Here is a 55,366-nt window from a genome sequence, read left to right on the forward strand (position 1 = left end):
GCCGATCACCGGCTGCAGGGTCAGCGCCGACGGCGCGCCTTCTTCCAGCTTCAGCTGCGCGCGCAGGGCTTCCACCTGGGCAGTACCCAGTTCCACCGAATGGCCGCGGGCCAGTTCGCGCGGCAGGCTGACCTTGCCGTAGCGGGTGCGCTTCAGGCGGCTGACCTGGCAGCCCTGCGATTCCCACAGGCGGCGCACTTCGCGGTTGCGGCCTTCCTTCACCACGACGCGGAACCAGTCGTGCGAATCCGTGCCGCCGATGCGCTCGATCTCGTCGAACTTGGCCGGGCCGTCTTCCAGTGCAACGCCGCGGGAGAGGCGGTCGACGATGGCGTCGGAGACCTTTTCCTCGCCCTCCGGGGCGCGCACGCGCACCACGTACTCGCGCTCGACCTCGAACGACGGGTGCATCATGGCGTTGGCCAGTTCACCGTCGGTGGTGGCCAGCAGCAGGCCGGTGGTGTTGATGTCGAGGCGGCCGATCGCGATCCAGCGCGCGCCCTTCAGCGGCGGCAGCGATTCGAACACGGTCGGGCGGCCTTCGGGGTCTTCGCGGGTGGTCACTTCGCCTTCCGGCTTGTTGTAGACCAGCACGCGCGAAGGTTCGGCCAGGGCGGTGGCGACGAAGCCGCGGCCGTCCAGCTCGATCTTGTCGCCGCTCTTGACCGACATGCCGGTCTGCGCGACTTCGCCGTTGACCTTGACCAGGCCCTCGGCGATGCGCTGTTCCAGCGCACGGCGCGAGCCGAGGCCGGCCTGGGCCAGCACCTTGTGCAGGCGCTCTTCCAGCTTGAACTGTTCGGAGGTGGCTTCGCGCTTCAGCGAGAGCTTGTTACGGGGGGTGTCACTCATCAGTTTTGCTCCGGCCGACGGTTTCGAGGTCGGCCTCTGGTTCGGAATCGGCTTGGTCAACAGCCACGGTCGTCATCGCGACGGCGTTGTCTTCGCGTTCGTTCACTGGCACCGCGCGCTCGCCCGGCGCGGAATCGGGGTGCCCATCATCGAGGGGCGAAGGTGCTTGCTCATCGGAGGCCGAGGCAGGGGCTGCATCGGCGGAATCGGGGGTGTCACTGCCGGCACTGCCGGCATCATCGTTTGCGGCAGCGCCATCGGCGCCGGCCGAGATGTCCGGACCGTCAGCACCGGCGGCGGCCGGTACGTCGCGGTCCAGGGCCAGCTGGGGGTCCAGCTCGCCCAGGTCCTTCAGTTCCGACAACGGCGGCAGTTCGTCCAGGCGCTTCAGGCCGAAGTAGTCCAGGAAGCCCTTGGTGGTACCGAACAGGGCCGGCTTGCCGGGTACGTCGCGGTGGCCGACCACGCGGATCCACTCGCGCTCTTCCAGCGCCTGGATGATGTTGCTGCTGACCGCCACGCCACGCACCTGTTCGATCTCGCCGCGGGTGATCGGCTGCCGGTAGGCGATCAGCGCCAGCGTTTCCAGGGTGGCGCGGGTGTAGCGGGTCTTGCGTTCGGTCCACAACCGGCTGATCCAGCCATGCACTTCGCCGGTGACCTGGTAGCGGAAGCCGGAGGCGACCTCGACCAGTTCCACGCCGCGGCCTGCGCAGGCTTCCCGCAGGCGTTCCAGCGCACGTTCGATGCTGCCCGGCGGTGCCGGTTCCTCTTCCGGGAACAGGTCCTTCAGCTGGGCCAGGGTGAGCGGCTGGCTGGAGGCCAGCAGGGCACCCTCGACAATGCGGTCGATCAGCGATTGATCCATCGGCAGTCAGCGCTCACTCGTCCGCATTGGCGGCGTCGTTGTCGTCGAACTCGCTGCTGAACTGCAGCGGGGCATTGGTGTTGCCGGCCGCCAGCGACTTCACGTAGATCGGCGCCAGCGGTTCTTCCTGGACGATGTCCAGCAGCTGTTCCTTGGCCAGTTCCAGCACTGCCAGGAACGTGACCAGCACGCCCAGCTTGCCTTCTTCAGCAGTGAACAGCCCTTCAAAACGATAGAACTTGCCATCTTCAAGCCGGCCGAGCACTTCGCCCATGCGTTGCCGCACGCTCAGCGCCTCGCGCTTGATGGCGTGGCCGCTGAACAGCTCGGCGCGCTTGAGCACGTCGTGCAGCGCCAGCAGCATTTCCTTCAGGTCCACCGGCGGCGGCAGCTTCACCGTAGCGCGTTCGGGCATGAAGGCGTGTGCCAGGCTGGTGTCGCGGTCCTGGCGGGGCAGGGCGTCGATGTCCTCGGCGGCCTGCTTGAAACGTTCGTACTCCTGCAGGCGGCGCACCAGTTCGGCGCGCGGGTCGGCTTCGTCGCCTTCCTCGCTGACCGGACGCGGCAGCAGCATGCGCGACTTCACCTCGGCCAGGATCGCGGCCATCACCAGGTATTCGGCAGCAAGCTCAAAGCGCAGCTCGCGCATCACGGTGATGTACTCCACGTACTGCCGGGTGATCTCGGCCACGGGGATGTCCAGCACGTCCAGGTTCTGCCGGCGGATCAGGTACAGCAGCAGGTCCAGCGGGCCTTCGAAGGCATCCAGGATGACTTCCAGCGCGTCCGGCGGAATGTACAGGTCCTGCGGAATCTGCAGGACCGGTTGCCCATGCACCACGGCCAGCGGCATTTCCTGCTGCTGGGGGGCGGGCGGCCGGGTTGGCGGGTTCGCGTCGAGCGCGAGTTCGGAAGTCATCTAATGGACATCAGGATTGCAACGGACCAGTCGCGGCACCAGGATCGCCGGGCCAACGCCACGGAGCCCCAGGGCACCAGACACGCCGGGATCGGCGCGATTCCACACATATCAAACAGCAGGACGCGCCGCAGGGAACGGCAGCGACAGAACTACGGGGAGGTCGTCTACGTGGCCCGGCCGGGTGGTCCGGTTTGAAGCAGCGGGACGGTCGTCGGGGGCTGCGTTGGCCGCAAAAACCGACGGGCTGCTGCATCCAGCCACGTGCAATGGAGTCTAGGGTAAGCCTTTGTCGCGCCAGTGTCCAGCCGGGCCGGGGCAGTGGCCGCATTGGCTAGAATCTGCGCACCCGACAATAGCAAGCGAGGAAAAGCCGGTGTGGTATGTGATCGAGGGTTATGACGGCCATGACGTGCTGGCGCAGCGGCTGCAGGCGCGGCCGGAACATCTGGCGCGGTTGCACGCGCTGCGCGACGAGGGCCGCCTGCTGCTGGCCGGGCCGTGCCCGGCGGTGGACAGTGAAGACCCGGGCCCGGCCGGTTTCAGCGGCTCGGTCGTGATCGCCCAGTTCGAATCGCTGGTAGAGGCCCAGGCCTGGGCCGACGCCGACCCCTACGTGGCCGCAGGCGTCTACACCCGCGTGCAGGTGCGGCCGTTCCGCAAGGTACTGCCGTGAACGCAGAGCGGATCGAGCGGATGCGTGACGCACTGCAGCAGGCGCTGGCCCCAAGCGTGCTCGAGATCGAGGACGACAGTCATCGCCATGCCGGGCATGCAGGCGCGCGCGACGGGCGCGGCCATTTCAACGTGCACGTGGTGAGTGAACGCTTCGCCGGACTGGGTCCGCTGGCCCGGCATCGCGCGGTCTACGCCGCGCTGGGGTCGATGATGGACACCGATATCCACGCCTTGTCCATCCGCGCACAGACCCCGTCAGAACAGGGCTGAGCCCTTGTCCCGCACTGTCCTGGCGGGTCCTCGAGCGGGCCCGTCGCAGACAGATTTCCATGTCCATTTCAGGACATTCGCCTAACGGACTGTTTACAAGCCCAGATGGAAACGCTTACATTCCGCGCCAATGCTGGTAGGTCCAAGCCGTGGAGGGCGGCTTCGTGAACAAGGCAGCTATCACAATCAAAGACGTCGCTCGCGAAGCCCGGGTCTCCGTGGCCACGGTTTCCCGCGCGCTCAACGGGCATGAAAATGTCGCCGAACCGGTCCGCCAGCTTGTGCTGGAGGTGGCCGCACGGCTGCGTTACACCCCGCACGCCGCCGCCCGCAGCCTGAGCAGCCGCCGCACCAATACGGTGGGCGTGGTGCTTCCGGACCTGTACGGCGAATTCTTCTCCGAGCTGATGCGCGGCATCGACAACGTTGCCCGCAACCGCCGCCAGCACCTGCTGGTGTCCAGCTACCACGGTGACCAGGAGCAGCAGGGCGCAGCCCTGCGTGCCATGCGCGGCCGCGTCGACGGCCTGCTGGTGCTGTCGCCCTATGCCGAGAGCCCGGGCTTCCTGACCGACAACCTGCCGCAATCGCTGCCGACGGTGTTGATCAACACCTATCTGCCCGGGCAGGACCACCCGGTGCTGAGCATCGACGACCATGCCGGCGCGATGGCGATGACCCGCCACCTGCTGGATGCCGGCCACCGCCGCATTGCGTTCATTTCTGGCCCGGACCTCAACTTCGACGCGCGCGAGCGCCTGCGCGGCTTCCGTGACGCGCTGGCCGCATTCGGCAGTGGCGCCGAGGGCATCGAGCTGCCCGGTGATTTCGACGAAGCTTCCGGCCATCGCGCCGGTCAGGAGTTGCTGGCAGCCGGAGCGCTGCCCGATGCCGTGTTCGCCGCCAACGACATGATGGCCCTGGGTTGCCTGTATGCGTTCACCCAGGCAGGGGTCCATGTGCCGTCCGATGTCGCCCTGGCAGGTTTCGATGACATTCCACTGGCGCGTTTCGTCCACCCGTCGCTGACCACCATGCAGGTCAGCATCGCCGAGCTCGGCGATCGGGCCATGACGCGCCTGATGCAGTTGATGGACGGCACCTCCACGGACGGGACAGGGGACAAGCAGACCCTGGTTCCCCGCTTGATAGTTCGCGATTCCACCACTCCGCCATCCGGCCGTTGAAGCCAGAGGCGTTCCTTCTTTTTTGATTGATCGCAGGGACCGCGCAAGCGGTCACCGCCACCCGGAGATTGAGTTGATGATGCACACCACCTTCCGCACGCCGGCCCGCCGGCTGCTGAGCACCGCACTGGTCAGCTGCCTGATGCTGGCCGCCGCTCCGAACGTCATGGCGCAGTCGGCCAATGCCAGCCTTCGTGGCCAGGTGGCCGGCGCCCAGGCGGGCACCGAAGTCACCGCCACCAACGTGGCCACCGGCACCGTCCGCCGCGGCACCATCCGTGCCGACGGCAGCTACTCGCTGATGGGCCTGGACCCGGGCACCTATGACGTGGTCGCCAATGGCCAGTCGCAGAAGGTCACCGTCACCGTGGCCTCGACCGCCACCCTGAACTTCGCCGGCGCGGCCAGCAGCACCCCGGGTTCGACCGCAGCGACCAACCTCGACACCGTCAACGTCGTCGCACCGACCCTGCTGCAGGAAGTGCGCACCTCGGAAGTCGGCAAGACCGTCAGCCTGCAGCAGATCCAGACCACCCCGCAGGTCTCGCGCAACTTCCTGGAGTTCGCCGACGCGGTGCCGGGCATGATCTTCACCCGCGATGCCAAGGGCAACACCTCGCTGCGCGGCGGTGCCACCAACTCCGACGGTACCAACGTCTACATCGACGGCGTGGGCCAGAAGAGCTACGTCAAGGGCGGCGGCGTCGCCGGCCAGTCCGGCAGCGCCGGCAACCCGTTCCCGCAGCTGGCCATCGGCGAGTACAAGGTCATCACCGGCAACTACAAGGCCGAGTATGGCCAGGTCTCCAGTGCCGCCGTCACCGCTGCGACCAAGTCGGGCACCAACGAGTTCAAGGGTGAGGCGTTCTACCGCTACACCAATGAAGACATGCGTGCGATGACTCCGGCCGAGCGTCAGCCGAACAAGTCGAAGATGGTCTCGGCCGAGAAGGAATACGGCTTCGCCCTGGGCGGCCCGATCATCCAGGACAAGGCCCACTTCTTCGTCACCTATGAAGCCAAGCGCTTCGACCTGCCGGTGACCATCGCGCCGCACGGCGCGGTGACCAGCAAGGCCGACCGCGTGCCGGCCGATGCACAGGCGGGCCTGGGTCCGGCCAGCCAGCCGTTCCAGCAGGACCTGATCTTCGGCAAGATCGACTTCGAGCCGACCGACAACGACCGGCTGGAACTGACCTTCCAGGACCGTGACGAAACCCAGCAGCAGTTCTCGGACCAGACCGCGCCGATGCACGGCAAGGAAACCAAGAACACCGACCGTCGTTACGCGTTGCGCTGGAACCACAGCGGTGAGCGTTACTACAACGAGCTGATGGTCACCCACGAGGATTCGTTCAACAATCCCAAGCCGCTGAGCATGGGCAACGGCTTCAACTACACCGCTCCGGACGGCGCCAACGAAGAGCGCCCGATCGTCTCGATCGGCGGCTCGTCGGCGATGTCGTCGCAGGTGAAGGGCCAGAAGGGCTGGTCGATCGAAGACAACCTGACCCTGGATGGCATCCAGTGGGCCGGTGACCACACCATCAAGATGGGTGCCAAGTACAAGCAGATCGACCTGTACGCCTCCGACGCGGCGCAGATCAACCCGCAGTTCTACTACACCATCGACAACCCGACCTTCCCGGACAGCATTCCGTACAAGGCGCAGTTCGTGAAGCCGGTGACCGGCGTGTCCGGCGTCTCCGGCGAAGTGCGCTCGAAGGTCAAGCAGATCGGCCTGTTCATCCAGGACGACTGGCAGGTCAACGACCACCTGCAGCTGAACCTCGGCCTGCGCTGGGACTACGAGAAGAACCCGTCCTACCTGGACTTCGTGACCCCGCCGGAAGTGGTCAATGCGCTGTTCGCGCAGGACCCGCGCGCTGCGGCTGGCCAGAGCTACGCCGATACGCTGGCGCTGAGCGGCCTGAACATCAACGACTACATCAGCAACGGCCACAACCGCAAGGCTTTCAAGGATGCCTGGCAGCCGCGCCTGGGCTTCTCGTATGACATCAACGCCGACGAGCAGCACGTGATCCATGGTGGTGCCGGCCGTTCCTACGACCGCGACCTGTTCGACTACCTGCAGCTGGAAACCACCAAGCTGGCACTGCCGCAGCCGACCATCTACTTCCGCAACCCGGCCACCGGCCAGTGCTTCCAGGGCAACGCCGCCTGCTATGACTGGAATCCGAACCTGCTCAACGGCATCGGCAACCTGCAGAGCCTGGTCGGTTCGACCAGCAATGCCGGCCTGGAAGTGGACCTGCTGAACAACAACCTGAAGGTGCCTTACGCCGACCAGTTCAGCCTGGGCATGAGCAACCAGATCGGCGAGTGGCTGACCGACGCCACCATCTCGCGGACGCTGACCTACGACGGCTTTGCCTTCACCCTGGGCAACCGCTATCCGACCGGCAACTTCTTCGATGACCCGCGCCTGTGCGGCGGTACCCAGGCCGGCCTGGGCCAGGCCTGGAGCTGCAACGTGCCAGGCTTCGGCAGCCTGATCATCGGCCAGCAGGGCATCAAGACCCGCGCCACCCAGATCCTGCTGTCGGCGCAGAAGCCGTTCACCCAGGAAAGCGGTTGGGGCACCTCGATCGCCTACACCTGGACCACCGCCCGCCACAACCGTGACATCAACGAGCACTACGCGTTCGACCGCGGCGTGATCGGTGACTACCCGACCATCCGCTCCAACGGCGCACCGCGCCACCGCCTGGTGGTGACCGGTTCGTACGCGGGCTTCTGGGGCATCACCTTCGGTGGCAAGCTGACCCTGGCCACCCCGACCGCGATCAACGACTGGTACGGCGTGCCGCAGGCCAACGGCTTCGACCTGCCGACCCCGATGGCGGCGGTTCCGGGTGGCAATGGCCGGTTCCTGCTGGGTGGCAAGATCTTCGGCTACCGTTCGGTCGACCTGCAGGCCACCAAGACGTTCAAGATGCCGGGCGATACCGAGCTGTATGCGCGTATCGACATCATCAACGTGTTCAACTTCGACAACTTCTCGAACTACAACTACTACAAGAACGGCAAGCTGACCGCGAGCTACAACGAGACCGGCGACATCGTCGGTACGCCGCGCCAGGTGAAGGCCGAAGTGGGCTTCCGCTTCTAAGCGGTCCAGTCTGCAGCAGTACTCCGATGCCGCCGGTCCGCCGGCGGCATCGGGCGCGTGAAAACGGCAATGGCCGGCCCCGCGCCGGTCCATTGCCCACGCCGCTGCCGGCCAGGGGGCAGCGGCGTGGGCAATGATCGCGGTGTCAAACCACGTTTTTCGTGGTTTTTTCAGCCTGCACCTTGTAAACGATTTCAGATCATTGGACGTTATGCTTTCCCATCGATCAGACCACCGGAGGAACCGCGCCATGCAGGCACGTCATCTGTTGTCCGCCGCGGCGTTGAGCCTGGCCGTGGCCGCCTGCCAGCCGGCCCAGCAGGAGCCTGCCAAGCCGCGCCCGCCGGTGATCCTGATCGAGGCCGACGCACCGCCGCGGCCGATGAAGCCGGAGCTGCCGCCGCTGTTCGACGACATCGAGCGCCGCACCTTCCAGTTCTTCTGGGACACCACCAACGAGATCAACGGCCTGACCCCGGACCGCTATCCGTCGCGGCCGTTCGCCAGCATCGCCTCGGTCGGCTTCGCGCTGACCGCCTATCCGATCGGCATCGAGAATGGCTGGGTCAGCCGCAACCAGGCGATCGAGCGCACCCTGACCACGCTGAAGTTCTTCCGCGACGTGCCGATGGGGCCGCAACGCACCGGCAAGGCCGGCTACAAGGGGTTCTACTACCACTTCCTGGACATGCAGGAAGGCCGGCGCTATGACAGCTGGGTCGAGCTTTCATCGGTGGATACCGCGTTGCTGATGATGGGCGTGCTGTTCGCACAGTCCTACTACGATGGTGACGATCCGCGCGAGAAGGAGATCCGCCAGATCGCCGACACGCTGTACAAGAAGGTCGACTGGCCGTGGCTGCAGCAGCGTGCGCCGCTGATCTCGATGGGCTGGTTCCCCGAGAGTGGCTTCATCGACCACGACTGGATGGGCTACAACGAGGCGATGATGGTCTACATCCTCGCCCTGGGCTCGCCGACGCACCCGGTCAGCCCGGATGCGTGGACGGTGTGGACGCGCACCTACGACAACGACTGGGGTGTCTACCAGGGCCAGGAATACCTGTCCTTCGGCCCGCTGTTCGGCCATCAGTACAGCCACGTCTGGATCGACTTCCGCGACATCCAGGACGCGTACATGCGCGAGCGCGGCAGCACCTATTTCCTCAACAGCCGTTCGGCCGCGCTGGCCCAGCGCGAGTACGCCATCGCCAACCCGATGCAGTGGAAGGACTATGGCGAGAACGTGTGGGGCCTGACTGCCAGCGATGGCCCGCAGAACACCACCCAGGAATACCGTGGCGAGCAGCGCCAGTTCCGCCATTACTCTTCGCGCGGCGCCGGCCTGCGCGAGAACTTCGATGACGGCACCATTGCGCCGACCGCCGCGATCGCGTCGGTGGTGTTCGCGCCCGAGCAGGTGATCCCGGCCACGCTGGAGATGCACAAGCGCTACGGCGACTACATCTATTCCAGCTACGGCTTCCTGGATTCGTTCAATCCCAGCTTCAACTACGACATTCCGATCAAGACCGGCCGCCTGGTGCCGGATCGTGGCTGGGTCGCCAGCGACTACATCGCCATCGACCAGGGCCCGATCCTGACCATGATCGCCAACTACCGCAATGACTTCGTCTGGGAAGTGATGAAGAAGAACCCGTACATCCGCAAGGGACTGGAGCGGGCCGGGTTCAGCGGTGGCTGGCTGGCGCCGGAAGGCTCGTTCCAGCCGCTGGAACTGCAGAAGGACGAAAAGGCCGCGGCGGCACGCGCGGTGGGTATCGCCGAATCACGCGCGGCTGCCGCGCAGGAACAGAAGAACAATGCCAACCGCACCACAGGCCAGGGCAAGTAACCCGATGCCGAACTGGATCGACCGCCTGCGCCGCTGGGCGCTGCCTGCCTTGGCCGCCTTGGCCGTGGCCGGCTGCGCCCGCACCGAGCCGGGCACCACCACCGTGCGCTTCTGGGCGATGGGCCGCGAAGCCGAGGTGGTCAGCGAGCTGATCCACGAGTTCGAGGCCGAGAACCCCGGCATCAAGGTGGATGTGCAGAACATTCCCTGGACGGCCGCGCACGAGAAGCTGCTGACGGCGTTCGCCGCCGACGGCCTGCCCGACGTGTGCCAGCTCGGCAACACCTGGGTGCCCGAGTTCGCCGAACTCGACGCACTGACGCCACTGCAGCCGTTCGTGCAGCGTTCGTCCGTGGTGGACCCGAAGGACTATTTCCAGGGCATCTGGGATACCAACGTGATCCATGGCGAGCTGGTCGGCGTGCCGTGGTATGTCGATACCCGCCTGATCTACTACCGCAAGGACCTGCTGGCCAAGGCCGGCTACGACCATCCGCCGCGCACCTGGCAGGAGTGGGACGAGCAGATGGCCGCGATCAAGAAGATGCAGGGGCCGAACCGCTACGCGGTACTGATGCCGATCAACGAGTTCGAGCAGCAGCTGTCGCTGGCGCTGCAGCAGCCCGATCCGCTGCTGCGCGACGATGACACCCGAGGCAATTTCGCCAGCCCGGGGTTCCGCCGCACACTGGCCTTCTACGCCAACATGTTCGAGCAGGGCTGGGCGCCGAAGATGTCCGAGACGCAGATTTCCAACGTCTGGGACGAGTTCTTCCGGGGCTTCAACGTGTTCTACATCTCCGGGCCCTGGAACATCCGCGAGTTCAAGAAGCTGCAGCCGAAGGAGCTGGAAGGGCAGTGGGGTACCGCGCCATTGCCGGGTCCGGATGGCCCGGGGGCCGGCATCGCCGGTGGCACCAGCCTGGTGATCTTCCGCAGGTCGCAGCAGAAGGAGGCCTCGTGGAAGCTGATCGAGTTCCTGTCGCGGCCGGAAATCCAGGCGCGTTTCCATTCGATCATCGGCGACCTGCCGCCGCGCCGCAGTACCTGGAATGCGCCATCGCTGGCCAATGATCCGCTGGCGGTTGCGTTCCGTGACCAGCTGGAGCGGGTCAAACCGACGCCGAAGGTGCTCGAATGGGAGCGCATCGTGCAGGAAATGCGCATCGTCACCGAAAAGGTGGTGCGTGGTGGCCTGCCGCAGGACAAGGCGGTGGAAGAGCTGGACCAGCGCGTGGACAAGGTGCTGGCCAAGCGCCGCTGGATGCATGAACAACAACGCCTGCAGCAGCGCGCGCCGTCGCCGCAATCGAGCAGTGCCGTGGCCGCCGGGAGCGCGCAATGAAACGTACTTCACTTGCTGGCTGGATCTTCGCCGGCCCTTCGCTGATCGTGCTGGGCGTGTTCTTCGGCCTGCCGGTGGCCTCGGCGCTGGCGCTGAGCGTGACCGACTTCGACCTGTATGCGCTGGCAGACAGCAGCAACCTGCGCTTCGTCGGCCTGGGCAACTACATCGATCTGCTGCAGACACCGATGTTCTGGAAGTCGTTGTGGAACACCACCTACTTCGTGCTGATCGGCGTGCCGTTGTCGATCGGCGTGTCGCTGGGCGCGGCGATGCTGCTCAATGCACCGGCCGCGCGCTTCAAGGCGCTGTTCCGCACCGCGCTGTTCGCGCCGGTGGTGACCACGCTGGTGGCGGTGGCGGTGATCTGGCGCTACCTGTTCCATACCAGCTATGGGCTGGTGAACTACGGCCTGGGCCATCTGGGCATCAGCCCGATCGACTGGCTGGGCGATCCCAACTGGGCGATGCCGACCATCATGCTGTTCGCGGTGTGGAAGAACTTCGGCTACAACATGGTGATCTTCCTGGCCGGCCTGCAGGCCATCCCGCATGACCTGTACGAGGCTGCGCGCATCGACGGCGCATCGCGCTGGAAGCAGTTCCTGCACATCACCCTGCCGATGCTCGGCCCGGTGCTGCTGGTGGTCGGGGTCATTACCGTGTCCGGCTACTTCCAGCTGTTCGCCGAGCCGTATGTGATGACCCGTGGCGACCCACTGCAGAGCACCGTCAGCGTGCTGTATTTCATGTTCGAGGAAGGCTTCAAGTGGTGGAACCTGGGACGCGCCTCCGCGGTGGCGTTCCTGCTGTTCCTGATCATCCTGGCGGTGACCACCGTGATGCTGCGTTTCGGCCGCAAGAGGCAGTTGGTATGAGTCGTGAAATCGGCCAGTCGCGCTGGTACCCGTGGATGATCAATGGTGCGTTGCTGGTGCTGGCCCTGGTCAGCCTGGCGCCGCTGCTGTGGATGCTGTCGGTCTCGTTCATGCCGCAGGGCGAGGCCAGCCATTTCCCGCCGCCGCTGCTTCCTTCGAGCATCACCACGCACAACTACCATGAGCTGTTCGCGCGCACCGGCATGGGCGGCAACTTCGCCAACAGCCTGCTGGTGTCGCTGGGCATCACGATTGGTTCGCTGCTGCTCAACACCATGGCCGGCTATGCGTTCGCCAAGCTGAACTTCGTCGGCCGCGAGCGCCTGTTCCAGGTGCTGATGGCCGCGCTGGTGATCCCGGCGCAGGTGGCGATGCTGCCGCTGTTCCTGCTGATGAAGCAGCTGGGCCTGGTCAACAGTTTCGGCGGCGTGATCGTGCCGGCGCTGGCCAGCGTGTTCGGCATTTTCCTGGTGCGGCAGTACGCGCGTTCGATCCCGGATGAGCTGCTGGAGGCGGCGCGCATCGACGGGGCAGGGGAGCTGCGCATCTTCTTCCAGATCGTGCTGCCGATGCTCAAGCCGGTGCTGGTGACCCTGGCGATCTTCACCTTCATGGGCGCATGGAACGATTTCATGTGGCCGTTGATCGTGTTGACCGACCAGGAGCACTACACTTTGCCGGTGGCACTGGCCACCCTCTCGCGCGAACACATCATGGACGTGGAAATGATGATGGCCGGCGCGGTGGTCACCGTGGTCCCGGTGCTGGCGCTGTTCCTGGTGCTGCAGCGGTACTACATCCAAGGTCTGTTGCTGGGGAGCGTCAAAGGATGAAGCGAGCGATCGCCGTTGGACTGGGCCTGTTGTGGACCTCCCTGGCGATCGCCGCGCCGCCGGCGCTGCCGGCACCGAAAGTGCTGGACGACTTCGACGATATCGGTGCCTGGAAGCTGGTGCTGTCCGACCAGGTCAGCGGTTCGCTGCGCCCGGTCAGTGGTGCTGGCGGTGGTCGCGCGCTGTGCCTGGACTACGACTTCCATAAGGTCTCCGGCTACGTCGGCATCCGTCGCGCGCTCAACATCGAGTACCCGGCCAATTATCGCTTCGGCTTCCAGCTGCGCGGTGATTCGCCGGCCAACGACCTGCAGTTCAAGCTGATCGACGCCAGCGGTGATAACGTGTGGTGGGTCAACCGTCCCGGCTACAGCTTCCCCAAGGCGTGGACGCCGGTCGAGTACCGCCGCCGCCAGATCGACAAGGCGTGGGGGCCCTCGCCCGAAAAGGAGATGGCACGCAGCGCCGCGGTCGAGTTCACGATCTACAGCAAGGTGGGCGGGCGTGGCACGGTGTGCTTCGACAAGCTGACCCTGCAGGGCCTGCCGCCGCAGGATGATTCGGCGCTGGTGCCATCGGTGATCGCCGATACCGCCACCGCGCTGCAGGACCGCATGATCGACGGCAAGAGCGATACGTTCTGGATCAGCGGGGGTGTCAAGCAGCAGACCATCAGCCTGGACCTGCACAAGAGCCGCGAAATCGGCGGTGCGGTGATCGACTGGCTGCCGGATCTGGAGGCGCGCCGCTATACCGTGCGTACCTCGGAGGATGGCCGCGACTGGCGCACCGTACGCGAAGTGACCAGTGGTGCCGGTGGCCGCGATTGGCTGGCGTTGCCGGATACCGACGCGCGCTACGTGCGCTTCGATCTGCAGGATGGCCCGAACTGGCGCTATGGCATCCGTGACATCGCGCTCAAGCCGCTGGCCTTCGCTGCCACTCCGAATGCGTTCCTGTCGTCGGTGGCCGCCGACCTGCCGCGCGGCGCGTTGCCGCGCGCCTACGTCGGTGAACAGCCGTACTGGACCCTGCTGGGTCTCGACGGTGGCCAGGAGCAGGCACTGATCAGTGAAGACGGCGCACTGGAGCCGGCCAAGGGCAGCTTCAGCATCGAACCGTTCATCCGCCTGGATGGCAAGCTGCTGGACTGGTCGAAAGTGGCCATCACCCAGTCGCTGCAGGACCACTATCTGCCGATCGCCAACGTCGACTGGGTACACGAGAAGGTCGGCCTGGCGGTGACCAGCTTCGTGCAGGGCACGCCGGAGCGCGCGCAGTTGATCGGCCGCTACCGGCTGAGCAATCCGGACAAGGTCGCACACGAGTACACCCTGGCGTTGGCGATCCGCCCGTGGCAGGTCAACCCGCCAACCCAGTTCCTCAACACCGTTGGCGGCTTCAGCCGCATCGATGCGCTGGACGTCGGCGAGCAGCTGGTGAGGGTCAACGGTGAGCCGCGCATCTACCCGCTACAGGTGCCGGACGCGCGCTTTGCCAGCACGTTCGACGGCAAGCTCGATGCGATGCATCTGGCCAGCGGCAAGTACCCGGCCACCACGGCGGTGAAGGACAGCACCGGCATGGCGTCGGGCGCGCTGATGTATACGATCAAGCTGGAGCCCGGCCAGAGCCGCGAAGTGGCGGTGGTACTGCCGCAGACCGGTGGCTGGGCGCCCAAGGCGCTGGACGTGGCCAAGGCGCAGGCACAGGTGGCCGAGCAGTGGCGACAGAAGCTGGGCGTGGTTTCGCTGCAGGTGCCGGCGGCCGGCCAGGCGCTGGTCGATACCCTGCGTACCGCGGTGGCGCACATGCTGATCTCGCGCGTCGGGCCGCGCCTGCAGCCGGGTACGCGTTCCTACGCGCGCAGCTGGATCCGCGATGGCGCGATGATTTCCGAAGGCCTGCTGCGCATGGGTCGCAGCGACGCCGTGCGTGACTACATCAACTGGTATGCGCCCTACCAGTTCGAGAACGGCAAGGTGCCGTGCTGCGTCGATGCGCGCGGCAGCGACCCGGTGCCGGAGAACGACAGCCACGGCGAGCTGATCTACAGCATTGCCGAATATGGGCGCTACACCGGCGACAGCACGTTCGTCGAACTGATGTGGCCGCACGTGCAGGGCGCCTATACCTACATGGAACAACTACGCGCCAGTGAGCGCACCGAGGAAAACCGGGCGCGCAACCCGGCCTTCTACGGCATGATGCCGGCGTCCATCAGCCACGAAGGCTATTCGGCCAAGCCGATGCATTCGTACTGGGACAACTTCTGGGCACTGCGCGGTTACAAGGACGCTGCACTTCTGGCGACCCAGCTGGGCAAGGTCGAGGCGATGCAGATCGCCGAATCGCGCGACCAGTTCCGCGATGACCTGCAGGCCTCGCTGCTGTCTGCGATGCAGCAGCACACCATCGATTACCTGCCGGGTTCGGCCGAGCTGGGCGATTTCGATGCAACCTCGACCACCATCGCGCTGGCCCCCGGCGGTGAGCAGGGCCGCCTGCCGCAGCAGGCGCTGGAAGCGACCTTCGAACGCTACTGGAAAGAGTTCGTGGCCCGCCGCGACGGCAAGCGGGAGTGGAAGGACTACACCCCGTACGAGTGGCGCAACGTTGCCGCATTCGTGCGCCTGGGCTGGCGTGACCGCGCCTGGCAGGCCACCGAGTTCTTCTTCAAGGACCGAGCGCCGCAGGCCTGGAACCAGTGGGCCGAAGTGGTGTCACGCACGCCGCGCAAGCCGTTCTTCGTGGGTGACCTGCCGCATGCCTGGGTTGCCTCCGACTTCGTGCGCTCGGCGCTGGACATGTTCGCCTACCACCGCGACATGGATGACGCCCTGGTGCTGGCCGCGGGCGTTCCGGCCGCGTGGCTGCAGGGCGAAGGCATCGCCGTGCAGGGCTTGCGAACGCCGCAGGGCCAGCTCAACTACCGCCTGCAGCGCGGCGACAAGCAGCTGACGCTGGAGGTGCAGCCGGGCCTGGTACCGCCGGTGGGCGGCGTGGTGCTGCCGTGGCCATATGCCGGTGATCCGGGCGATGCCACCGTCAACGGTGAAGCGGTCGAGTGGATCAACAGGGAACTGCACGTGCACCAGCTGCCGGCACGGGTCGAGATCGACGTGCCGAGCGCGGTGCGCCGCGCCGAACGCAAGGGACAGTAACGATGAAGCAGCAGGGGGCGAGGGTGCGCACGTCGGTGCGCGCCCTGGGGCTGGCAATGGCACTGGCACTGCCGGGCGTGGCGATGGCGGTCGAGCCCGCGGCCACTGCCGCGTCGGCTGACGTGGCCAATGTGCCTGGCATGAGCATGGTCACCTTCAATCTGCACCATGACCGCGAAGACTGGCCGAGTCGTCGCCGCACCATCCTGGCCGAGCTCAAGCGTCTGCAGCCGGATGCGGTTGCGCTGCAGGAGGTGATCCAACGGCGCAATGTCCGCAACCAGGCGCAGTGGCTGGCCAGCCAGCTCGGCTACCGGTATGTGTTCGTGTCCACCGATCCGGTCGGGGCCCCGAAGCGATACGGCAACGCGTTGCTGACCCGGCGTCCGATCCTGGCCCACGGCGATCATCTGCTGCAGCCGCTGGACGATTACCGTACCGTCGCCCATCTGCGCATCGACGTCGATGGAACGCCAGTGAATGTCTACGCCACGCATCTCAACGAGCGCAACGACGAGCGTGGCCAGGGCATCCGTCGCAGCCAGGTGGAGGACCTGCTGCGCTACATCTCCACAACGTCGGCCGGTGCGCCGGTGGTGATCGCGGGCGATTTCAATGCACTGGTGGATGCCGGCGACCTGAGTGAACTGCGCAGCCACTACGGCGACAGCTACGGCAGCGTGCATGTCAATACGGACCTGGCAGGGGTCAGCACCCTCAACCGCCACTACTACCAGGCACCCTCGCGGATCGACCACATCTTCTTCCAGCAGGACGAGATGGTCGCGCGCGAGGCGAAGCTGCTGTTCGACCAACCCGACGACAGCGGGCGCTGGGCCTCGGACCACTACGGCGTGTGGACCCGGTTGCAGTTCGCTCCGGCGCGCTGATGTCCTGGTAGGTGCCAACCTTGGTTGGCACGGACGTGGCCTCGTTCGCTCCAACAACGGCGCCAACCAAGGTTGGCCCCTACCAAAGCAGTGCCCGTGCGCGGATGGTGTCCTGGTGGGTGCCAACCTTGGTTGGCACGGGTATGTCCGCGTGCATTCAATCAACGGCGCCAACCCAGGTTGGCCTCTACAAAGGCGAAGCCAGCGCCAATCGCACAAACAAAAACGGCGGGGATCATCGATCCCCGCCGTTCTGCTTTCACGCGATCAAAGAGCGATCAGTTCGCCGGCGGCGTGCGCTTGGCGGCCTCTTCGTCTTCTTCGTGGGCCTTGGCTTCGGCAGCCTGGGCCGCAGCGTCGGTGTGACCATCGGCAACCGGGTCAATCGACGGTGCCACCACTGCCTCGGCGACCGGGGCAGCGGATTCAACCGGAGCGGCCTCGACCGCCACCGGGGCGACCGGCTGTTCGGCGACCGGCGCGTTCTCGACGACCGGCTTGGCTTCAATCGCCGGAGCGGCCTCCACCACCGGGGCAGCCTCGAAGGCCACCGGCTGGGCTTCCGCCACCGGGGCGGTTTCAACCACCACCGGCTTCGATTCCACCACTGGCGCAGCCTCGACCACGGCCGGCTTCGCCTCAACCACCGGAGCGGCTTCGACGGCCGGGGCAGCCTCGACCACCGCCGGCGCGGCTTCCGCCACCGGAGCCGTAACGGCCACCGGCTGCACCGGGGTCGCAGCGTCGATGGCATCGAGCATGCTGGTCTGCACCGGCGAAGGTGCCGGTTCGGCCTTGGTGGCGGCTTCAATCGGCGCCTGCACCTCGGCCACGACGGGGGCGGCGGCTTCGACCACCGCGCTGCTCACCACGGCAACCGGTGCGGCGGCAACGGCGGCGGCGGCACGAACCGGCTTTGCGGCGTCGGCAGTGACGGGCTCGACTTCGTCATCGAAGTCGAACTCCGGCTGCGAACGAGCCGGCTGCGCAGCAGCGACCGGCGCGGTGCCGGCAGTGCTGTCGGCGGTCGGCTCGGCGACATCAGTGTCATCACCGTCGTCAGCGTCGTCCTGGTCATCGCCCAGGGTGTCGCTGCCGGCAGCGTTCTCGGCACCACCGCGACGACGGCGGCGGCCACCACGACGGCCACGACGACGGCGGGTCGCACCTTCGCCCGCCTGCTCGCCAGTGGCGTCGGCTGCAGCCTCTTCACCGGCAACCGCAACCACCTCGGCCTCGCTGGCAGCATTGGCAGCGGTCTCGACCGATGCTGCGGCGTCCACCGGAGCGGAGGCCACCGATGCAACCGGCGCCACCGGCGCAGTCGCTTCCTGAGCAGTCACTACGTTGGCGGCGACCGCCGTGGCGGTCACGGCTGCAGCCGCAGTCACGGTTTCGGCGGAGACCTCGGCGGCGTTGCGCTGCGGCTTCTCGGCCGGCTTGTCACCGTCCTGCTGCGGGCGCGGCTGCTTCGGCTGCTTCAGCTTCGGCTGCTGCGGGTTCTGGCCCTGCTGCTCGTTGCGCGGCTTGTTCTGCTGCTGCGGCTGCTGGCCATCCTTCTGCTGCGGCTCCTTCTGCTTGCCCTGCGGCTGCTGCTGGGCGTTGCCGTTGTTGTTGCCGCCCTGGCGGCCGTCCTTGCGCTGCTCACCGCGATCCTTGCGGTTGCCACCGTCCTTCTGCTGCTGCGCGTTGCCGTTGCCGCCATTGCCGCGGTTGTCGTCGCGACGGTCCTTGCGGTCCTTGTTGCGATCCTTGTTGCGGTCCTTGCGGCCGCCGTCCTGCTGCTGGCGGGCCGCCGGAGCAGCCGGGGCCGGGGCCGGGGCCGGTTCGCCACCAAACACACGCTTGAGCCAACCGATCACGCCACCGCTCGGAGCCTGCGCCACCGGCGCGGCCACGACCGGGGCCGGAGCAACTGCCGCCGGTTCCACTTCCTCGCGCACCGGGGCCGGAGAGGTGTGCTTGACCTGGGTCACCGCCGGCGGCGGGATGTTCAGCTGGCCCTTGGTCAGGGCGTGCACCGGCAGCTTGCGCGGGGTGCCGCGCTGGTAGCTGGGCTTGTTGCTCTCTTCACCCAGCTCGTTCTCGCGCAGGCGGGTCACGGTGTAGTGCGGGGTGTGCAGCTGCTCGTCGGCGACGATCACGATCGGCGCTTCGTGGCGCTGCTCGATCTCGCGCAGGGCGCTGCGCTTTTCGTTCAGCAGGTAATTGGCGATCTCCACCGGGGCCTGGACCAGCACCTGCCCGGTGTTCTCCTTCATCGCATGCTCTTCGGCAACGCGGATGATCGACAGCGACAGCGATTCGACGCTGCGCATGCGGCCGTGGCCGTCGCAACGCGGGCAGACGATCTGGCTGGACTCGCCCAGGCTCGGACGCAGGCGCTGGCGGCTCATTTCCAGCAGGCCGAAGCGCGAGATGCGGCCGACCTGCACGCGGGCACGGTCGTACTTCAGCGCGTTGGCCAGGCGGTTCTCGACCTCGCGCTGGTGCTTGTTGGAGGCCATGTCGATGAAGTCGATCACCACCAGGCCGCCGAGGTCGCGCAGGCGCAGCTGGCGGGCCACTTCCTCGGCCGCTTCCAGGTTGGTCTGGAACGCGGTGTCCTCGATGTCGCTGCCCTTGGTGGCGCGCGAGGAGTTGACGTCGACCGCGGTCAGCGCTTCGGTCTGGTCGACCACGATCGAGCCACCCGACGGCAGGCGCACGTTGCGCTCGTAGGCGCCTTCGATCTGAGACTCGATCTGGAAGCGGTTGAACAGCGGGATGTCGTCCTTGTAATGCTTGAGCTTGCGCAGGGTCTGCGGCATCACCTGCTGCATGAACTCGCGGGCGTGCTCGTACATCTCCTCGGTGTCGACCAGGATCTCGCCGATGTCGGCGCGCAGGTAGTCACGCAGGGCGCGCACGATCAGGCGCGATTCCTGGTAGATCAGGAACGGGGCCGGCTTGCTCAGCGCGGCCTCGGCGATGGCACGCCAGACGTTGAGCAGGTAGTCCAGATCCCACTGCAGCTCTTCGGCATCGCGGCCGACGCCGGCGGTGCGGATGATCACGCCCATGTCGTCGGGGATGTTCAGCTTGTCCAGGGCGTCCTTCAGCGCGGCCCGGTCTTCGCCTTCGATGCGACGGGAGACACCGCCCGCGCTCGGCGAGTTCGGCATCAGCACCATGTAGCGGCCGGCCAGGGAGATGAACGTGGTCAGGGCGGCGCCCTTGTTGCCGCGCTCTTCCTTGTCCACCTGGACGACGATTTCCTGGCCTTCCCGCAGCAGCTCACGGATGCCGGCCTTGTTGTGGTCGACACCGGCCTGGAAGTAGTCGCGGGAGATTTCCTTCAGCGGCAGGAAGCCATGGCGGCCACCACCGTATTCGACGAAGGCCGCTTCCAGCGAGGGCTCGATGCGGAAGATCCGGCCCTTGTAGATGTTGGACTTCTTCTGTTCCTTCGACGGCTGTTCGATGTCGATGTCATACAACGACTGGCCATCCACGATGGCAACACGCAGCTCTTCAGCCTGCGTGGCGTTGATCAGCATTCGCTTCATTGTTGCGTTCCTCGCAAGCGGCTACCGCGCGGAACGCCATGGGGTTTCGCCTCTGGACACGGCTCGCCGCCCATTCGCGCAAGCGCGGGGAGGGCGGCTTGGGTTTCCAGCGCTACGACACCACGGCAGGCCCCGGGAGCGCTTCACTCTTATGGGTTTTTGGGTGTTGCAGGGCCGCAGGCAGCTGTCAGCCAGGCTGGAGCGCCACGCGGGACATGTTCAGCACGGTTGCGTGTCAGGCATCCGGCGATGGCCGGGAAGGCCGGTGAGCCGCTAACATGGCCGCCCCGCGGGCGGTGGTCGCGCACTGTGCCGGATTCGTCGGAAGCTGGGCTTCTGGCCCTGAGTAACTTCCAACGAAATCAATCCCTTATCTCGCCCCCCGAGTGTAACAGAATAAACAGCCTGATGACTGCCCAAGACCCGACCAAACCCGCTGGCGACAAGCCTTCCGTGCGCATGATCACCGTTCCCGCCGACCGTGCCGGCCAGCGCCTGGACAACTTCCTGCTTGGCCAGCTGAAAGGCGCCCCGCGAAGCCTGGTCTACAAGCTGGTGCGCAGCGGCCAGGTGCGGGTGAACGGCGGCCGGGCAAAGGCCGAACGCAAGCTGGAGGCCGGAGACGAGGTGCGTGTGCCGCCGGTTCGTCTCACCGAAGAGGGAGACAAGGCCGGTCCGCCGGAGGCGTTCATGCGTCGGCTGGAGCAGGCCATCGTCTTCGAGGACGCCCGCCTGCTGGCCCTGAACAAGCCCACGGGCGTGGCCAGCCACGGCGGCAGCGGCATCAGTTTCGGCGCCATCGAGACCCTGCGTGCGCTGCGCCCGGGGCAGACCTTGGAGCTGGTTCACCGGTTGGATCGCGACACATCGGGCCTGCTGATCGTGGCCAAGAAGCGCTCGGCGCTGAGCGAGCTGCAGGCGCTGCTGCGTGAAGACCACGGCGCCGGCATCCGCAAGCGCTACCTGACCCTGCTGACCGGGCGCATGCCCGACGGTGTGATGACGGTCGATGCGCCGCTGCATGTCGGCCTGCGTCAGGGCGGCGAGCGCCATGTGCAGGTCAACGCGATCGGCAAGGAATCGATCAGCCACTTCCGCGTGCTGGAGCGTCGCGGCGGGCATTCGTACTGCGAGGTCCGCATCGAGACCGGCCGGACCCACCAGATCCGCGTGCATGCCCAGCATCTGGGGCATCCGGTGGCCGGTGACGACAAGTACGGCGATCCGGTCGTCAACAAGCGGCTTCGTGAGCAGATCGGGCTGAAGCGCCTGTTCCTGCACGCGGCGTCACTGGAGTTCGCACTGGACGACGGCAAGAGCCCGTACGTGCTGAACGCGCCGCTGGCCGACGAGCTGGTCGAGGCGCTGGATCGACTGAAGTAGGCGGGACAGGCAGCGCGCCGTATCCCCTTGTAGAGTCGAGCTTGCTCGACTGCTGTTCGGTCGAGGAATGTCAGTCGAGCAAGCTCGACTCTACGGGGCGGGCCTGGAATTGCTCACCACTTGAACAGCACCAGGCTGATCGCCAGCGTGCCCATGCCTGCCACCAGCCCGTACACGGTTTCGTGGCCCTTGGCATAGCGCTTGGCCGCCGGTAGCAGCTCGTCCAGCGCCAGGAACACCATCACGCCGGCAATCAACCCGAACACCCAGCCGAAGGTGGCGTGCGACAGCGATCCGGACAGCAGCCAGTAGCCCAGCGCCGCGCCCACCGGCTCGGCCAGGCCCGACAGCAGGCTGGCGCTGAACGCATAGAACTTGTTCTGGGTGGCGAAGTACACCGGCACCGCAATCGCGATGCCCTCGGGAATGTTGTGGATGGCGATGGCGAAGGCCAGCGGCATGCCCACCGACGGGCTTTCCAGAGTCGCGAAGAACGTTGCCAGCCCTTCCGGGAAGTTGTGTGCGGTGATGGCGATCGAGGTCAGCAGGGCGACGCGCTTCAGGTACTCGCGGCTGTTCTCGCGGAACGCCGGGTCCTGCTTGTCCAGGCTGTCATGCGGGTTGGGAATGAAGTGGTCGATCAGCACGATCACGATCACGCCCAGCAGGAACGCCAGGGTGCCGTAGGTGAAGCCGGTGCGCTCGCCATAGGCCAGCGCGAAGGACGCAATGGACTTGTTGAGGATCTCTGACAGCGACACGTAGACCATGGCGCCGCCGGCGAAGGCCAGGCCGAAGGCCAGCAGGCGCGGATTGGGCCGGCGCGAGAACAGCACCAGCAGGCTGCCGATGGCGGTGGCCAGACCGGCGGCGAGGGTGACCGCGAGCGCGATCCAGACGTTTTCGGGGGGAATCTGCAGCATGTACCGACGCGATCCTGGTCAACAGACAACCGCCCCGGGCAAGGCCGGGGCGGCGAGGGCGAGGCGGGCGTCGGCTGGCCTCGTCGGCGCGCGCGCGATCAGCCGCCGCGGCGCAGGCGTTCTTCGATGGCGAAGCACTGGTCCGGCTTCGGTTGCGGCGGGTTGAAGCTGACCGGCACCTGGATGGTGGCCGGCACCGGCTGGCCGTTGCGGGTGGCGGCGTTGAACTGCCAGCCCTGCACGGCGGTCTTGGCCAGCTCGTCCAGCTGCGGGTTGCCGGCGCCGGTCAGCAGCGCGACCTCGCTCGGCTTGCCGTCGGTGCCGATGGTCACCTTGAAGGTGCTGGTGCCGCCCACGCCCATGCAGGCCAGTTCCAGCGGGTACTGCGGCGGCGGCGTCTTCACTGCGGCCACTTCGGTCGGCGGCGGCGGGGGCGGCGCCGGCGGTTCGGACGCGCCACAGCCGGCCAGGCCGGTCGCAGCGATCAGGGACAGGCTCAGCAAACGTACGTTCATGGCAGTTGCTCCGTCAGGGCCGAAGTCTTTGCCGCGCAGATGAAGTCGTTCTCGCTCAGGCCGCCCACGTCGTGGGTGGAGAAGCGCACGACCGCGCGGTCGTAGTGCACGCCGAGGTCTGGATGGTGGTCCTCGCGGTGGGCGATCCAGGCCAGCGCGTTCACGAAGGCCATGGTGGCGTAGTAATCCTTGAAGCGGAAGGTGCGCGTCAGGGCCTGGCCGCCCTCGCTCAGCTCCCAGCCGGGAATCTGCGGCAGCAGTTCGGCCAGGCGCGCTTCGCCGAGCTTGTGGTCGCTGCCTTTGCGCGGCACGCAACGGGCCTGGGCCAGTGGAATCAGGTCGGCCATGGGAATCTCCACCTCGTGTTGACTGAACAATGCGCCGGACGGTGTATAAACCGAATGAGCGGCTGACGCTTACTTGGCTAGAATAGCCTGATGATCCAGATCTCCGACACTGCCCAGACCCATTTCCGCAAGTTGATCGAACGCGAGGGCGTGCCCGGCATGGGCGTGCGCCTGAGCGCGGTCGATCCTGGTACCCCGCGCGCCGATGCCCGGCTGGAATTCGCCGAGCCGACCGACCTGCTCGGCGACGAGTGGGCGGTGGACTGCGATGGTTTCACCCTCTATGTCGATGCCAGCAGCGTCGGCTGGCTCGATGGCGCCGAGATCGACATCGTCGCCGGCACCGCCGGTGCCCAGCAGCTGACCATCAAGGCGCCGCGCATCAAGGGCGAAGCGCCCGGCGATGCCGCCTCGCTGGTCGAGCGCGTGCATTGGGTGGTCGAGAACGAAATCAATCCGCAGCTGGCCTCGCATGGCGGCAAGGTGGCCGTGCAGGAAGTCTCGGCCGACGGCGTGGTGCTGCTGCGCTTCGGTGGTGGCTGCCAGGGCTGCGGCATGGCCGACGTGACCCTCAAGCAGGGCATCGAGAAGACCCTGATGGGCCGCGTGCCGGGCGTGACCGCTGTACGTGATGCGACCGACCACGACAGTGGCCACGCGCCGTACATTCCTCGCGGCAACGCCGCCTGATCGCTGACGCGTGCCTCTGACCCGGGCCGAGCAGCTCATCGACCTGCTGCTGGCGCGCCAGCAGCCCGCCGCCGTCCTGGAGAAAACCACGCGCCTGCCCTATGGCTGGGCGTTGTGGCTGCGCTCGCTCGGTCCGTTGCCGCGGCCACTGCATGCCCGGGACGTCATCGACGTGCTGCTGCCGCGTCCGTTGCCCGGGCCGCCCGGGCAATCGCCGCGTTTGTCCCCGTGGCAGGCGCTGCGCCGGCTGTTCTGGCAGGACTGGGATGCCGCACCGCGCGATCAGCGCTGGATGCGCTGGACCTCGGCACTGGCCAGCGCGCTGTTGCATCTGCTGTTCTTCGTGCTGCTGCTGTGGGTGGCGGTGATCCGCACCACGGCGCCGGAGGAAGAGGGCGCTGAAGGCGAGCGCGTGCAGGTGGAGTTCGTCGGCCGCGCTACCCAGGAAGGCGGTGGCGACCGGCCGGGCGCCGAAGCCGCTGCCGCCGCGCCAGCCGGGCAGGTGGTGGCCGGCCGCGAGGCGGGAGCCGCCACCGCACCGCAACCGCGTCCCGCCGCAGCGTCGGCGCCTGCGCCCATGCCGGCACCTGCAGCGACCGCCAGCGTGCCTGCGCCGCCGGCTGAAGCCGAACCCGCGCCGGTCGCGGCACCTCCGCCGTCTCCAGTGCAGGCCACCGAGGTGGCCGAAGCCAGCACCGACTTCGTGGTGCCGCCGGTCAGCGTGCCGCGCACCGAGGTCAGCATCGTGCCGCGCGACACCACAGCCACGGTGCGCGAGCGCAGCGTGCAGCCGCTGCAGGCTCCCCCTGTGCCGACGCCGCTGCATGCACCGGCCGTCGCGGTGCGCACGCCGCAGTTGCGTGACATCCAGGTACAGGAGCGCGAAGTCAGTACGGTCGACGCCCCGGTGGCGCCGCAGCCGCTGCGCACTGCGGATGTGCAGGTGCGCCTTCCGCAGCAGGAACTGCAGGTGCGCGAACGGGAGGTGCAGGCAGTGGTCGATCCGCAGGTGCGGATGGCGACCGTGGCCGGCCGTGAGTCGACCGTACATGCGCCGGCGGGCCGTGACGTGCAGGTGCGCGAACGCGAAGTCGCCTCGGCACCGGCGGCGGCGCCATCACCTTCCAGTGGCAGTGCCCCCGCGGCAACTGCTGCGCCTGCGGCCAGCAGCAGCGCGGCGCAGGCCAGCATCACTCCTGCGCGCTCGTCGGCATCCAGTACGGCACCGGCCCAGGCCGGCGCGCGCCCGGCACCCGATCCGGGCAATTGGGCCACGCCTGCCAAGGGCGATGACTGGGGTGCATCCAGCCGCAACCGCGACGGCGCCAGCAGTGGCGCGCACCAGGCCAGTACTTCCGGCAAGGGCAGCGGTCTGTTCAATGCCGATGGCAGCGTGCGGGTGCCGGGGCAGGAGGGCGACGGGCACGCCGAACGCGGCGCACCGGGCGGTGCCAACGATGGTTGGACCAAGGAGCGCATTGCCCAGTCCGGCACCTGGTTGAAGCGGCCGCCGTACGACTACACGCCCACCTCGTTCGACAAGTACTGGGTGCCGCAGGAGTCGCTGCTGGCCGAGTGGGTCCGCAAGGGCATCAAGTCGATGGAGATTCCGTTGCCGGGTACCGGCTCGAAGATCTCCTGCGTGATCTCGATCCTGCAGGCGGGTGGTGGCTGTGGCCTGACCAACCCGAACATGCAGGACCAGCCGGCGGTGGCGCGTCCGCCGCCGGACATCCCGTTCAAGAAAGAACTGCAGGAAGACAATGGGAGCCGCTAGCGGCTCCCATTGTCCAAGCATGTTTCCTTATCCCCGCGCCGTTGGCGCGCCCCCTTGAACAACACGGGGGCTCCTCGCCGGAACCATCGCGGGATGTGACGGTCGTGCTGACGCGCTTTGGTAGGTGCCAACCTTGGTTGGCACGGAAGCGCCGACCAAGGTCGGCCTCTACCAAGGCATCAGCGCATGCCGACCAAGGTCGGCCTCCACCAGAGCAGAAGCGCATGCCGACCAGGGCAGTGACCTCACGCGCTCTGCGACAGGAACACCCAGAACGGCACGTCACGGCCGACCCAGTCGCGGCTGGTTTCGTCCATCACGTCCAGCAGGGTGTCGAAGTCCTTCTGCGTGCCGGCACGCAGTGCATCGACGTCGGCCAGGAACAGTGCATAGCCGTTGGCCGGCAGCCACTGCAGGTCGCGCAGATTGTCCGACAATGCATCCCAGTTGCCGCCGAACCCCGCCGGGAAATCCAGCTGTGCGGCCAGTCGTGCCAGCAGGGTGCGCTTGTCGGCCACACCTTCCAGATCGATGCGGATCACCTTCAGGCCGGCATCGCGCATCGCCGCCGCCAGCGCGTCGATGTCGTCGCTGTCGATGGCGTAGACGCCGGCATTGTTGATGTCATGCAGGCCGAGGCCGAAATCATCGTGGCTCATCACTGCGCTCCCTGGGCCGGTACGGTGAAGCTGCGGAACGATTCATAGTGGTCGTCGGTGTAGTACCACGCCTCCGGCGGATCGCCACCGGTGACGATGCGGCGCGTGCCACGGGTGCGTGCGCCGGGAGTGTCGACGGTGTACTCGCGGTAGTAGCCGCGCGCGCGCTGCGGCAGGTGTTGCTCGCGGTTGCCGAAGGTGCTGCCGTCCTGGCGGTGCGGGAACGGACCACCGCGCTGTATCAGCGCGATGGTCTGGCGCGCCTCGGCGGGCAGGAACGCGGGCAACCCGCCATCGCTGCGGGCTGTCGGCGTGGCCGGGGCCTGCGCGGCAGGCGCGCCCTGCAGGTCCGGCGCGAACTGCGGCGCTGGCGCACGCTGCATGAAGTGGTTGGCGACCAGGCCGAGCAGCAGCAGGGCGATGGCGGTGATCAGCAGCCGGGGGTTGCGCATGGGCACGGGCAGGCGAGGGCAAGGCACGCACTGTAACGCCTGCGCGCTGCATGGGGCATGAGGAGCGTGCAGCGTCACCGCTGCGTAACAATTGCCGGCATGCTCACCGGCAGGACGCAATTTCCTTTACATCCCCCTTGGTAATCTTGCGGTCTGTCCCCATCATTCACCGCGCACTGCCCGACACCGTCGGGTGCCCTCGCAATCAGGAGATGCATCATGGCCTACACCCTGCCCAAGCTGTCCTACGCCTACGACGCGCTGGAACCGCATATCGATGCGGCGACGATGGAAATCCATCACACCAAGCATCACCAGACCTACATCAACAACGTCAACGCGGCGCTGGAAGGCACCGAGTACGCTGACCTGCCGGTCGAAGAGCTGGTGAAGAAGCTCAAGTCGCTGCCGGAGAACCTGCAGGGCCCGGTGCGCAACAACGGTGGTGGCCATGCCAACCACTCGCTGTTCTGGACGGTGATGGCGCCGAATGCCGGCGGCAACCCGGTGGGTGACGTGGCCAAGGCCATCGACAAGGACCTGGGCGGCTTCGACAAGTTCAAGGATGCCTTCACCAAGGCCGCGCTGACCCGTTTCGGCAGCGGCTGGGCATGGCTGAGCGTGACCCCGGACAAGAAGGTCGTGGTCGAGAGCACCGGCAACCAGGACAGCCCGCTGATGGAAGGCAACACCCCCATCCTCGGCCTGGACGTGTGGGAACACGCGTACTACCTGAAGTACCAGAACCGCCGTCCGGAATACATCGGCGCGTTCTTCAACGTCATCGACTGGAACGAAGTCGAGCGTCGCTACCAGGAAGCGATCGCCTGATCGGCATCGCGGGTTGAAATGAAAAGGCCGGGGGAGACCCCGGCCTTTTTGTTTGCCAGCTTCTGGCCGTCGCGCGGGACCTGGTGGGTGCCGACCTTGGTCGGCACGGAAGCATCTGCGCGCGCGGCAGGGATGTGCCGGCCAAGGTCGGCGCCCACCGTCGGCACCCACAACCGGCACCCACCGCAGCCGAAGGCGGGGCTATTCCGCGGTGGCCGTATCGCCCTGCAGGCGCAGGGTTGCCATCACGCCCAGGCGCAGGCCGGGCAGGTCGCCATCGGCCGGCAGCAGGATCGGCTGCTGGCGGATGCCACCGAAATGCTTGACCTGGAACAACACGTCCAGGCCATGACCGCTGGCTCCACCGCCACTGGCCGCTGGCGGTTCCGGGCGGCCGCCGGGATTGCGCCGGGCCGGCTGGAAGCCGGGCGTGCTGCGCACCAGTTCCACGGTGGAGGCCGAGAAGTCACCGGCGATCAGGCTGGGCATGCCCTCGGCCGTGGCGCCGATCCAGGTCATCAGGTCGTTGGTCTGATGCTGGCGTGCGGTGACCTCGTCCGGGTCCGGGCGCAGCCGCGCCACGTAGATGTTGACCAGCGCCTGGCCCAGCTTCAGCCGCATCATGCCGGCCGCGCTGAACGTGCCGGGTGGATGCAGCAGGGTGACACCGTCCTCGCTGACCGGCAGCCGGGTCAGCATGGCATTGCCATGCCGCAGCGGCTGGCTGGGCGGATCGGCGGTGACGAAGTCGCAGCTGTAGCGCAGCCGGCTGGCCAGCCAGCAGGCCGGATTGCGGCCCTGCTGCTGCAGCACCTGCTGCACCGAGATCACGTCCGGTTGCAGGTCGGTCAACAGTTGTGCGACCTGCTCGCGGCGCTGCTTCCATTGCGCATCGTCGCGGCTGGGCAGTTCCAGCGCGGCCACGGTCAGTTGCCGAGGCTCGCCCTCGCTGCTGGCCGAGGCCGGCGCCTGCGGTCGCGCCTGGGCCTGCAACGCCGGCAACAGCAGCAGGCAGCTGAGCAGGAGTCGGGCGTAGGCGAGGGGGCGCATAACGATAAGTTTACGCTTTTGTCGTGCAGGTGCCGTGACTTCCGGCACAGCCAGGAGCGCCTGCCATGGATTGGCACCGTTGTCATGCAGCCCTGCAGCGTGCTTCGCAAGGCCTGGTTCCGGTAACCTTGCGCCTTTCGCTTTGCAGGAATGCCTTACAGGATGAGCCACGACGCAGTTGCCCCCATCGCCGGCCAGGGAAGGATGCCGCGCCAGATTCCGTACATCATCGGCAATGAGGCCTGCGAACGGTTCAGTTTCTACGGGATGCGCAACATCCTGGTGCAGTTCCTGATCACCTCGCTGCTGCTGCAGGAAATCACTGCGGAAGGCCGTGCCGGTGAAGCCAAGGACATCATGCACAGCTTCATGATCGGCGTGTACTTCTTCCCGCTGCTCGGTGGCTGGCTGGCCGACAGGTTCTTCGGCAAGTACCACACCATCCTCTGGTTCAGCCTGGTCTACTGCGCCGGCCACCTGTGCCTGGCCCTGTTCGAGAACAGCCGCGAGGGCTTCTTCCTTGGCCTGGGCCTGATCGCGCTCGGTGCCGGCGGCATCAAGCCGCTGGTGGCCTCGTTCATGGGTGACCAGTTCGACCAGAGCAACAAGCACCTGGCCAAGCTCGTCTTCGACGCCTTCTACTGGATCATCAACTTCGGCTCGCTGTTCGCCTCGCTGCTGATCCCGCTGGTGCTGAAGAACTGGGGCCCGCAGTGGGCGTTCGGCATCCCGGGCATCCTGATGTTCGTGGCCACCTTCGTGTTCTGGCTGGGCCGCAAGCGCTACGTGCTGGTGCCGCTGCCGCCGAAGGACCCGCATTCGTTCGCCAACGTGGTGCGTACCGCGCTGACCGCACGCGTTGCCGGGCAGGGCCGTCCGGGCCTGGTGATCGCCGCGCTCGGCCTGGTGCTGGCGGTGGCCTCGTTCGGGCTGGTCGGTTCGCTGGGCATCGTCATCTGCCTGTGCCTTGCGCTGGTCGCCATCCTGGCCGGCATCGGCGGCGGCACCTGGCTGCAGCTGGACCGTGCCCGCGGCCAGCATCCGGCCGAAGCCGTGGAAGGCGTGCGCTCGGTGCTGCGCGTGCTGGTGATCTTCGCGCTGACCACGCCGTTCTTCTCGCTGTTCGACCAGAAGGCCTCGACGTGGGTCCTGCAGGGCCAGCAGATGCAGATGCCGAGCTGGTTCACCGCCTCGCAGATGCAGGCATTGAACCCGCTGCTGGTGATGATCCTGATTCCCTTCAACAACCTGGTGCTGTATCCGGCGCTGCGCCGTTTCGGCTTCGAGCCGACCGCGCTGCGCCGCATGACCGCCGGTATCGCCTTCAGCGGCCTGGCCTGGATCGTGATCGGTGGCATCCAGGTGGTGATGGACGGCGGCAATGCCATGTCGATCTTCTGGCAGATCCTGCCGTACGCGCTGCTGACCTTCGGTGAGGTCCTGGTCTCGGCCACCGGCCTGGAGTTCGCCTACAGCCAGGCCCCGCAGGCGATGAAGGGCGTGGTGATGAGCTTCTGGAACCTGACCACCACCATCGGCAACCTGTGGGTGCTGCTGTCCAACGCAGCGGTGCGCAACGATACGGTGACCCACCAGATCGCCGGCACCGGCCTGAGCGAGGCGGCGTTCCTGATGTTCTTCTTCGCCGGCTTCGCCTTCATCGCGGCGTTGGCCTTCGGTTGGTACGCGAAACGCTATCGTATGGTCGACAACTACCGTAGCGCCTGAGCCTGACATGACCCCCGTCAATCTGCTGTTGATCGCCATCACCGCCATCCTGTCGTGGATGGCGTTCAACAACCGCAAGCTGGCCGACCGCCTGATCCTGTGGCCGCCCGCCGTGGACCGCCATCGCCAGTACGACCGGCTGGTGACCTATGGCTTCATCCACGCCGACTGGTCGCACCTGATCTTCAACATGATCACCCTGTTCTTCTTCGGGGGATTCATCGAGAGCGTGATGGTGGAGCTGACCGGCAGCTACCTGACCTATCCGGCGTTCTATATCGGCGCGTTGCTGGTCTCGATCCTGCCCAGCTACCTGAAGAACCAGAAGAACCCGAACTACCTCAGCCTCGGTGCGTCCGGGGCGGTGTCGGCGGTGCTGTTCGCCTTCATCCTGATCAAGCCGTGGTCGATCATCCTGGTGTTCTTCATCCCGGCGCCAGCGATCGTCTATGCCGCGTTCTACGTCGGCTACAGCATCTGGATGGACAAGCGCGGCGGCGATCGCATCAACCACAGCGCACACCTGGCAGGTGCGGCGTTTGGCGTGATCTTCATGCTGGCCATGCAGCCGAGCATCTTCAACCACTTCCTGCGCGAACTCTCCAACCCGACCTTCCGCCTCGGCGGCGGTTGAGGGTGGGAACGGGGCGGATCGGCAGCGATCCGCCCCGGCCGGTTCAGGCCGTGGTCTGCTGCCCGTAGGTGTCCAGCAGGCGGGCGAACACTTCCTCGCCGATGCGCTGGAAATCCTGGTCTTCGGTCTGCCCTTCCACTGCCAGCTGCAGCAGGCCCTCCAGCAGGGCACGGTCGGTATCGGAATGGGGATCGCTGGGGTGCATCGGGGCCTCCGCGGTGATGCGCATGGTCTACGGTCGCAAGGGGCGTGCCAGCCTGGCCGTACCCCTCCACAGGCGATAGCGGCCGCTCGCCCTCCAGCTTGAGGGTCGAAAACTGACGTGAATGGACTGCACTTGCCCCTGTTCAGGCTTCACGCGATCATGGCGCCCGGCTGCGCACCATCCACGCAGTCGCCGCAGGAGACAGTTCCATGGCTTCGGTCACGCCCCCCGGTCTGGCCTACGAGGTCGAACACGACCTGGCCAGCCACCGCTTCACCGCCCGTGTCCGAGGACAACTGGCGGTGCTCGACTACCAGATCAAGCGCAGGCGCATGGTCATCACCCACACCGAAGTGCCCGAGCCGATTGCAGGCCGCGGCATTGCCGGCGAGCTGACCCGAGTGGCACTGCGCTTCGCCCGCGAGCAGAAATACAAGGTGGTGCCGGCGTGCTCCTACGCCGAGGCCTTCCTGCAGCGGCACGAGGAGTATCACGACCTGCTCGTCGGCTGATGCCGGCGGGCCACGCTTCAGCCATGGCAGGCGATGATGTACAAACATGAACAGGGGATCCCGATGAAGATTGGAAACAACCGGCCATTGCGCGGCAGCGTGCTGGCCGGCGTGGTGGGCGTGCTGTTGCTGGCCGGTTGCCAGCGTGAGAGCGAGCCGGCGCCGGCGACCGACGCGGCCCCCGCCGCCGAGGCCCCGGTCGCGGGCGAGACGCCCACCACGGAAGCGCCGCTGGATCTGCGCGACGTGATCGAGAACAACGAGCGCGAAGTGGTGGGCATCAGCTACCCGGCCGGCATCGACCGTTACCCGGGCCTGGCGCGCGCGCTGCAGGACTATGCGACCAGCGCCCGCAGCGACCTGCAGCAGGCCCTGGACGGGCTCGGCAACGACAAGCCGACCATGCCCTACGAGCTGTCGCTGAGCTTCGAGAAGCTGCTGGAAACCCCGCAGCTGGTGGTGGTCAGTGCCGATGGCAGCCGCTATACCGGAGGCGCGCACGGTGAGCCACTGGTAGCACGCTTCGTATGGTTGCCGCAGCACCAGCAGATGCTCAGCGCCGGAAAACTGGTGGCCGATGCCAAGGGCTGGAAGGCGATCAGCGATTTTGTCGCCGACCAGCTGCGCGAACGCGTGGCGACCCGCCTCAGTGGCGAGGACATGGACCCGGCCCAGCTGCAGGAATCGCTGCGCAACGCATCGCGCATGATTGCCGACGGTACCGGCCCGCAGGCCGACAATTTCAGCCAGTTCCAGCCGCTGACCGACGACAAGGGGCAGATCACCGCGCTGCGCTTTGTTTTCCCGCCGTACCAGGTGGGTCCATACTCGGACGGCACGCAGACCGCCGATGTACCGGCGGCGGTGCTGTTGCCGCACGTGGCCAAGGACTACGTGGAGCTGTTCGCACGCGGTTGACCGCAGTCGAGGAGGTGGCGTGGATACAGGGTTGCAGGAGCGGGTCGCCGGCCTGCTGCAGGAAGCCGGGGTCCGCATCGGCGGCACCCAGCCACAGGACATCCAGGTACATGACCCGCGCTTCTTCGCGCGGGTCATGGCGCACGGCTCGCTCGGCCTCGGCGAGAGCTACATGGACGGATGGTGGGACGCCAACGTCCTCGATGAATTCCTCGTCCACCTGATGCAGGCGCACCTGGACGAACGGGTGCATGGCTGGCGCGAAGTGGCTGATGCGCTGAAGGCGCGCCTGTTCAACCTGCAGGCCGGGCAGGGCAGCTACGAGGTCGGCCGCCGCCATTACGACCTCGGCAATGATCTGTACCGGGCCATGCTGGGCCAGCGCCTGGTCTACAGCTGCGGCTACTGGCGCACTGCCGATGATCTTGACGCTGCGCAGGAGGCCAAGCTCGACCTGGTCTGCCGCAAGCTGGGGCTGCGCCCGGGCCAGCGCGTGCTGGACATCGGCTGCGGTTGGGGTGAGGCACTGAAGTTCGCCGCCGAGCGCTATGGCGTCAGCGGCGTCGGCGTGACCATCTCGAAGGAGCAGGCCGAGTTCGCCCTTGAGCTGTGCGCCGGGCTGCCGATCGAGATCCGCCTGCAAGACTACCGCGAACTGGACGAGCCGTTCGATGCGATCTTCTCGATCGGCATGTTCGAGCATGTCGGTGACAAGAACTATTCCAGTTTCTTCGAGGTGGCCAGGCGCTGCCTGTCGCCACGCGGGTTGCTGCTGCTGCATACCATCGGCACCAACATCTCGCGGCACCGCACCGATCCATGGATCGCGCGCTACATCTTCCCGAACTCGATGCTGCCGTCGGCGGTGCAGATCAGCAAGGCATTCGAAGGTCGCTTCGTGCTGGAGGACTGGCACAACTTCGGCACCGATTACGACCTGACCCTGCAGGCGTGGCGGCGCAACGTGGAAGCGGCCTGGCCGCGACTGGATGCGCGCTATGACGAGCACTTCCGGCGCATGTGGCGTTTCTACCTGGCCGGGTCGATGGCGACTTTCCGCTGCCGGCACGCGCAGCTGTGGCAGCTGGTGCTGTCGCCGGAAGGCGTGCCGGGCGGGTACGTCGCGCCGCGATGACAGCCAGTAGATCCACGCCATGCGTGGATGACACAAAAAAACCGCCCGGTCTCCCGGGCGGTTTTCGTTTCACGCTAGCGCGCGGGCGATCAGTTGCCGGCGCCGGTCAGGCCACGCTTTTCCAGCAGCGGTTCGATCTGCGGCTCGTGGCCGGCAAAATCGCGGAACAGCTGCATCGCGTCGACACTGCCGCCCTTGGACAGCAGCGTGGCGCGGAAGTGGTCGCCGTTCTTGCGGCTCAGGCCACCGTTGTCCTTGAACCACTTCTGGGTATTGGCATCGAGCACTTCCGACCAGATGTAGGCGTAGTAGCCGGCCGAGTAGCCACCCATGATGTGGCTGAAGTACGGGGTCTTGTAGCGCGGCGGCACCGGCGCGTAGTAGATGCCGTCCTTCTCCAACGCAGCGCGCTCGAAGGCCATCACGTCCTTGGCGGCCGGCACCTGGTCGGCGCCGATCTGGTGCCAGCGCTGGTCGAGCATCGCCGCACCCAGGTACTCGGTGGTGGCAAAGCCCTGGTTGAACTTGGCCGCAGCCAGCACCTTGTCCAGCAGCGCCTGCGGCATCGCCGAACCGTTCTGGTAGTGCTTGGCGTAGTTCTTCAGGATGGCCGGGTTGTCCGACCACATCTCGTTGACCTGCGAGGGGAACTCGACGAAGTCGCGCGGTACCGAGGTGCCCGAGAAGTACGGGTACTTCACGTTGGAGAACATGCCGTGCAGCGCGTGGCCGAACTCGTGGAAGGTGGTGTTCACCTCATCCCAGGTCAGCAGGGTCGGCTGGCCGGCCGGCGGCTTCGGGATGTTCAGGTGGTTGGCCACCACCGGCTTGAAGCCGGTCAGCTTGGACTGCGAAACGTAGGAGTTCATCCACGCACCGCCACGCTTGGAGGCGCGCGCATACGGATCGAAGATGAAGATCGCCAGCTGGCTGCCGTCGGCGTCGAACACGTCGTAGACGGTGACGTCATCGTGGTAGACCGGCAGGTCGGTACGCTGCTTGAAGGTCAGGCCGAATTCCTGGCCGGCAGCATAGAACACGCCGTTTTCCAGCACGTTCTTCATTTCGAAGTACGGCTTCAGCTGCGATTCGTCGAAGTTGTACTTGGCCTGGCGCACCTTCTCGCTGTAGAAGGCCCAGTCCCACGGTTCCAGCTGGAAGGTCTTCTTGCCGGCGGCCTTCTGTTCCTGGTCGATCATCGCCTGCAGGTCGGCCGCTTCGCGCTTGGCGTTGGCCACGGCGGCCGGGGCCAGCTTGCCCAGCATCGCGTTGACCGCTTCGGGGGTCTTGGCGGTCTGGTTGGTCAGGTTGTAGGCGGCGAAGTTCGCAAAGCCCATCAGCTTGGCCTTGTCGGCGCGCAGCTGCATGATGCGCGAGACCAGTGCGGTGTTGTCGAACTCGCCACCGCGGCTGCCACGGCTGACCGAGGCTTGGTAGATCTTCTGGCGCAGGGCGCGGTTGGCCAGGTTGGTCAGCGGCGGCTGGCCGGTGGTGTTGAGCAGGGTGATCACGTACTTGCCTTCCAGGCCACGGGCCTTGGCGGCTTCGGCGGCGGCAGCGATCTGCTCCTTGGACAGGCCGGCCAGCTCCTTGACGTCGTCGACGGTGATCGCCGAAGCGTTCACTTCCGACTGCACGTTCTGGCTGAACTTGGTGCCCAGGTTGGCCAGCTCGGCGTTCATCTCCTTCAGCGTGGCCTTGTCGGCCTCGGACAGCTTGGCGCCGGCACGCACGTAGTTGTCGTAGTACTTCTCGACCAGGCGCACGCCTTCGGCGTCCAGGCCCAGCTGGCTGCGGGTGTCATACAGCGCCTGGATGCGGGCGAACAGCTTGCCGTTCAGCGCGATCGCATCGCTGTGCGCGGCGAACTTCGCCGAATAGTCGGCCTGCAGCTTCTTGCGGGTGTCGTTGGTGTCGGCGCCGACCAGGCTGAAGAACACGGTGGTCGCGCGGTCGAGGATGTCACCGCTCTTTTCCAGGGCGATGATGGTGTTGTCGAAGGTCGGCTTGGCCTTGTTGTTGGCGATCGCCTCCACTTCCTTCAGCTGCTGCGCCATGCCGGCGTCGAAGGCGGGGGCGAAGTCGCTGTCCTTGATCCTGTCGAACTGCGGGAAGTGCAGCGGCAGCGGGCTATCGGCGAAGAACGGATTGGCCTGCTGGGCGATGGTGCTGGCGGCCGGGGTGGCGGCGCCGGCCGAATAGGCGGGCAGGGCAAGGCCGAGGGTCATGGCCACGGCAAGGGCAAGGCGAGTGGTCAAGGTAATAGCTCCGGTAAGGCAAACAAGGGCCCGAGGGTAACCCGGGCGGCCGCGCCCGCACTTGTGTCAAAAGGCATGTTGCCGGAGACGGGTGCGGGTACCATGCAATCACCGCCCACGCCCCGCCATCATGACCACCGCCTACGATTTCAGCTTCCGCGACCTCGATGGCCAGCCGCAGGCGCTGGCACAGTTCCAGGGCCGTCCGCTGCTGCTGGTCAACGTTGCCAGCCGTTGCGGTTTCACCCCGCAGTACACCGGGCTGGAACAGCTGTGGCAGGACTACCGCGAGCGTGGCCTGGTGGTGATCGGCTTCCCGTGCAACCAGTTCGGCGCGCAGGAGCCCGGCGATGCCGCGCAGATCCGCCAGTTCTGTTCGCTGGACTATCCGGTCAGCTTCCCGTTGTCGGAGAAGATCGAAGTCAACGGCAGCGGCGCCGATCCCCTGTGGGCCTGGCTGTCACGCGAGAAGCGCGGCCTGCTGGGCATTGCCCGCATCAAATGGAACTTCAGCAAGTTCCTGGTCGATCGCCAGGGAAGGGTGGTGTCGCGGCATGCGCCGACCACCAGGCCGGAGCAGCTGCGCAGCGCAATCGAAGCACTGCTGTGAAGGGGGGGAGTGCCGGCCGCTGGCCGGCAATCCCGTAGCGCGCGGAGAGCCGGCCAGCGGCCGGCACTACCGTTGCAGATTATTTCTCGACGAACGCGCGCTCGAACACGTAGTGGCCCGGTTGGCCGATGCGCGGCGAGACCTGGAAGCCACGGGCGTCCAGCACGCTGCGCAGGTCGGCCAGCATCTGCGGGCTGCCGCAGATCATGGCGCGGTCGTTTTCCGGGCTCAGCTCCGGCAGGCCGAGCGTGCGCTGCATCTCGCCACTTCCCATCAGCGAGGTCAGGCGGCCCTGGTTGGCGAACGGCTCGCGGGTGACGGCCGGGTAGTACAGCAGCTTGTCGCCGATCATCTCGCCCAGGAACTCGTGCTCACGCAGTTCCTTCTCGAAATAATCGCGGTAGGCCAGATCCTTTTCGTAGCGCACGCCATGGCACAGGATCACCTTCTCGAAGCGCTCGTAGGTCTCCGGGTCCTTGATCACCGACAGCCACGGTGCCATGCCGGTGCCGGTGCCCAGCAGGTACAGGTTCTTGCCGGGGTGCAGGTCGCTGATCAGCAGGGTGCCGGTGGGCTTCTTGCCGACCAGCACCTTGTCGCCCGGCTTGATGTGCTGCAGGCGTGAGGTCAGCGGGCCGTCCTGCACCTTGATGCTGAAAAACTCCAGGTGCTCTTCCCAGTTGGCGCTGGCGATGGAATAGGCGCGCAGCAGCGGCCGCGCCTCGGTTTCCAGGCCGATCATCACGAACTGGCCGTTCTCGAAACGGAAACCGCTGTCGCGGGTGAGGGTGAAACTGAAGTAGGCATCGGTCCAGTGGCGGACCTCAAGCACCGTTTCGGCGCCGAAAGCGGAGGACATGGGCGTATCTATCGAAAGTCGTCGGGGGGATTCTATCTCAAATGAGACAGGTTCTCATTAGGCGAAACGAGAGGCGTTCTCAGCGGTAGCCGGCCGCCTGCAGCTCGAACAGCTCGGCATAGCGGCCGCCCTGCGCCATCAGCTGCTCATGGGTGCCGCTGGCCTCGATCCGGCCGTCGGCCAGCACCAGGATGCGATCGGCCATGCGCACCGAGGAGAACCGGTGGGAAATCAGTACGGCAGTGCGATTATCCGCCAGTTCCCTGAACCGCTGGAACACTTCGAACTCGCTGCGTGCGTCCAGCGCTGCCGTTGGCTCATCCAGGATCATCACCTGCGCATTGCGCATCCACGCGCGGGCAATGGCGATCTTCTGCCACTGGCCACCGGACAGGTCCACACCCTGCTTGAAGCGGCGCCCGATCAGCTGGTCGTAGCCGCCGGGCAGTTCCTCGATCACTTCCTCGGCCATGCCGCGGCGCGCGGCGTCGGCGATGCGTGCCCGGTCGTCCATGGCCTCGACCTGGCCGACGCCGATGTTCTCGCCGGCGCTGAGGTTGTAGCGCACGAAGTCCTGGAAGATCACCCCGAGATTGGCGCGCAGGTCGTTGAGGTCGTAGTCGCGCAGGTCGCGGCCATCGAGCAGGATGCGGCCCTCGTCCGGTTCGTACAGCCGCGCCAGCAGCTTGACCAGGGTGGTCTTGCCGGCGCCGTTTTCGCCGACCAGGGCCAGCACTTCACCGGCGTGGAGCTGGAAATCGAGGTGGCGCACCGCCCATTGCTCGGCATCCGGGTAGCGGAAGCCGACGCTCTCGAACACGAAGCCCTGGCGGATCGGCTGCGGCACGCGCACTGCGCCTTCGCGCGAGTGGATTTCTGGCTGGATCTGGAAGAACGAGAACAGGTCATCCAGGTACAGCGCCTGGCTGGCTACCTGCGAGAACCCGATCAGCAGGCCTTCCAGCAGCTGGCGCAGGCGCAGGAAGCTGCCGGCGAGGAAGGTCAGGTCGCCGATCGAGAAGTCGCCACGCACCGTGCGCCACGCGATGTAGGCGTAGGCGGTGTAGTAGCCCAGCGTGCCCAATGCGGCCAGCAGCGTGCCCCAGAACGCGCGGCGCCGGGCCAGCGCCCGGTTGGCCTGGAACAGCGCCACCGACAGGCGCCGGTAGCGTTCCACCAGGAAGCGGTGCAGGTTGTAGATCTTCACTTCCTTGGCGGTTTCCACACTGGCACCGAGCTGGCGCAGGTAGTCGAGCTGGCGGCGCTCGGGTGTCCACTGGAAGTTGAGGCTGTAGCCGGCCGCGTTGAAGTGCGATTCGCCGATGAAAGCCGGCACCAGCGCCAGCGCCAGCAGCAGGATCAGCCACGGCGCGTAGACCAGCAGGCCGATGGCCAGGCTGGCCACGGTGATCGCATCCTGCACCTGGCCGAACAGCTGACTCATCAGGTTCATCCGGCCCATGGTCTGGCGCCGTGCACGGTCCAGCTTGTCCTGCAGGTCCGGGTCCTCGAAGTCCTCCAGGTCCAGCGTCGCCGCATGTTCCATCAGGCGGATGCTGGTGACGTTGGCGAACAGCTCCGAGAGCAGCGCATCGGCATAGCTGACCAGGCGGCCGAGCAGGTCCGAGGCGATGGCCAGGCCGAGCTCCAGTGCCAGCAGGCCCAGCAGTGGGTTGAGCACGCCACTGGACAGTGCCTCGCCCAGCGGCGGGAAGCCGGCATCGTGCTGGCTCAGGTGCAGGGCGCTGTCGATGATCAGCTTGCCGACGTACAGCATCGCCACCGGCAGCAGTGCACGGATCAGGCGCAGCCCCAGGCTGGCCAGGGTGAGCGCGGGGCTGGTCTGCCAGACCATGCGCAGGAACGGCGGCAGGTTGCGCATCGCCTTGAAGCGCTGGCGCAGGCTGGGTTTCTTTGCGGCGGCAGCGCCAGCGGTGGGGGTGGCAGGCATGCGCATATTGTGCGCGTCTGGGCCGTGCAGATGGGGTCAGTGCAGCCGTGTGTCCGCGCCGCCCATCCACGCAGGGCGTGGATCTGCCGTGTCGACCAAGGTCGACACCTACCCACAGCTGCAGGAAACTGACCCGCCTGGCCGCAACCGCCCGTTACGGCAGCGGCGGCAGCAGACCCGCGCCCAGCCGGTTCCAGGCGTTGATCACCGCGATCCCCATGCTCAGGTCACTGATGCCCTTCTCATCGAAGTGCGGTGCCAGCGCATCGAACGCCGCCTGCGATGGCGCCCCATCGGTCAGCCGGGTCAGCGCCTCGGCCCAGCCCAGCGCGGCTCGTTCGCGGGCATCGAAGAAGCGGCTTTCGTGCCAGGCGGGCAGGGTGTCCAGCTTGCGCGGCTCGATGCCGCCCTTGCGCAGCGCGGTGCCGTGCATGTCCATGCAGTAGCCGCAGCCATTGAGCTGCGACACGCGCAGGAACAGCAGTTCCATCAGGGTCGGATCGATCGAGCTGTCATGCACCGCCTTGCTGGTGGCCAGCAGGCCCTTGAAGGCCTCGGCGGCCAGACGGGTGTAGGGGACGCGGGGAGAGGCATGGTTCGACATCGGGGGCTCCACGGCGGCCACGGTGGCCGCCTTTCACTACCAGGACGCCGCAGCGTCCCGGCGCGTGACAACCTGCGGCAGCTTTTCCGGATTCAGCACGCTGTACACCTGGGCGATGCGGCCATCGACCACCTCGATGGTGGTGACCGAATGCAGGCGATCACCGATGAAACGCAGGATCGCCGGTTCGCCATTGACGTAGCCCAATTGCGCCGGATGCACGGCGCCGCGGCGGGCGATGGCCCAGAACAGGCGGCCGATGCGTTCGGCGCCCAGCAGCGGGCGCACCGCTGCGGTGACCACGCCGCCGCCGTCGGAAACCAGCAGTGCGTTGGCGTGCAGCAGGGCCTGGATCGCCTCGCTGTCGCCGCGCTGGGAGGCGTCCATGAAGCGCGCCAGCAGCTGCCGGTGCTGGCTGGCGTCGGCGTTGAAGCGCGGCCGCCCGGCCTGCAGGCGTTGCTTTGCCCGGTGCACCAGCTGCCGGCAGTTGGCCTCGCTGTGACCGAGAAGCTCGGCAATTTCGCGGTAATCGTGATCAAACGCTTCCTTCAGCAGGAACGCGGCCCGCTCTTCCGGGCCGAGCTGCTCCAGCAGGGTCAGGAAGGCCACCGAGACGTCATCGGCAAACGCGTGCAGCTGGGCCGGGCCGGGCGCCGGGTCCGGCTCCAGGGTGACCGCCAGCGGCTCGGCCAGCCACGGGCCGACGTAGTGCACGCGCTCGCGCTTGGCCGCGCGCAGCCGGTCCAGGCCGAGCCGGGTGGTGGCGGTGACCAGCCATGCTTCGGGGTCGCGGACGCTGGCCGGGTCGGCGCCCGACCAGCGCAGCCAGGCGTCCTGGACCACGTCCTCGGCGTCGGCGCGGCTGCCGAGCAGGCGGTAGGCCAAGGCCATCAGGCGCGGACGGTGGGTCTGGAAGGCGGTTTCGGCGTTCATGTGGGCAAGGACGCCGCGGCGGGCAGGGACGTGACACGAATGTACAACGGCACCCCCGGTGGCAGAGGGGGTAAAATGCGCGGATTACCCCCGCCAGCCTCCAGCAAGCGAGCAAGTCGTGACATCGATCAAGCAGGAAGACCTCATCCAGTCCATCGCCGACGCGCTGCAGTACATCTCGTACTACCACCCGGTCGACTACATCAAGAACCTTGCCGCCGCCTACGAGCGCGAGGAGTCGCCGGCCGCGAAGGAGGCGATGGCCCAGATCCTGATCAATTCGCGGATGTGCGCCGAAGGCCACCGTCCGATCTGCCAGGACACCGGCATCGTCACCGTGTTCCTGGAAATCGGCATGGACGTGCGCTGGGACGACGCCACCATGGGCGTGGAGGACATGGCCAATGAAGGCGTGCGCCGCGCCTACATGCACCCGGACAACAAGCTGCGCGCCTCGGTGCTGGCTGATCCGGCCGGCAAGCGCATCAACACCAAGGACAACACCCCGGGCGTGGTCAACGTCAAGGTGGTGCCGGGCAACACGGTCGACGTCATCGTCGCTGCCAAGGGCGGTGGTTCGGAAGCCAAGACCAAGTTCGCCATGCTCAACCCGTCCGACTCCATCGTCGACTGGGTGCTGAAGACCGTGCCGACCATGGGCGCCGGCTGGTGCCCGCCGGGCATGCTCGGCATCGGCATCGGTGGCACCGCTGAAAAGGCGATGCTGCTGGCCAAGGAAGCACTGATGGAGCCGATCGACATCACCGAGCTGCAGGCCCGGGGTGCGTCCAACCGCATCGAAGAGCTGCGCCTGGAGCTGTACGAGAAGGTCAATGCGCTGGGCATCGGCGCACAGGGCCTGGGTGGCCTGACCACCGTGCTCGACATCAAGATCAACGATTACCCGACCCATGCGGCCAACCTGCCGGTGGCGATGATCCCGAACTGCGCGGCCACCCGCCATGCGCACTTCACCCTCGATGGCAGCGGCCCGGTGATGCTGGACCCGCCGTCGCTGGAAGATTGGCCGAAGCTGACCTATGACGCGTCCAAGGGCACCCGCGTGGACCTGGACACGATCACGCCGGAAGACGTGGCCAGCTGGAAGCCGGGCCAGACCCTGCTGCTCAACGGCAAGCTGCTGACCGGCCGCGACGCCGCGCACAAGCGCATGGTCGACATGCTCAACAAGGGCGAGCAGCTGCCGGTCGACCTGAAGGGCCGCTTCATCTACTACGTCGGCCCGGTCGATCCGGTGCGTGACGAAGTGGTGGGCCCGGCCGGCCCGACCACCGCCACCCGCATGGACAAGTTCACCCGCCAGGTGCTGGAACAGACCGGCCTGCTGGGCATGGTCGGCAAGGCCGAGCGCGGCCCGGCGGCGATCGAAGCGATCCGTGACAACAAGTCGGCCTACCTGATGGCCGTCGGTGGTTCGGCCTACCTGGTGTCCAAGGCGATCAAGGCGGCCAAGGTGGTCGGTTTCGCCGATCTGGGCATGGAAGCGATCTACGAGTTCACCGTGCAGGACATGCCGGTAACCGTGGCCGTCGATTCCACCGGTGAGTCGGTGCACAAGACCGGCCCGCGCGAGTGGCAGGCCCGCATCGGCAAGATTCCGGTGGTGGTGGAGTAATCCTCCCGCATTCGATCCAGGCAACGGCGCCCTCGTGGCGCCGTTGTTGCATGTGGAGGATCAACGATCCTGCAACCGTTGGCCTGCTAGGCTCTGCACGACCTCACACAGGACGTGTCCATGACCCTGCATCGATCCATCATGGTGGGCTTCATGTTTGCCCTGGCCGGCTGCAGCACGCCGGCCTCTTACGAAGGTGCGGATTTTTCCGCGTCCTCGCAGTGCCGCGTGCAGTGCCAGTCCGGCTATCGCAGCTGCATGGCGGCGAATGGCTCCCTCGACAGCCGCCAGAGCAATTGCGAGCAGCAGGTGGTGCCGGCGCCTGACAAGCGCTGCAAGGACGTTGCCAACCCTGAACTGCGCCGTGCCTGTGAACTGAAGACGCATGACTGCACGATGCGCGCGCCGATGATGTCCTGTGGTGAACAGCGGGATACCTGCATGAGCCGTTGCGGCTGAGCAACGACCGCTCGTGTGGGCGCATAATCGGCCGATCCACCCGCACAGGATCTGCGCATGAGCACCACGCTGTATGGTTCGACCAGTACCGCCGCGCTGGTGGTGCACTGGCTGTTGATCGAGCTGGGCATCGAGCACGAGCTGGTGTTGCTGGATTTCGACGCACGCGAGCACAAGGCGGCGGAGTACCTGGCGCTGAATCCGGCCGGAGTGGTGCCGACGCTGATGATCGATGGCCTGGTTCTGACCGAGGCGGCAGCGATCGCGCTGTACCTGGCCGACCGTCATCCGGACGCCGGCCTGCTGCCTGCGGTGGGTACGCCCCAGCGCGGTGATGCCTATCGCTGGATGTTCTGGTGCGCCAATACGCTGCAACCGGCCTATCGGGCCTGGTTCTATCCGCACGAAGTGGCCGGCGAGGCGCATGTGCAGGCCAGCCGCGAGATGGCACGGCAGCGCCTGGAAGCGGCCTGGCAGCAGGTGGCCACGCATCTGCAGGCGCACGGCCCGTATCTGTTGGGTGCAACGCCGTGCGTGGTCGACTACATGCTGGTGATGCTGATGCGCTGGTCGCGCAACATGCCGAAGCCCAGCGACACCTGGCCGGCGCTCAAGGCGCACGCGTCTACGATGAAAGCGCGCCCTGCATTCGCCGAGGTCTACCGCCGCGAAGGCATCACCGACTGGCTGTAACCCGAAAAGGGGACGGAGGGGATTAAGTCGCTAATGCACCAACGACATGATCCCCTCGGTCCCTTTTTCCCGGTTACAGGATCTGCAGCACCGTTTCCGGTGGGCGGCACAGCCGCGTGCCCTTGGGCGTGCGCACCACCGGCCGGTTGATCAACCGCGGGTGCTCGGCCATTGCAGCCAACAACGTGGCATCGTCGGCTTGTTCCAGGCCGAGCTCGGCGAACGCTGCTTCCTTGCTGCGCACCAGGTCGCGTGCACTCAATCCCGACGCGGCCAGTACCTGGCGCAGCACGGCGACATCGGGTGGATTGCCCAGGTAGTCGACCACCACCGGCTCGAAGCCGGCATCGCGGATCAGCTTCAGTGCGCCGCGCGAGTTGCTGCAGGCCGGGTTGTGCCAGATCGTCACGTCCATCAGAACCACTCCAGCAGGGACACGCCCACGCCGACATAGGTGGCCTTGTGGTTGTAGTCGATCAGGCTTTCGCCGTAGCCATCGAAGATCTGCACATGTCCGCGCAGCAGGTTGCTGATCGGGAAGCCATAGTCCAGCTGCAGTGCGCCATGCGAGCGACTGCCGGTGCGCAGCGAATGGCGCGCCATCAGCGCGACCTCGTGGCCGTTGCGGTTCCAGATCAGGGTCGCGTCGCCGCGGCCCATGTAGTCCTCGATGTCCGGGTTGTTGTCGTCGCTGCGGGTCTCGGGAATGCGGTACCACGGGCGCAGCACCAGTGCCCAGTTCTCGCGGTCCAGGCCGATGTTCAGCATCACCCGGTTCCAGCTGCGTGACAGCGGATCGGCACGGCCGTTGGACTGGTGGTTCAGCGCGATGCCGGTCATGCGTCCGCGCCAGCCACCGATCGAATAGCCGTTGCGGAACACCATCATCACTTCGGGTTCGTAGTTGGTTTCGCGGAACGGACGCGAATCCTCGCCGTTGTAGGCCTGCCAGCGCGAGCTCTGGGTATAGCCGGCCCAGATGTCGCCGTTGTCGCCGAACAGGTTCTCGGCGACCTTGGTCTTGAAGCTGATCTGGAACTTCAGTTCGGCACTGTCCAGCACCTGCGGCGTGGTGACCGTGTTGGCCGGGTTCGGCGAATGCGGCGTGGTGTTGCGGTCGCTGGTCCAGAACGCAGGCAGCAGGTACACCGGCTTGTAGGCGCGCAGCTGGAACGGCCCGAGCTTGGAGTCTTCGGCCAGTTCCCAGCGACTGTCCAGCAGGGAACCGCGGCCGGCATTGGCCAGCGCGCTGTCCGGCGTGGCCGGACGGAACAGGTCGCTGACCCGTTCGCGCAGCTTCTCCTCGCCCTGGCTCACCCGCGCGGTCTGCCGCTCTTCGCGGCGCGCCTGCGCGGCCGCTTCTGCGGCAGCATCGGCTGCCGCGGTGGCCTGCGGGGTATGCGCGAACAGGCGGTCATAGCAGGCCAGGCGGGCCGCATCGGTGGTGATGGCCGCGCAGGCAGCGGGTGAGGTGTCGGTGCTGGGCACGAACTCCTGCGCCGCCAGCGGTGCGCTGGCCAGGGCCAGCGCCAGCGGCGCAAGGCGGGGAAGCAACGGGGGGAGGGTCATTCCAACAGGCCCTTCGGTGAATACGGGGATCGCACAGTGTGGCGGCTGCACCGGATCGCGGCCAGCCCCCACGGTTTATGCACGGCCCCCGCGTGCGCAGGGCGTGAAGGCCGCACCGGTTACAGGAACCAGGCGAAGGCGAACAGGCCCAGCATGGCAATCACCACCGCCAGCTTCAGCGCCAGGCCGAGCAGGATGCCGAGCCAGGTGGCCAGGCCGACCCTGGTCGAGCGTCCCAGTTCGCGGGTGTGCCAGTACTCGCCAAGCAGGGCCCCGATGAGCGGCCCGGCGAACAGGCCGATCGGCATGAAGAACAGGCCGACGATGCTGCCGACGAAGGTCCCCCAGAGTGCCTTGCGGCTGGCACCAACCCGCTGCGCGCCGACCACGGTGGCCAGCACGTCCACCAGCAGTGAGAGCAGGGTGAGCACGCCGAGGGCGACCAGCGTCGGCCAACCGACATGGACGAAGCCGTCAGCCCAGGCCGCCAGCAGCAGTCCGATGAACACCAGCGGGATGCCGGGAAGGGCCGGAAGGATGATTCCGGCGATGCCGACGAGGACAAAAATGACCGCTAGCAGATATAAGATGAATGAGAGTCCCATGCTGTCCCGTATGGTGGTCGATTTGGGGTTGACAGTGAAAGATTTTGTCAGTTGATTTTTCGTTTTGGGCGAGTTAAGTTGCAGTCGCTGAGCTTGGCAAGGTCACCGTGGATCGTGGCCTGATGAAGCAAGATCTTCCCGATCCGCTGCATCGATGCACCTCGCTTCCCCCTTGCTTGTCAGCCGCCCGCCAGGCGTTTCCAACAACAAGAGAGAGTCCAAGGGAGTTAGTGAGATGGCTGATCGCGAGACCGGTACCGTAAAGTGGTTCAATGATGCAAAGGGCTTCGGCTTCATCAGCCGGCAGAATGGCGAGGACGTGTTCGTGCACTTCCGCGCCATCGAGACCCATGGCTTCAAGAGCCTCAAGGAAGGCCAGTCGGTGACCTTCGAAGTCGTGCAGGGGCAGAAGGGCCTGCAGGCTGACAAGGTGCAGCCGGTGTAATACCTGCCGCCCGTCGGCATGAAAAAGGCCCGCGCAAGCGGGCCTTTTTCTTTGCCTGTGGCCCGCCGCAGGTCAGCGCAGAATGACCCGCCCATTGACCACGCGCACATAGGTGTTCTCGCGGATGCCGCCGAGGTCACGCTGGTTGACCACGATGGTGCGGCCGTCGTCCATGCGCACGCTGATGTCATAGGTGTCGCTGGTGACGTTCTTCTGGATCTGGTTGCCGGCCAGCGCGCCGCCCACCGCACCTGCGGCAGCCGCGATGTTCTTGTTGCCGCGGCTGCCACCGGTGTGGTCGGAGATTTCGTGGCCGGCCACCGCGCCGACGATGCCGCCGAGGATTGCGCCGGTGGCGCTGGGCGCGGTGCGGCCGGACTGCACGGTGTTGATGCGGGTGACGATGCCACAGTCGGCGCAGCGGCCCTGGTTGTAGCCGCCGTTGTTGCCATAGCCGCCATTGTTGTAGCCATTGTTGTAACCACCACCGCCGTAGCCGGGCGAGGTGGCACAGCCGGCCAGGGCGAGGGTAGCAATGGCGCTGGCGGCGATGAGCTGGATCTTCATGGGGCGTCTCCTGGCCGTGAAGGCGGGTGCGTTGGGTGGTACTGCGTCATGCAGCAGGGTGGACGAATCGTCCCCTTTCGAACGTGAACAAGGCGCCAACCGCGCGTGCATTGCCCGGCTGCAGGATGAATGCGCTCAGCGGAAATCCTGGTGGCAGGCGCGGCAGTCGGCCTGCAGCGTATCCACCACCTTGGCCAGGGCCGTGCAGTCGCTGGGGGGCGCAGCCAGCGCAGCGTTGAGGTTGCCGCGCAGCCGGCTGGCGTGCTGCTGGAACTGCGCACTGTCCTTCAGCCCGGGAAACGCCAGGTCCAGATCGTTGGACAGCAGGCGAATGGCCTGCAGCCGCGGCACGCTGTCGGCCAGGCTGCAGCGGTTCTGCTGTTGGGCCTGCTGCAGCAGCTGCGACTGCCGCTGCATGACCTGCATCAGGCTGTCCGGGAACGGATCGCGGCGGGCTTTCAGGGCGCGGCCGACCATCACCGTGGCGATCAGGCCGATCAGCAGGCCCAGGCAAAGCATGAAGACGTAGCGGTGGGCGGTGGAGACAGGGCGGGGCGGGCTGGCGTTCATGCGGGCTCTCCGGGCGTGCAACGGTGGGTTCGATGCCGGCGCGCTGCAGGCGCCGGCACCTGCACGTTAAAATAGCCCGATGAACGAACAGGTCAAACAACGCTTTGCCGGCATCGAACGGCTGTATGGCGTGGGCGCGCTCGAGCGTCTGCAGGGCAGCCGCGTGGCGGTGGTGGGCATGGGCGGTGTCGGCTCATGGGTGGTGGAAGCGCTGGCGCGTTCGGCGGTCGGCCACCTGACCCTGATCGACGCCGATGACATCTGCGTGTCCAACACCAACCGGCAGCTGCCGGCGATGGAAGGCAACTACGGCCGCAACAAGGCCGAGGCGATGGCCGAGCGCTGCCGCGCGATCAATCCGGACATCGAAGCCGATGCCGTGCAGGCGTTCCTGACCGTCTCCAACATGGCCGAACTGCTGGATCGCGGTTTCGATCTGGTGATCGATGCCTGCGACAGTTTCCGGGTCAAGGTCGAGACCATCGCCTGGTGCCGCCGCCGCAAGCTGCCGCTGCTGACGGTAGGCGCCGCTGGCGGCCGCACCGATCCGACCCTGGTGCGCATCCGCGATGTCTCACGCACCGAGCACGATGCCATGCTGGCGTTGATCCGCAAGAAGCTGCGCAGCGAATTCAACTTCCCGAAGAATGCCAAGCGCTATTTCGGCGTGCCGGCGGTGTACTCGCTGGAAAACGTGAAGTACCCGCAGGCCGATGGCAGCGTGTGCGGCATCCGCCCGAACCTGGGCGCCGATGCGGCACTGAAGCTGGACTGCGGCGCAGGCCTGGGTGCCGCGACGCACATCACCGGCGCGTTCGCCTTCGCCGCGGTCGGCAAGGCGCTGGAAATGCTGCTGGAGCCGAAGAAAGTGAAGGCCGAAGCGGTCGAGGTCAGCGAGGTGTGATGGACCGTGCCGGCCAGCGGCCGGCACCTACCGTTACATTGCCGGCAGCGCGAACAGTCGCCGCGCGTTTCCGGTGGTGGCCTGTGCCACCGCATCCAGTTCCATTCCACGCAACGCCGCCACATGGCGGGCGATGATGGCCAGCCGCGCCGGTTCGTTGCGCTGGCCGCGAATGCCGGCGTCGGGTTGGTCCGGCGCATCGGTCTCCAGCAGCAGCTGTTCCAGCGGCATCCCGCGCACCAGTCGCTGCAGCCGCTGCGCGCGGTCGTAGGTCAGCGGGCCGCCCAGGCCCAGCAGGAAACCCTGCCTGTGCAGCTGCGCGGCCTGTTCCGGGCTGCCGGAAAAGCTGTGCACCACGCCACGCAGGCCACCGATGCGGCGGATCGCGGCGATCACCGCGTCCACCGCGCGCCGTGCATGCACGATCACCGGAAGATCGAACTCGCGGGCCAGCTCCAGCTGGCCAATGAAATAGGCCTGCTGCGCCTCGACATCCAGCCCTTCAACGAAGAAATCCAGGCCGCATTCGCCGATCGCGCAGGGGCGTTCGCGTTCGATCCACTCGCGCAGCAGCGGCAGGTGTTCGGGCCGGTGCTCGGCCAGGAACACCGGATGCAGGCCGTAGGCCGGGTACAGCCCCGGCGCCTGCCGGCAGACCTCGCGCAGCGTTGGCCAGCTGGCGGCAGTCACCGCAGGAACGACCTGCAGGCGAACGCCAGCGGCCCGCGCGCGATCAATCACCGCAGCGCGGTCGCGGTCGAACGCGCTGGCGTCCAGATGGCAGTGGCTGTCGACCAGCAGACTCAACGCTGTTCCAGCGGCGGGGGCGGGGTAGCGTTGCGGCTCTTCCAGTTGGCCAGCAACAGCGTGCCGAAGCCCAGCACCAGCTCGTCGACGAACGGGATCGGGTCCGGAATGAACAAGGTCAGCACGAACAGGCCGGCAGTGAGCTTGAACAGGGTGGGGTAGCGCAGCCGGCGCGCCCATTGCAGTACCGGCAGCAGCATCGCGTTGGCCATGGCGGGAATCCTCGTGGGGAACATGCAAACGCTACCACGGGCCCAGCATTTCCAGATGCTGAATGGGTTACGGCAATGAGCAGGAAATGTGGAGATTCCGTTCAGGCACGCCATGCTGCAATCTGGCCCGAGAACGTTGCGGATGGTCCGCAAGGAGCAGGTCATGAAAAGCACAACTACAACTGTCCTGGTCGCAGCGGGCGCGCTGCTGGTCGGTGGCATCGCCACCGCCGCCTTCATGAAGAGCGGCGACACGTCGCCCGATTCCATCAGCGCCGGAACCCCCAATGCCGAATCTCGCCTTGTCGATGGCAAGGCCGTCGACGATGGTGCGCGTGGTGACACGCTCGACCCGTCGGCGCCGCGCGGCCTGGAATACGCCGACGTGCTGAAGGTCGACCCGATCACCGAGAAGCAGAAGGCCTATGCCACCGTGATCGGTACCGACCCGGTGCGTGAGACCTCGACCACCCAGACCCCGCACGAAGTCTGCCAGGACGTGACGGTGCAGGAACGCCTGCCGGAGCGCGACGGCAACGTCGGCGGTACGGTGGTCGGTGCAGTGGTCGGTGGCCTGCTCGGCAACCAGGTGGGACGTGGCAATGGCCGCAAGGCGGCAACCGCTGCCGGTGCCGTGGCCGGTGGCTTCATCGGCAATGAGATCGACAAGCGTCATGTCGGTGGCCGCGTGGTCAACCGCACCGAGCGCCAGTGCCACACCGAGACCGCCACCTCCGAGTCGAGCCGCGTCACCGGCTACAACGTGACCTACCGCAACGAGGACGGCACCACTGGCACCATGCGCATGGCCAGCAAGCCGGGCAACCGCATCGCCATGGGCAACACCGATGTGGTCAAGGGCTACAACGTGACCTATCGCTACGACGGCGCTGAAAAGACCGTGCGCATGGACAACAAGCCGGCCAGCGATCGCCTGCCGGTGGTTGATGGTCAGCTGGTCACGCAGACCGCTGCCGCGGGCGCCACGGCTGCAGCCACGCGCCAGTAAACCCGGGCGCAACCCGCAGTAGCCAACGGGCCGGCGCATGCCGGCCCGTTTCGTTTTTCGGGCCGGAGTTCATCCGGAGAAGATGGCGATCGACGATCATGGTCGCCCCTTCCCACGACATGGAGTCGGCATGAGCATCTTCGACCTGCGCCTGGAAACCGAGCGGCTGATCCTGCGCCCCCTGCTGCGCGAGGACTACGAATCCTACCTGGCGTTCTGCGCTGACGAGGAAACGATGCGCACCCTGGGCGGCGTGCAGCCGCCTTCGGTGGCCTGGCGCGGCTTCTGCAGCCTGGCCGGCGCCTGGCAGCTGTTCGGCTTCTCGATGTTCAGCGTGATCGAGAAATCGAGCGGCGAATGGATCGGGCGGATGGGGCCCTGGCAACCGCAGGACTGGCCCGGTACCGAGGTTGGCTGGGGCATCCGTCATGCCAGCTGGGGCCGGGGCTATGCGCCGGAAGCGGCGGTCGCGGCGATCGACTGGGCCTTCGATACGCTGGGCTGGGACGAGGTGATCCATACCATCGCCGAGAACAACGAGAACTCGCGCGCCGTGGCGCGCAAGCTCGGCAGCACGTTGTTGCGCATGGGTGAATTGCCCCCACCCTACAACGACAAGCCGATGCAGATCTGGGGCCAGTCACGCGAGCAGTGGAGAAAACGCGCGCGCTGAGCGTTGCCTGGTAGTGCCGGCCGCTGGCCGGCAATCGCTTGGATGCGGCTGCATGGAGGATGCCGGCCAGCGGCCGGCACTACCGCGTGGCCATGCTGCACCCGCGCTTGGCATTCATCGGCGTGCTTGCCAGACTGCAGGCAGCCGGCCGCCGGCCGGAACCGATGGAGCAGGCGATGGTGGAAGAGCGCGTCCCGTTGACGGTGCATGGCATGTCGGTCTCGGGCAATTGCCACAAGGTACGCCTGCTGCTGGAGCAGCTCGGCAGCCGCTACCGCTGGGTGGAAGTGGACAGTGCCCATGGCCAGACCCACACCGCTGAATTCCTTGCGCTGAACCCGAATGCCAAGGTGCCGCTGATCGTGCGTGATGATGGCCGCGTGCTGACCGAGTCCAACGCGATCCTGTTCTGGCTGGCCGAAGGCACGCCGTACCTGCCCAGTGACGGCTGGGAGCGCGCGCAGGCGTTGAGCTGGATGTTCTTTGAGCAATACACGCATGAGCCGTGCGTGGCCGTGGCGCGCTTCATCCGTGGCTGGACGGCTGCCGATTCGCCGCGCCGCGCCGAACTGCCCAGGCTGCACGAGCGCGCCGCCACCGCGTTGGCGGTGATGGAGCAGCACCTGCGCCAGGCGCAGTGGTTCACTGGCAGCGAGTACGGCATCGCCGACATCGCGCTGTTCGCCTACACCGACGTCGCTGGCGAGGGCGGCATCGGCCTGGCGCCGTTCCCCGAAGTGCGCGCCTGGCTGCAGCGCGTGCGAGGGCAGCCGCGCTTCCTGCCGATGCCGGCGGTGACTGCCGAGGTGCGCGCACGCTTCGACGCCGCGTGAGTCCCACAGGGTAGCGCCGGGCCACGCCCGGCGGAACGCAACAACGACACGGAGGGTGTTCGATGTTTGCTGTGGTTCCAGATCCGATTCCCGCGCGCATGCGCGTGCTCAACCGCGCCGACGTGTGCGACGCCAATTTCCTCGATGCGGTACGTGGCTGGCATGGTACCCCGCGTCAGCGGCCGACACCGGAGGCGGCGATCCTGCCTGGCAGCACGCTCACCGCCGCGGCGTTTGCCGAACTGTTCGATTCGCAGCTGGCCAGCCGCCAGCTGGACCTGATGGCACGCGTGCTGCGTGTGCAGAACAAGGTCTTCTACACCATCGGTTCGTCCGGCCACGAGGGCAACGCGCTGCTGGCGCGGGCCAGCCGGCATACCGATCCGGCGTTCCTGCACTATCGCTCGGGCGCCTTCATGGTCGAGCGTTCGCGGCAGGTGCCGGGCATCGATCCGTTGCATGATGCCGCGCTGTCCTTCGCCGCCAGTGCCGATGATCCAGCCAGCGGCGGGCGCCACAAGGTGTGGGGCAGCAAACCGCTGTGGGTATTGCCGCAGACCTCGACGATCGCCTCGCACCTGCCGAAGGCGCTGGGGACCGCGCTGGCCATCGAGAGTGGCAAGCGGCTGGGGCAGCCGCTGCCGATCCCGGCCGACAGCATCGTGCTGTGCTCGTTCGGTGATGCCTCGGCCAACCATGCCACGGCGCAGACCGCGTTCAACACGGCGATGTGGTCGGCCTACCAGAAGCTGCCGGCACCGGTCCTGTTCGTCTGCGAGGACAACGGCCTGGGCATCTCGGTGAAGACGCCGGACGGCTGGATTGCCGAGCGCTTCAGCCGCCAGCCCGGGCTGGACTATTTCTTTGCCGATGGCCTGGATCTGGCGGTTGGCCACGCACAGGTGCAGGCCGCAGTGGAGCACTGCCGGCGTACCCGGCGGCCGACCTTCCTGCACCTGCGCACCACGCGCCTGATGGGCCATGCCGGTACCGATTTTGAAGTGGAATGGCGTGCGTTGCCGGAGCTGTGCGCGGCCGAGGCGCAGGACCCGTTGCTGCGCTCGGCGCAGATCGCGATGGAGTCGGGTTGGATGGATGCCGCCGCCATCGAGGTGGCCTACGAGACGATGCGCGCGCGCTGCATGGCCGCCGCCGCCGAGGCCGAAGGCCGCCCGAAGCTGCAGTCGCTGCAGGACGTGATGGCGCCACTGGCGCCGTACACGCCGGCGGCGGTACTGGCCGAAGCCCGGCGCGAGGTGCTGGACGAAGCGCGCGAGACCCTGTACGGCGGTGCGGAGGCCTTGCCCGAGCGGCAGGCACCGCGGCATCTGGCGATCCAGATCAACCATGGCCTGCAGGAACTGCTGGCCAAGTACCCACAGAGCCTGCTGTTCGGCGAGGACGTGGCGCAGAAGGGCGGGGTGTATACGGTCAGCAAGGACCTGCTGCGCCGGTTCGGCCCGCGCCGGGTGTTCAACACCCTGCTGGACGAAACCATGATCCTGGGCATGTCCCAGGGCCTGGCCAACATGGGCATGCTGCCGATCCCGGAAATCCAGTACCTGGCCTACCTGCACAACGCCATCGACCAGGTGCGCGGCGAAGCCTGCTCGCTGCAGTTCTTCTCCAACGACCAGTTCCGCAACCCGATGCTGGTGCGGGTGGCCGGGCTGGGCTACCAGAAGGGCTTTGGCGGCCATTTCCACAACGACAACTCGATCACCGCGCTGCGCGACATCCCGGGCCTGGTGGTCGGCTGCGCGTCGCGCGGCGACGATGCGGTGATGATGCTGCGCACGCTGGCGGCGCTGGCGCGGGTTGATGGGCGGGTAGCCGTGTTCCTCGAGCCGATCGCGCTGTACATGAGCAAGGACCTGCACGAAGCGGGCGATGGCCAGTGGCTGTTCGACTACCCGGCGCAGGGCCAGGCGCTGGTGCCGGGCGAGGGCCGCGTCTACGCAGCCGACGCCGGGGACCTGGTGGTCTTCACCTATGGCAACGGCGTGCCGATGGCGCTGCGTGCGGCACGTGCGATCGAGCAGCAGCTGGGCTGGCAGGTGCGGGTGGTCGACCTGCGCTGGCTGGTGCCGCTGGATGCCGGCTTCATTGCCGCACAGGCCGCCAGTGCACGGCGGGTGCTGGTGCTGGACGAGGGGCGGTACAGCGGCGGGGTGGGCGAGGGCGTGGTCACCGCGCTGGTCGAGGCCGGCTTCGGCCACCTGCCGCTGCGCCGGGTCTGCGGTGCCGATACCTATACCCCGTTGGCGGGTGCAGCAATGTTCGGGCTTCCAAGCGACAATGCAGTGATTGGCGCCGCCCTTGAACTGGCGCAGGAACCCTGATGCATGTGTGGATTGGCGGGAATGTTGTTGCCGGCGCCCGTGGCGTCGGCCGAGGTGCTGCAGGCGCAGGTGCTGGCCATGGGCGAGGCGCTGCACCACCGCGGGCCGGATGATGGTGGCCGCTGGGTCGATGCCGGGGCCGGCATCGCGCTGGCGCACCGCCGCCTGAGCATTCTCGACCTGTCCCCGCTGGGCCACCAGCCGATGGCCTCGGCCGACGGTCGCTATGTGATGGCCTACAACGGCGAGGTCTACAACTTCGCCGCGCTGCGCGCCGAGCTGGAACCGCTGGGCCATGCCTTCCGTGGCCACTCCGACACCGAAGTCCTGCTGGCAGCGATCCTGCAATGGGGCTTCGAAGACACCCTGCAGCGCTGCAACGGCATGTTCGCGATCGCCCTGTGGGACCGCCAGGAACAGTGCCTGTGGCTGGCCCGTGACCGTGTCGGCAAGAAGCCGCTGTACTACGGCTGGGCCGGCGACACGCTGGTGTTCGGTTCCGAACTGAAGGCGCTGTGGCAGCATCCGGCATTCGACAACGACATCGACCGCGATGCGCTGACCCTGCTGCTGCGGCTGGACTACATCCCGGCGCCGCACAGCATCCACCAGCGCTGCTACAAGCTGATGCCGGGCCGCCTGCTGCGC

The 55,366-nt window shown here is 66.7% G+C and carries 53 protein-coding genes (2 of these 53 only partly in view); 30 read left to right on the forward strand and 23 right to left on the reverse strand.

Going from position 1 to position 55,366, the window contains the following annotated elements; translation table 11 throughout:
- The 3 genes in view from SSKA14_RS09895 to SSKA14_RS09905 are tightly spaced (at most 13 nt apart) and all read right to left on the reverse strand, a layout consistent with a single transcriptional unit that may run on beyond the window.
- Window positions 1-852, reverse strand: the 5' portion of a protein-coding gene (locus SSKA14_RS09895; protein WP_008268505.1) for a pseudouridine synthase. It extends 789 nt beyond the left edge of the window; only the first 852 of its 1,641 coding nucleotides appear in the window; the start codon lies at window positions 850-852; the stop codon falls past the left edge of the window.
- On the reverse strand, window positions 845-1,720 hold the full coding sequence (gene scpB / locus SSKA14_RS09900) for an SMC-Scp complex subunit ScpB (protein ID WP_008265474.1): 876 nt from the start codon (window positions 1,718-1,720) through the stop codon (window positions 845-847). Before scpB ends, SSKA14_RS09895 begins: the two co-directional genes overlap by 8 nt.
- 13 nt (window positions 1,721-1,733) lie before the next feature.
- Complete coding sequence (locus tag SSKA14_RS09905) at window positions 1,734-2,639, reverse strand: ScpA family protein (RefSeq protein WP_006456456.1); 906 nt, start codon at window positions 2,637-2,639, stop codon at window positions 1,734-1,736.
- 376 nt (window positions 2,640-3,015) lie between these two features.
- Here SSKA14_RS09905 and SSKA14_RS09915 point away from each other — a divergent pair, with 376 nt between their 5' ends.
- The 10 genes from SSKA14_RS09915 (at window position 3,016) to SSKA14_RS09960 (ending at window position 16,872) form a co-directional block, all read left to right on the forward strand.
- Window positions 3,016-3,315: a YciI family protein gene (locus SSKA14_RS09915; protein ID WP_008266615.1), complete on the forward strand. Its 300-nt coding sequence runs from the start codon at window positions 3,016-3,018 to the stop codon at window positions 3,313-3,315.
- A 20-nt stretch (window positions 3,316-3,335) separates the two neighbouring features.
- Window positions 3,336-3,587: a BolA family protein gene (locus SSKA14_RS09920; RefSeq protein ID WP_040007399.1), complete on the forward strand. Its 252-nt coding sequence runs from the start codon at window positions 3,336-3,338 to the stop codon at window positions 3,585-3,587.
- A 149-nt stretch (window positions 3,588-3,736) separates the two neighbouring features.
- On the forward strand, window positions 3,737-4,774 hold the full coding sequence (locus tag SSKA14_RS09925; protein ID WP_006456453.1) for a LacI family DNA-binding transcriptional regulator: 1,038 nt from the start codon (window positions 3,737-3,739) through the stop codon (window positions 4,772-4,774).
- A 76-nt stretch (window positions 4,775-4,850) separates the two neighbouring features.
- Window positions 4,851-7,907: a TonB-dependent receptor gene (locus SSKA14_RS09930; RefSeq protein ID WP_008267333.1), complete on the forward strand. Its 3,057-nt coding sequence runs from the start codon at window positions 4,851-4,853 to the stop codon at window positions 7,905-7,907.
- Between the two features lie 250 nt (window positions 7,908-8,157).
- A complete protein-coding gene (locus SSKA14_RS09935) occupies window positions 8,158-9,762 on the forward strand; it encodes a glucoamylase family protein (protein WP_008267901.1) in 1,605 nt (534 codons plus the stop codon).
- 4 nt (window positions 9,763-9,766) lie between these two features.
- The gene (locus tag SSKA14_RS09940; protein WP_008267975.1) at window positions 9,767-11,107 is read left to right on the forward strand and encodes a sugar ABC transporter substrate-binding protein; all 1,341 of its coding nucleotides are present in this window, start codon (window positions 9,767-9,769) and stop codon (window positions 11,105-11,107) included.
- Entirely contained in the window at window positions 11,104-11,985 is an 882-nt protein-coding gene (locus tag SSKA14_RS09945) for a sugar ABC transporter permease (protein WP_005410323.1), read from the forward strand. Before SSKA14_RS09940 ends, SSKA14_RS09945 begins: the two co-directional genes overlap by 4 nt.
- The gene (locus tag SSKA14_RS09950; protein WP_008264935.1) at window positions 11,982-12,818 is read left to right on the forward strand and encodes a carbohydrate ABC transporter permease; all 837 of its coding nucleotides are present in this window, start codon (window positions 11,982-11,984) and stop codon (window positions 12,816-12,818) included. The genes SSKA14_RS09945 and SSKA14_RS09950 overlap by 4 nt, the downstream gene beginning before the upstream one ends.
- Window positions 12,815-15,982: a discoidin domain-containing protein gene (locus SSKA14_RS09955; RefSeq protein ID WP_008264662.1), complete on the forward strand. Its 3,168-nt coding sequence runs from the start codon at window positions 12,815-12,817 to the stop codon at window positions 15,980-15,982. Before SSKA14_RS09950 ends, SSKA14_RS09955 begins: the two co-directional genes overlap by 4 nt.
- A 2-nt stretch (window positions 15,983-15,984) precedes the next feature.
- A complete protein-coding gene (locus SSKA14_RS09960; RefSeq protein WP_008267707.1) occupies window positions 15,985-16,872 on the forward strand; it encodes an endonuclease/exonuclease/phosphatase family protein in 888 nt (295 codons plus the stop codon).
- Window positions 16,873-17,150: 278 nt separating this feature from the next.
- On the opposite strand, the gene SSKA14_RS09965 is transcribed toward SSKA14_RS09960, so the two are convergent.
- Complete coding sequence (locus SSKA14_RS09965) at window positions 17,151-20,420, reverse strand: Rne/Rng family ribonuclease (RefSeq protein ID WP_040007400.1); 3,270 nt, start codon at window positions 20,418-20,420, stop codon at window positions 17,151-17,153.
- A 408-nt stretch (window positions 20,421-20,828) separates the two neighbouring features.
- On the opposite strand from SSKA14_RS09965, the gene SSKA14_RS09970 reads away from it, so the two are divergent.
- Window positions 20,829-21,803, forward strand: coding sequence for an RluA family pseudouridine synthase (locus SSKA14_RS09970; protein WP_040007401.1), 975 nt, complete (start codon window positions 20,829-20,831; stop codon window positions 21,801-21,803).
- Between the two features lie 113 nt (window positions 21,804-21,916).
- Here SSKA14_RS09970 and zupT read toward each other — a convergent pair whose 3' ends face one another.
- The 3 genes from zupT to SSKA14_RS09985 all read right to left on the reverse strand — a co-directional run bounded on the left by zupT (window position 21,917) and on the right by SSKA14_RS09985 (window position 23,588).
- Window positions 21,917-22,726 (reverse strand): zinc transporter ZupT, encoded by an 810-nt coding sequence (gene zupT / locus SSKA14_RS09975; protein WP_006456115.1) that lies wholly within the window; start codon window positions 22,724-22,726, stop codon window positions 21,917-21,919.
- Between the two features lie 98 nt (window positions 22,727-22,824).
- Window positions 22,825-23,241, reverse strand: coding sequence for an energy transducer TonB (locus SSKA14_RS09980; RefSeq protein ID WP_008264832.1), 417 nt, complete (start codon window positions 23,239-23,241; stop codon window positions 22,825-22,827).
- Complete coding sequence (locus SSKA14_RS09985; RefSeq protein ID WP_005410315.1) at window positions 23,238-23,588, reverse strand: 4a-hydroxytetrahydrobiopterin dehydratase; 351 nt, start codon at window positions 23,586-23,588, stop codon at window positions 23,238-23,240. Before SSKA14_RS09985 ends, SSKA14_RS09980 begins: the two co-directional genes overlap by 4 nt.
- Before the next feature lie 90 nt (window positions 23,589-23,678).
- Here SSKA14_RS09985 and SSKA14_RS09990 point away from each other — a divergent pair, with 90 nt between their 5' ends.
- Both SSKA14_RS09990 and SSKA14_RS09995 read left to right on the forward strand, forming a co-directional pair.
- Complete coding sequence (locus SSKA14_RS09990; protein ID WP_006456023.1) at window positions 23,679-24,278, forward strand: NfuA family Fe-S biogenesis protein; 600 nt, start codon at window positions 23,679-23,681, stop codon at window positions 24,276-24,278.
- A 10-nt stretch (window positions 24,279-24,288) separates the two neighbouring features.
- Window positions 24,289-26,055 (forward strand): hypothetical protein, encoded by a 1,767-nt coding sequence (locus tag SSKA14_RS09995; RefSeq protein WP_008268545.1) that lies wholly within the window; start codon window positions 24,289-24,291, stop codon window positions 26,053-26,055.
- A 245-nt stretch (window positions 26,056-26,300) separates the two neighbouring features.
- Here the strand turns inward: SSKA14_RS09995 and SSKA14_RS10000 are convergent, their stop codons facing one another.
- Both SSKA14_RS10000 and SSKA14_RS10005 read right to left on the reverse strand, forming a co-directional pair.
- Complete coding sequence (locus SSKA14_RS10000) at window positions 26,301-26,714, reverse strand: barstar family protein (RefSeq protein WP_008266647.1); 414 nt, start codon at window positions 26,712-26,714, stop codon at window positions 26,301-26,303.
- Window positions 26,714-27,166, reverse strand: a complete 453-nt coding sequence (locus SSKA14_RS10005; protein ID WP_008267671.1) for a ribonuclease domain-containing protein — start codon at window positions 27,164-27,166, stop codon at window positions 26,714-26,716. Before SSKA14_RS10005 ends, SSKA14_RS10000 begins: the two co-directional genes overlap by 1 nt.
- Before the next feature lie 219 nt (window positions 27,167-27,385).
- Here SSKA14_RS10005 and SSKA14_RS10010 point away from each other — a divergent pair, with 219 nt between their 5' ends.
- Window positions 27,386-27,997 carry a superoxide dismutase gene (locus SSKA14_RS10010; protein WP_005410310.1) on the forward strand — a complete coding sequence of 204 codons (612 nt, stop codon included), beginning with the start codon at window positions 27,386-27,388 and terminating at the stop codon, window positions 27,995-27,997.
- Window positions 27,998-28,198: 201 nt separating this feature from the next.
- Here SSKA14_RS10010 and SSKA14_RS10020 read toward each other — a convergent pair whose 3' ends face one another.
- Window positions 28,199-29,047, reverse strand: coding sequence for an endonuclease/exonuclease/phosphatase family protein (locus tag SSKA14_RS10020; protein WP_008268581.1), 849 nt, complete (start codon window positions 29,045-29,047; stop codon window positions 28,199-28,201).
- A 162-nt stretch (window positions 29,048-29,209) separates the two neighbouring features.
- Here SSKA14_RS10020 and SSKA14_RS10025 point away from each other — a divergent pair, with 162 nt between their 5' ends.
- Entirely contained in the window at window positions 29,210-30,775 is a 1,566-nt protein-coding gene (locus SSKA14_RS10025) for an oligopeptide:H+ symporter (protein WP_008267858.1), read from the forward strand.
- Window positions 30,776-30,782: 7 nt separating this feature from the next.
- A complete protein-coding gene (locus SSKA14_RS10030; protein ID WP_008268213.1) occupies window positions 30,783-31,409 on the forward strand; it encodes a rhomboid family intramembrane serine protease in 627 nt (208 codons plus the stop codon).
- Between the two features lie 43 nt (window positions 31,410-31,452).
- On the opposite strand, the gene SSKA14_RS10035 is transcribed toward SSKA14_RS10030, so the two are convergent.
- Window positions 31,453-31,638, reverse strand: a complete 186-nt coding sequence (locus SSKA14_RS10035; RefSeq protein ID WP_008264509.1) for a hypothetical protein — start codon at window positions 31,636-31,638, stop codon at window positions 31,453-31,455.
- A gap of 185 nt (window positions 31,639-31,823) precedes the next feature.
- Between SSKA14_RS10035 and SSKA14_RS10040 the strand changes: the two genes are divergently transcribed.
- From SSKA14_RS10040 to cfa, 3 genes are read left to right on the forward strand one after another with little or no spacing between them, the layout of a single operon-like run.
- Complete coding sequence (locus SSKA14_RS10040) at window positions 31,824-32,126, forward strand: GNAT family N-acetyltransferase (RefSeq protein WP_006377679.1); 303 nt, start codon at window positions 31,824-31,826, stop codon at window positions 32,124-32,126.
- 36 nt (window positions 32,127-32,162) lie between these two features.
- Window positions 32,163-33,044, forward strand: a complete 882-nt coding sequence (locus SSKA14_RS10045) for a DUF3298 and DUF4163 domain-containing protein (RefSeq protein WP_040007404.1) — start codon at window positions 32,163-32,165, stop codon at window positions 33,042-33,044.
- 19 nt (window positions 33,045-33,063) lie between these two features.
- The gene (gene cfa / locus SSKA14_RS10050) at window positions 33,064-34,179 is read left to right on the forward strand and encodes a cyclopropane fatty acyl phospholipid synthase (RefSeq protein ID WP_008265169.1); all 1,116 of its coding nucleotides are present in this window, start codon (window positions 33,064-33,066) and stop codon (window positions 34,177-34,179) included.
- An 89-nt stretch (window positions 34,180-34,268) separates the two neighbouring features.
- Here the strand turns inward: cfa and SSKA14_RS10055 are convergent, their stop codons facing one another.
- Window positions 34,269-36,437 carry a M3 family metallopeptidase gene (locus SSKA14_RS10055; RefSeq protein WP_040007406.1) on the reverse strand — a complete coding sequence of 723 codons (2,169 nt, stop codon included), beginning with the start codon at window positions 36,435-36,437 and terminating at the stop codon, window positions 34,269-34,271.
- 130 nt (window positions 36,438-36,567) lie between these two features.
- On the opposite strand from SSKA14_RS10055, the gene SSKA14_RS10060 reads away from it, so the two are divergent.
- A complete protein-coding gene (locus tag SSKA14_RS10060; protein WP_008266602.1) occupies window positions 36,568-37,047 on the forward strand; it encodes a glutathione peroxidase in 480 nt (159 codons plus the stop codon).
- Between the two features lie 79 nt (window positions 37,048-37,126).
- Here the strand turns inward: SSKA14_RS10060 and SSKA14_RS10065 are convergent, their stop codons facing one another.
- The 4 genes from SSKA14_RS10065 to SSKA14_RS10080 all read right to left on the reverse strand — a co-directional run bounded on the left by SSKA14_RS10065 (window position 37,127) and on the right by SSKA14_RS10080 (window position 41,394).
- The gene (locus SSKA14_RS10065; protein WP_008264745.1) at window positions 37,127-37,906 is read right to left on the reverse strand and encodes a ferredoxin--NADP reductase; all 780 of its coding nucleotides are present in this window, start codon (window positions 37,904-37,906) and stop codon (window positions 37,127-37,129) included.
- A gap of 79 nt (window positions 37,907-37,985) precedes the next feature.
- Complete coding sequence (locus SSKA14_RS10070) at window positions 37,986-39,857, reverse strand: ABC transporter ATP-binding protein (protein WP_040009545.1); 1,872 nt, start codon at window positions 39,855-39,857, stop codon at window positions 37,986-37,988.
- A 154-nt stretch (window positions 39,858-40,011) separates the two neighbouring features.
- Window positions 40,012-40,461 (reverse strand): carboxymuconolactone decarboxylase family protein, encoded by a 450-nt coding sequence (locus SSKA14_RS10075; protein WP_008266041.1) that lies wholly within the window; start codon window positions 40,459-40,461, stop codon window positions 40,012-40,014.
- Window positions 40,462-40,497: 36 nt separating this feature from the next.
- Window positions 40,498-41,394 (reverse strand): RNA polymerase sigma-70 factor, encoded by an 897-nt coding sequence (locus tag SSKA14_RS10080; protein ID WP_008268036.1) that lies wholly within the window; start codon window positions 41,392-41,394, stop codon window positions 40,498-40,500.
- 118 nt (window positions 41,395-41,512) lie between these two features.
- Between SSKA14_RS10080 and SSKA14_RS10085 the strand changes: the two genes are divergently transcribed.
- The 3 genes from SSKA14_RS10085 to SSKA14_RS10095 all read left to right on the forward strand — a co-directional run bounded on the left by SSKA14_RS10085 (window position 41,513) and on the right by SSKA14_RS10095 (window position 44,182).
- Entirely contained in the window at window positions 41,513-43,030 is a 1,518-nt protein-coding gene (locus SSKA14_RS10085) for a fumarate hydratase (RefSeq protein ID WP_008268808.1), read from the forward strand.
- A 120-nt stretch (window positions 43,031-43,150) separates the two neighbouring features.
- On the forward strand, window positions 43,151-43,489 hold the full coding sequence (locus SSKA14_RS10090; protein ID WP_008266270.1) for a hypothetical protein: 339 nt from the start codon (window positions 43,151-43,153) through the stop codon (window positions 43,487-43,489).
- Between the two features lie 57 nt (window positions 43,490-43,546).
- Window positions 43,547-44,182 (forward strand): glutathione S-transferase family protein, encoded by a 636-nt coding sequence (locus tag SSKA14_RS10095; protein ID WP_008266502.1) that lies wholly within the window; start codon window positions 43,547-43,549, stop codon window positions 44,180-44,182.
- A 73-nt stretch (window positions 44,183-44,255) separates the two neighbouring features.
- Here SSKA14_RS10095 and arsC read toward each other — a convergent pair whose 3' ends face one another.
- From arsC to SSKA14_RS10110, 3 genes are all read right to left on the reverse strand, one after another.
- On the reverse strand, window positions 44,256-44,597 hold the full coding sequence (gene arsC / locus SSKA14_RS10100) for an arsenate reductase (glutaredoxin) (protein ID WP_008265260.1): 342 nt from the start codon (window positions 44,595-44,597) through the stop codon (window positions 44,256-44,258).
- Window positions 44,597-45,751 (reverse strand): phospholipase A, encoded by a 1,155-nt coding sequence (locus tag SSKA14_RS10105; protein WP_040007407.1) that lies wholly within the window; start codon window positions 45,749-45,751, stop codon window positions 44,597-44,599. The genes arsC and SSKA14_RS10105 overlap by 1 nt, the downstream gene beginning before the upstream one ends.
- A 119-nt stretch (window positions 45,752-45,870) precedes the next feature.
- Window positions 45,871-46,356, reverse strand: coding sequence for a DUF456 domain-containing protein (locus SSKA14_RS10110; RefSeq protein WP_040007409.1), 486 nt, complete (start codon window positions 46,354-46,356; stop codon window positions 45,871-45,873).
- Between the two features lie 235 nt (window positions 46,357-46,591).
- Here SSKA14_RS10110 and SSKA14_RS10115 point away from each other — a divergent pair, with 235 nt between their 5' ends.
- Window positions 46,592-46,801, forward strand: coding sequence for a cold-shock protein (locus tag SSKA14_RS10115; protein WP_008266039.1), 210 nt, complete (start codon window positions 46,592-46,594; stop codon window positions 46,799-46,801).
- 72 nt (window positions 46,802-46,873) lie between these two features.
- Here the strand turns inward: SSKA14_RS10115 and SSKA14_RS10120 are convergent, their stop codons facing one another.
- Entirely contained in the window at window positions 46,874-47,368 is a 495-nt protein-coding gene (locus SSKA14_RS10120) for a glycine zipper 2TM domain-containing protein (RefSeq protein ID WP_008264629.1), read from the reverse strand.
- A 135-nt stretch (window positions 47,369-47,503) separates the two neighbouring features.
- On the reverse strand, window positions 47,504-47,938 hold the full coding sequence (locus SSKA14_RS10125) for a hypothetical protein (protein ID WP_040007410.1): 435 nt from the start codon (window positions 47,936-47,938) through the stop codon (window positions 47,504-47,506).
- Window positions 47,939-48,017: 79 nt separating this feature from the next.
- Between SSKA14_RS10125 and SSKA14_RS10130 the strand changes: the two genes are divergently transcribed.
- Window positions 48,018-48,842: a tRNA threonylcarbamoyladenosine dehydratase gene (locus SSKA14_RS10130; protein WP_006455263.1), complete on the forward strand. Its 825-nt coding sequence runs from the start codon at window positions 48,018-48,020 to the stop codon at window positions 48,840-48,842.
- A gap of 33 nt (window positions 48,843-48,875) precedes the next feature.
- Here the strand turns inward: SSKA14_RS10130 and SSKA14_RS10135 are convergent, their stop codons facing one another.
- Window positions 48,876-49,649 carry a TatD family hydrolase gene (locus SSKA14_RS10135; protein ID WP_008265061.1) on the reverse strand — a complete coding sequence of 258 codons (774 nt, stop codon included), beginning with the start codon at window positions 49,647-49,649 and terminating at the stop codon, window positions 48,876-48,878.
- Complete coding sequence (locus tag SSKA14_RS10140; RefSeq protein ID WP_040007412.1) at window positions 49,646-49,861, reverse strand: DUF6116 family protein; 216 nt, start codon at window positions 49,859-49,861, stop codon at window positions 49,646-49,648. Before SSKA14_RS10140 ends, SSKA14_RS10135 begins: the two co-directional genes overlap by 4 nt.
- 163 nt (window positions 49,862-50,024) lie before the next feature.
- On the opposite strand from SSKA14_RS10140, the gene SSKA14_RS10145 reads away from it, so the two are divergent.
- From SSKA14_RS10145 to asnB, 5 genes are all read left to right on the forward strand, one after another.
- A complete protein-coding gene (locus SSKA14_RS10145) occupies window positions 50,025-50,870 on the forward strand; it encodes a glycine zipper 2TM domain-containing protein (RefSeq protein WP_040009548.1) in 846 nt (281 codons plus the stop codon).
- Between the two features lie 130 nt (window positions 50,871-51,000).
- A complete protein-coding gene (locus tag SSKA14_RS10150) occupies window positions 51,001-51,543 on the forward strand; it encodes a GNAT family N-acetyltransferase (RefSeq protein ID WP_008266160.1) in 543 nt (180 codons plus the stop codon).
- A 176-nt stretch (window positions 51,544-51,719) separates the two neighbouring features.
- Window positions 51,720-52,376 carry a glutathione S-transferase family protein gene (locus SSKA14_RS10155; protein ID WP_040009551.1) on the forward strand — a complete coding sequence of 219 codons (657 nt, stop codon included), beginning with the start codon at window positions 51,720-51,722 and terminating at the stop codon, window positions 52,374-52,376.
- Between the two features lie 62 nt (window positions 52,377-52,438).
- On the forward strand, window positions 52,439-54,718 hold the full coding sequence (locus SSKA14_RS10160; RefSeq protein WP_008267754.1) for a thiamine pyrophosphate-dependent enzyme: 2,280 nt from the start codon (window positions 52,439-52,441) through the stop codon (window positions 54,716-54,718).
- Between the two features lie 3 nt (window positions 54,719-54,721).
- A protein-coding gene (gene asnB, locus SSKA14_RS10165) for an asparagine synthase (glutamine-hydrolyzing) (RefSeq protein WP_040007413.1) crosses the window boundary here: on the forward strand, window positions 54,722-55,366 show its 5' end (the start). The gene runs 1,299 nt beyond the window's last position; only the first 645 of its 1,944 coding nucleotides appear in the window; the start codon lies at window positions 54,722-54,724; its stop codon lies beyond the right edge, outside the window.

The organism is Stenotrophomonas sp. SKA14, from assembly GCF_000158575.1.
GTDB classification, from domain to species: Bacteria; Pseudomonadota; Gammaproteobacteria; order Xanthomonadales; family Xanthomonadaceae; genus Stenotrophomonas; species Stenotrophomonas forensis.

Excerpts from the sequence above, each read along its gene's own strand:
- scpB (WP_008265474.1), bottom strand. The coding sequence starts at position 1,720 with ATGGATCAATCGCTGATCGACCGCATTGTCGAGGGTGCCCTGCTGGCC.
- SSKA14_RS09905 (WP_006456456.1), bottom strand. The coding sequence starts at position 2,639 with ATGACTTCCGAACTCGCGCTCGACGCGAACCCGCCAACCCGGCCGCCC.
- SSKA14_RS09920 (WP_040007399.1), top strand. The coding sequence starts at position 3,336 with ATGCGTGACGCACTGCAGCAGGCGCTGGCCCCAAGCGTGCTCGAGATC.
- SSKA14_RS09930 (WP_008267333.1), top strand. The coding sequence starts at position 4,851 with ATGATGCACACCACCTTCCGCACGCCGGCCCGCCGGCTGCTGAGCACC.
- SSKA14_RS09935 (WP_008267901.1), top strand. The coding sequence starts at position 8,158 with ATGCAGGCACGTCATCTGTTGTCCGCCGCGGCGTTGAGCCTGGCCGTG.
- SSKA14_RS09940 (WP_008267975.1), top strand. The coding sequence starts at position 9,767 with ATGCCGAACTGGATCGACCGCCTGCGCCGCTGGGCGCTGCCTGCCTTG.
- SSKA14_RS09945 (WP_005410323.1), top strand. The coding sequence starts at position 11,104 with ATGAAACGTACTTCACTTGCTGGCTGGATCTTCGCCGGCCCTTCGCTG.
- SSKA14_RS09950 (WP_008264935.1), top strand. The coding sequence starts at position 11,982 with ATGAGTCGTGAAATCGGCCAGTCGCGCTGGTACCCGTGGATGATCAAT.
- SSKA14_RS09955 (WP_008264662.1), top strand. The coding sequence starts at position 12,815 with ATGAAGCGAGCGATCGCCGTTGGACTGGGCCTGTTGTGGACCTCCCTG.
- SSKA14_RS09960 (WP_008267707.1), top strand. The coding sequence starts at position 15,985 with ATGAAGCAGCAGGGGGCGAGGGTGCGCACGTCGGTGCGCGCCCTGGGG.
- SSKA14_RS09965 (WP_040007400.1), bottom strand. The coding sequence starts at position 20,420 with ATGAAGCGAATGCTGATCAACGCCACGCAGGCTGAAGAGCTGCGTGTT.
- SSKA14_RS09970 (WP_040007401.1), top strand. The coding sequence starts at position 20,829 with ATGACTGCCCAAGACCCGACCAAACCCGCTGGCGACAAGCCTTCCGTG.
- zupT (WP_006456115.1), bottom strand. The coding sequence starts at position 22,726 with ATGCTGCAGATTCCCCCCGAAAACGTCTGGATCGCGCTCGCGGTCACC.
- SSKA14_RS09980 (WP_008264832.1), bottom strand. The coding sequence starts at position 23,241 with ATGAACGTACGTTTGCTGAGCCTGTCCCTGATCGCTGCGACCGGCCTG.
- SSKA14_RS09985 (WP_005410315.1), bottom strand. The coding sequence starts at position 23,588 with ATGGCCGACCTGATTCCACTGGCCCAGGCCCGTTGCGTGCCGCGCAAA.
- SSKA14_RS09990 (WP_006456023.1), top strand. The coding sequence starts at position 23,679 with ATGATCCAGATCTCCGACACTGCCCAGACCCATTTCCGCAAGTTGATC.
- SSKA14_RS10000 (WP_008266647.1), bottom strand. The coding sequence starts at position 26,714 with ATGAGCCACGATGATTTCGGCCTCGGCCTGCATGACATCAACAATGCC.
- SSKA14_RS10005 (WP_008267671.1), bottom strand. The coding sequence starts at position 27,166 with ATGCGCAACCCCCGGCTGCTGATCACCGCCATCGCCCTGCTGCTGCTC.
- SSKA14_RS10010 (WP_005410310.1), top strand. The coding sequence starts at position 27,386 with ATGGCCTACACCCTGCCCAAGCTGTCCTACGCCTACGACGCGCTGGAA.
- SSKA14_RS10020 (WP_008268581.1), bottom strand. The coding sequence starts at position 29,047 with ATGCGCCCCCTCGCCTACGCCCGACTCCTGCTCAGCTGCCTGCTGCTG.
- SSKA14_RS10025 (WP_008267858.1), top strand. The coding sequence starts at position 29,210 with ATGAGCCACGACGCAGTTGCCCCCATCGCCGGCCAGGGAAGGATGCCG.
- SSKA14_RS10030 (WP_008268213.1), top strand. The coding sequence starts at position 30,783 with ATGACCCCCGTCAATCTGCTGTTGATCGCCATCACCGCCATCCTGTCG.
- SSKA14_RS10035 (WP_008264509.1), bottom strand. The coding sequence starts at position 31,638 with ATGCGCATCACCGCGGAGGCCCCGATGCACCCCAGCGATCCCCATTCC.
- SSKA14_RS10040 (WP_006377679.1), top strand. The coding sequence starts at position 31,824 with ATGGCTTCGGTCACGCCCCCCGGTCTGGCCTACGAGGTCGAACACGAC.
- SSKA14_RS10045 (WP_040007404.1), top strand. The coding sequence starts at position 32,163 with ATGTACAAACATGAACAGGGGATCCCGATGAAGATTGGAAACAACCGG.
- SSKA14_RS10060 (WP_008266602.1), top strand. The coding sequence starts at position 36,568 with ATGACCACCGCCTACGATTTCAGCTTCCGCGACCTCGATGGCCAGCCG.
- SSKA14_RS10065 (WP_008264745.1), bottom strand. The coding sequence starts at position 37,906 with ATGTCCTCCGCTTTCGGCGCCGAAACGGTGCTTGAGGTCCGCCACTGG.
- SSKA14_RS10070 (WP_040009545.1), bottom strand. The coding sequence starts at position 39,857 with ATGCCTGCCACCCCCACCGCTGGCGCTGCCGCCGCAAAGAAACCCAGC.
- SSKA14_RS10075 (WP_008266041.1), bottom strand. The coding sequence starts at position 40,461 with ATGTCGAACCATGCCTCTCCCCGCGTCCCCTACACCCGTCTGGCCGCC.
- SSKA14_RS10080 (WP_008268036.1), bottom strand. The coding sequence starts at position 41,394 with ATGAACGCCGAAACCGCCTTCCAGACCCACCGTCCGCGCCTGATGGCC.
- SSKA14_RS10090 (WP_008266270.1), top strand. The coding sequence starts at position 43,151 with ATGACCCTGCATCGATCCATCATGGTGGGCTTCATGTTTGCCCTGGCC.
- SSKA14_RS10095 (WP_008266502.1), top strand. The coding sequence starts at position 43,547 with ATGAGCACCACGCTGTATGGTTCGACCAGTACCGCCGCGCTGGTGGTG.
- arsC (WP_008265260.1), bottom strand. The coding sequence starts at position 44,597 with ATGGACGTGACGATCTGGCACAACCCGGCCTGCAGCAACTCGCGCGGC.
- SSKA14_RS10105 (WP_040007407.1), bottom strand. The coding sequence starts at position 45,751 with ATGACCCTCCCCCCGTTGCTTCCCCGCCTTGCGCCGCTGGCGCTGGCC.
- SSKA14_RS10110 (WP_040007409.1), bottom strand. The coding sequence starts at position 46,356 with ATGGGACTCTCATTCATCTTATATCTGCTAGCGGTCATTTTTGTCCTC.
- SSKA14_RS10115 (WP_008266039.1), top strand. The coding sequence starts at position 46,592 with ATGGCTGATCGCGAGACCGGTACCGTAAAGTGGTTCAATGATGCAAAG.
- SSKA14_RS10120 (WP_008264629.1), bottom strand. The coding sequence starts at position 47,368 with ATGAAGATCCAGCTCATCGCCGCCAGCGCCATTGCTACCCTCGCCCTG.
- SSKA14_RS10125 (WP_040007410.1), bottom strand. The coding sequence starts at position 47,938 with ATGAACGCCAGCCCGCCCCGCCCTGTCTCCACCGCCCACCGCTACGTC.
- SSKA14_RS10130 (WP_006455263.1), top strand. The coding sequence starts at position 48,018 with ATGAACGAACAGGTCAAACAACGCTTTGCCGGCATCGAACGGCTGTAT.
- SSKA14_RS10140 (WP_040007412.1), bottom strand. The coding sequence starts at position 49,861 with ATGGCCAACGCGATGCTGCTGCCGGTACTGCAATGGGCGCGCCGGCTG.
- SSKA14_RS10145 (WP_040009548.1), top strand. The coding sequence starts at position 50,025 with ATGAAAAGCACAACTACAACTGTCCTGGTCGCAGCGGGCGCGCTGCTG.
- SSKA14_RS10150 (WP_008266160.1), top strand. The coding sequence starts at position 51,001 with ATGAGCATCTTCGACCTGCGCCTGGAAACCGAGCGGCTGATCCTGCGC.
- SSKA14_RS10155 (WP_040009551.1), top strand. The coding sequence starts at position 51,720 with ATGGTGGAAGAGCGCGTCCCGTTGACGGTGCATGGCATGTCGGTCTCG.
- SSKA14_RS10160 (WP_008267754.1), top strand. The coding sequence starts at position 52,439 with ATGTTTGCTGTGGTTCCAGATCCGATTCCCGCGCGCATGCGCGTGCTC.